We start from the raw sequence: 54,117 nt of genomic DNA, 5'->3' as shown, positions 1-54,117 counted from the left end.
GCTGCTGTTCGCGGCGCTGGGCAAGAACCCGGTCGAGGCGATTGGTACGATCTTCTGGCAGCCTTTGTTCGGGGAATACGCCTTTTATTACCGGCCGCAACTGCTGGTGAAAGGCGCACCACTCGTGCTGATCGCCATCGGGCTCAGCCTGGGGTTCCGGGCAGGGATATGGAACATCGGCGCCGAGGGGCAGTACATCATCGGGGCATTGGCCGGGGCGGGCGTGGGTCTCGCATTCTATCCGCTCGAGGCTTGGTACGTTTTCCCGCTCATGGTCATGGCCGGCGCTTTGGGCGGCTGGGCGTGGGCGATGATCCCGGCATTCCTGAAAGTCAGGTTCGGAACGAACGAGATCCTCGTATCTTTGATGCTGGTCTATGTGGCCGAGCAGCTGCTGGCCTCGATGGCGCTGGGACCGATGCGCAACCCCGAGGGCCACGGCTTTCCCGGCTCGCGCAACTTTCAGTCCTATCCCAGCGGGCACAACGCAGAACTGGTCACGGGCACCGGAATGCATTGGGGCGTGGTCGCGGCGCTGATCGCGGTGATCTTTGCCTATATCCTGCTCAATCGGCACATGCTGGGCTATCAGATCCGGCTGACGGGTGAGGCACCCCGCGCGGCCCGGTTCTCGGGCGTCCGTCCTGCGCGCCTCATCCTGTTCTGCCTTGGGCTTTCCGGTGCTCTTGCCGGTCTCGCCGGGCTGTTCGAGGTGTCGGGCCCGTCTGGGCAGGTCTCGATCGACTTCAACGTCGGTTACGGCTTCACCGCGATCATCGTTGCCTTCCTTGGCCGCCTGCATCCCGTCGGCATCCTTCTGGCGGGCGGGTTGATGGCGCTGACATACATTGGGGGCGAGATCGCACAGGGCAATCTCGGCCTGCCCGCCGCAGCCATCCAGGTGTTCCAGGGCATGCTGCTGTTCTTCCTTCTGGCGTTTGACCTGCTGACAAATTACCGCATCCGGTTCGCCGGGCAGGAGGTGGTGTGATGGACCTGTCTGCAATCAATCCCGTCCTTCTGATCGCCTCGCTCATGGTCGCGGCGACGCCACTGTTGCTTGCCGCGATCGGAGAGTTGGTGGTCGAGAAATCCGGCGTCCTGAATCTCGGCGTCGAAGGCATGATGATTGTCGGCGCGATCAGCGGGTTCGCCGTGACGGTCGAAACCGGGTCATGGGCGCTTGGCTTTGTCGCCGCCGCATTGGGGGGTGCGTTGCTCTCGACGCTCTTCGCGCTGTTGACGCAGGTTGCACTGGCGAACCAGGTGGCCTCGGGCCTGTCGCTGACGCTGTTCGGGTTGGGCCTGTCGGCGCTGATGGGGCAGCGATACGTGGGGATCAAGCCGCCGCCCACGCCAAAACTGGATATCCCGGGGCTGAGTGATCTGCCTGTCGTAGGGCGCATCCTGTTCGGTCATGACCTGATGCTGTATGTCGGTATCGCGCTGGTCGCCGGTGTCTGGGCGGTGCTCAGGTATACGCGCGCCGGCCTGATCCTGCGCGCGGTGGGTGAAAACCACGACGCCGCACATGCGCTGGGGTACAAGGTTGTCCGCATTCGCACGCTGGCGATCTTGTTCGGCGGTGCCTGCGCGGGACTCGGCGGGGCTTATATCAGCCTCGTGCGCGTGCCCCAGTGGACCGAGGGCATGACCGCCGGTGTCGGCTGGATTGCGCTTGCGCTGGTGGTCTTTGCCAGCTGGAAGCCGTGGCGCGTGCTGCTGGGTGCCTATTTGTTCGGCGGTATCACGGTGTTGCAGCTTAATCTGCAGGCGGCGGGCGTTGCCATCCCGGTCGAGTATCTGGCAATGTCGCCCTATATTGTCACGATCCTTGTGCTCGTGATCCTTTCGGCGGACAAGAGCAGCGCACCTGCCTCGCTGGGCCGCACGTTCCATGCCTCGCATTAAGCAGGCCAATTCTACCAACTGGGGAGACACCTGAATGAAATTCACCAAACTTCTGGCAACGGCCGCGATCGGTCTTGGCTTGGCGACGGGGGCCGTCGCGCAGGAGGACAAGACCAAGGTTGGCTTCATCTATGTCGGGCCGGTCGGCGACGGCGGCTGGACCTATGAACATGACAAGGGCCGTCAGGCGGTCGAGGCGCATTTCGGCGACAAGGTCGAAACCGTCTACCAGGAAAGCGTTCCCGAAGGTGCCGACGCCGCGCGTGCGATCACGCAGATGGCGCTGAACGGGGCGGATCTGATCTTTACCACCTCGTTCGGGTTCATGGATCCGACCATCGCGGTGGCGCAGAAATTCCCGAACGTGAAGTTCGAGCACGCGACCGGCTACAAGCGGGCCGACAACGTGTCGACCTATTCCGCGCGCTTCTACGAAGGCCGCGCGATCCAGGGCCATATCGCTGGCCGGATGACCGAGTCGAACATCATCGGCTATATCGGTTCCTACCCGATCCCCGAGGTGATCCGCGGCATCAACTCGGCCTTCATCCACGCGCGCAAGGCCAACCCGGACGTTCAGTTCAAAATTGTCTGGGCCTACACTTGGTTTGATCCGGCGAAAGAGGCAGATGCAGCCAAGGTTCTGATCGAACAGGGTGCTGACGTGATCCTGCAGCACACCGACTCCACCGCGCCGCAAGCGGCCGCACAGGAGGCGGGCAACGTGATCACCTTCGGCCAAGCGTCGGACATGTCCGAATATGCACCCAAGCCGCGCGTTAGCTCGATCATCGACAACTGGGCACCTTACTACATCGACCGCGTTCAGGCCGTGATGGATGGAAGCTGGGCGAGCAAGGACACTTGGGACGGTATTGGTCCCGGCATGGTCGAGATCGGCGAGATCAGCGACGCCGTGCCTGCCGATGTCAAGGAAGAGGCGCTGGCCCTCAAGGCGCAGATCGCGAGCGGCGAGTACCATCCCTTTACCGGCCCGATCAACAAACAGGACGGCTCGGCGTGGCTGGCCGCAGGCGAAACCGCGGATGACGGAACCCTCGCCGGCATGAACTTCTACGTCGAGGGCCTCGAAGGCGACATTCCGCAGTAACGCCCGGATCCTTAAACGAAACCACCAAGGCCCGCCGCATAGGCGGGCCTTTTTCGTTCATGGCCCACCTTTGCACCGCGTTTCGGAGGTGGATCGACCTCAGCCACCGAGGGTGGGTGATCAGGTCTGGTATTCCCGCATAGGATGCTGGTTGGATTTGAGCTATCGTAAAATTGCCCATTTCTTTTTCCGGGCGCATTTTTCGAAAAGGAGTTAGTCATGGCAAGATATGTTGTTGATACCGGCGATCTGAAAATGGACCGGGACTCGGAACTGCAATTGCAGGGTGAAATCCAGAAACTCGTGCTTGGTCACATCGCCCGGACCGGATTCGAAAAGCCGTGGGTCACCAAGTTCCCCCGCGAATGGTACGGGATCATCCTTCACCCGGACCTCGACCCGCTGCTTGACCGCGAAAAGGAATGGGGCGGCATTCTTGGTCGCTTCGGCTAAGTCATGGCCACGAGTGACCGCACATGCCCGAGTGCGACCTGCACGCCGGGCAACCAACTTCTCGGGGTCAAAGGCGCGGACGGATACGTGCGCCACTTGCGCACCGCGCTCACCATCGATGCGGATTTCGTAGAAACCGCCTCGGAGCTTGGCAAACCCGAAGCACGTATGCGCTTTGCCTCGACCTGCGCGACATCGGGCTGTGCCCAGTGGACTGGCACGCGATGCGGCGTGATCGATCATGTTATCGAGCATCTGGAGCAAGTCAAGGTTCCGCTGGCGCCATCGATCCCACCCTGTCCGATCCGAGGGTCATGCCGATGGTACGACCAGACGGGCGAGACAGCCTGCCGCGCCTGCAGTCTTGTCGTCACGGATCAAAGCGCAATCGCAGCCGAATAAGAAAAGGGGCCGGTTTCGGCCCCTTTTTTCACGGTAATCGGCCACGTGGCTTTCGCTCAGAAATCCAGCACGAAAGCCCGTCGCAGGCCCAGGGAAACAGTGAGCATCTCGTCATCTACCACGATGGGGCTGCTTGCGGCATCCCCTTGCAGTTTGTCCCAGCGCGCGCGCCCTTCCAGCCACCAGCGGTCACTGATCTGGTAGGTGCCGATCATCTCGACCCCGGCGCTGACCAGGCCGCCGCCCGCGTTATACGCGTTGAACGCGCTGGCCGCGGCTTCGGCCGGGGTGACACCGAAATAGGTGCTTGTATAGCGGTCGGTCCCGAACAGGAGCCGAGGACCAAAGCGGAGGACGAACTTGTCGGCGGGTCGCGCGACGTAATAGGCGCTCAACTCGCCAACCCAGCTTTTATGCCCGGTCACACCGTACCGGACATCGGCGAACGCCTCGACCTTCGGCCATGCATACCCGATCTTGCCACCCACCTCGAGCGCGGCGTCGAGGTCCTGCATCCCCGTTAGTTCGGGATGATCTGCGGCCTCGCGATCGCCGATGTAACGGAACGACGCGCCAAGAACCAAGCCCAGCGGAAAATCGTTGGGGTCGTCGTCGAACGCATCCGCCTCGTCACCCAGCTGGAGCTGTCCGAGGTTGAGCGAAAGCAGGTTCGGCGAAAACTTGACAATGCCCTCGTTATCGCCCGACCCGAAATAGGAAGGGCGGCTTTCCCCGCCCAACAGGAAGGTGAAGATCAGGCGGCGGTCGGTCGACCGAGTGCTCAAGGTTCCGTATCTGAGCCCATCGTCGAAGGCATTTTCCTGCGCGGTTGTGGTGTCTTGCGCAGCGACCGCATTGGCGAGGAAGCAGGAGGCGGCCACGACGGGCAGCAGTTTCTTCAGCAGCATTTTGTATCCTCGGTAAACGAGTGTCGGATCGACTCGCTTTCTACCTACGATATAGGACAAGGTCCTGAACTGTCACGGTGTTCGGTGATGCTGAACGACCGAATCTTCGGCAGTCGCGTCGTTGCGGACACTTGCCCCGAAATCTGCGGCCGTCCCGCGACTGGAACCAGACTGCAGTTGGTGTCCGGCAGTGGATGTTTCTGCCTTCCAGCGTCCGGGTCCACGTGTCATTCTGTGAGCATGGAAACGATGAACACTCCTCTTCTCGACGCGCCGGATGGAACGCCGGTCAGTCGGTTCGCTTTTGGCACAATGCAGTTCGGCGGGCGGGCGGATGCCCTGCAAAGCGAGGCGATGTACAACAACGCCCGCGCCGCCGGAATCACGCATTTCGACACGGCGTATGTCTATACCGACGGCGCTTCGGAAGAGATGCTGGGACGGATGATCGCGGCAGAGCGGGAGCAACTCTTGATCGCGACCAAGGTTGGCTATTCCGGTGGCGCCGGCGCAGCCAACCTGCGTGCGCAGTTCGAACAGTCGCGCAAGCGGCTCGATCTCGACATGGTCGACGTGCTTTACCTGCACCGTTTCGATCCCGACACCGAACTGGGCGAGACCATGGATTTCTTCGCCGAGGCGCGCATGGCCGGGCAGATCCGCTATGTCGGCCTGTCCAACTTTGCCGCATGGCAGGCCATGAAGGCACAGGCCGAGGCGCAGGCGCGCGGGTTTCAGATCGCCATCATGCAGCCGATGTACAATCTCGTGAAGCGCCAGGCCGAGGTCGAGATTCTGCCGATGTGCGCCGATCAGGGCATCGCGGTCGCGCCATACTCGCCGCTGGGCGGTGGTCTCTTGACCGGGAAATACGCGAAAGGCGGAGCAGGGCGGTTGAGTGAGGATGATCGTTACGCGACCCGCTATGGCGAGCAATGGATGAAGGAAGCAGCGCGAGGCCTGGCACAGATGGCCGAGGAACTGGACACAGATCCTGCGACCCTTGCCGTAGCTTGGGTCGCGTCGGCGCCATGGAGGCCGACCCCGATCGTATCTGCCCGCTCCGCCGAACAGCTGGCCCCGTCGCTTTCCGCGCTGGATTTCGAGATGAGCGACGACCTGCGTGCACGGATCTCGGCTTTGGGTCGGACGCCGCCACCGGCCACCGACCGCCTGGAGGAGGGTTCATGAGCCGTAAGCTGCCTCCGCAGGCCAGTGTTGCCGAAAAGACCGAGGGGGCAAAGATGTCGGCCCCCGCTGCCGAACGCAATTCGGGTGCCCTGAGCGATCTTCTGTCAGAGGTCGCGCCTCTTTCGGGCCGGGTGCTGGAACTCGCCAGTGGAACGGGCCAGCATGTCGCTACTTGGGCGCGGCGCTTTCCTTCACTGCACTGGCAACCGTCCGAACCCGACGCTGAGCGTCGTGCTAGCATCGATGCATGGGCTGAGGGGGTGCAGAATGTTGCCCCCGCCATCGACCTTGACGCCGCACGCAAAGGCTGGGCCGAAGAGCACGCCGGGCAGGACCTGATCGTTCTGGTGAACCTTCTGCACCTGATATCCGAAGCGGAAACCGCGATCCTGATCGCCGAGGCCGCACGTGCCCTGAATCCCGGCGGCCGATTTCTCGTTTACGGCCCTTTCATGCGTGCGGGCGAGTTGACGAGCCACGGCGATGCCCGGTTCGACGCGACGCTCAGGGCGCAGGACCCCGAGATCGGGTACAAGGATGATTTCGACATGATCGACCTGATGCAGAATGCCGGTCTTGAAATGGCTTTGGTGGTGGAAATGCCAGCCAACAATCTCGCCCTGATCGCCGAACGCCCGCGTTTCTGATCGAGGTCAATGTCGCGCTGTGCGCTGACCCTATACGCATTCGTCAAACACAATGCGAAAGAGGGACATCGCAATGAGCTGGACCGAGAAGTTCGAAGCAACCAAGGCGCAGGTGCGCGGCATCAACACGGCCATCCCGGAGACGGCAAAGGCTTTCGGCGCGCTGGGCAAAAGCGTGAAATCCGACGGCGCGGTAGAGTTCAAGACCAAGGAGTTCGTCGCGCTGGGAATCGCCGTGGCCACGAAATGCGAGGCCTGCATCATGTTCCATATCGAGGCGCTGATCCGCCTCGGCGCCACCCGCGAAGAGGTGGCCGAGGTTCTTGGCATGACGATCCAGATGGGTGGCGGCCCCTCGCTGATGTACGCGGGCAAGGCGTTGGAGTGCTACGACGCGCTCAAGGCGGCATAAGACGCTGTGAGTCTACGAGAGGCGAGGGATGCAGGCGCATCGCTCGCCTCCCCTGCTTGCCCCGGCGCAGGCCATGGGCTAGACCGCGCGCGACACTGCAAGCCCGCAAGGACCTTCCATGGCAAAGCCCAAGAAACAGCCCCGCCCCAAGGCCGTGACGCCGAAAGGGTTCCGCGACTATTTCGGACAGGATGTCACGCAGCGCAGCGAGATGCTGCAGACGATCGCCGGGGTTTATCATCGGTACGGGTTCGACGCGCTGGAAAGCTCGGCGGTGGAGACGGTCGAGGCGCTGGGAAAATTCCTGCCCGATGTCGATCGGCCCAACGCGGGTGTCTTTGCCTGGCAGGAGGAAGACGAGGGCGACAAGGGCGAGTGGATGGCGCTGCGCTATGATCTGACGGCGCCGCTGGCGCGGGTCTACGCGCAACATCGCAACGATCTTCCGACGCCTTACCGCCGCTATGCAATGGGTCCGGTCTGGCGCAACGAGAAGCCGGGACCGGGGCGCTATCGGCAGTTCTATCAATGCGACGCGGATACCGTGGGATCGGCCTCGATGGCGGCAGATGCAGAGATCTGCGCCATGCTGTCCGATACGCTCGAAGCGGTCGGCATCCCGCGCGGCGATTACATCGTTCGGGTGAACAACCGGAAGGTTCTCAACGGCGTGCTTGAGGTCATGGGCCTTGAAGAAGGCGAAACGCGCGAGGCGGTGCTGCGCACCATCGACAAGTTCGACAAGGTCGGCGAGGCGGGTGTGCGCGAACTGCTGGGCAAGGGGCGGCTCGATGCATCCGGTGCCTATATCGACGGTGTCGGCTTGGCCCCGGAACAGGCCGAGCCGGTGATCGCCTTCCTGACCTCGCGCGCGGACGATGCCGCCGCAACGCTTTCCAACCTTCGCGCCGCCGTAGGTGACAGCGCCGTGGGCGTCGAGGGCGTGGATGAATTGGAACAGATCGCCGCGCTTCTCGACGCGGGCGGCTATGGCTCCGACCGCATCGTGATCGACCCGTCGGTCGTGCGGGGTCTGGGCTATTACACCGGCCCGGTCTACGAGGCCGAGCTGACATTCGAGATCCTCGACGAAAAGGGCCGCAAACGGCAGTTCGGCTCGGTCGCGGGCGGCGGGCGCTACGATGATCTCGTCAAGCGATTTACCGGGCAGGAGGTGCCTGCAACGGGCGTGTCGATTGGCGTCGACCGGTTGCTTGCCGCTCTCCGCGAAAAGGGCCGGCTCGGCTCGGTCGAGCGCGGTCCGGTCGTCGTGACGGTCATGGATCGCGACCGCATGGCCGATTACCAGGCCATGGTGGCCGAACTGCGCAGCGCTGGCATCCGGGCCGAGGTATACTTGGGCAATCCCAAGAATTTCGGCAACCAGCTCAAATATGCCGACCGCCGCAATGCCCCGGTCGCGATCATCGAGGGAGCCGAGGAAAAGGAACGCGGCATCGTGCAGGTCAAGGACCTGATCCTCGGCGCTCAGATCGCCGAGAACGCGACACTGGAAGAGTGGAAGGAACGTCCATCCCAATTCGAGGTGCCGCGCGATACGCTCGTTGCGCGCGTGCGGGCACTCCTCGAAGAGCAGGACGTACAAGTCTGATGCCAAGCCGCGCTGAAACGCTGGAACAGGCGGCCCGCCTGCGTTCCCATTTCGAGGCCGCCGGCGCGCGATCCGTCGAAACGCCCATCCTGCAGCCCGCAGAAACGCTGCTGGACCTTTACGGAGAGGACATCCGGGGCAGGGCCTATGTCACGTCCGACGCATTGCGCGGCGAGCAGATGCTGCGCCCTGATTTCACCGTGCCCGTGGTGCAGATGCACATGGCGCATGGCGCGAACCCGGCGCGGTATACCTATGCCGGAGAGGTTTTCCGCCGCCAGGAACACGATCCCGACCGGGCCAACGAGTATGTGCAGGTGGGCTACGAGGTGTTCGATCGCGATGAACCCGACAACGCCGATGCCGAGGTCTTTGCGCTGATCGCGCAGGTGCTGGACGGGCTGGATGTCCGCGCCTCCACCGGGGATATCGGCATCCTGATGGCTGCGGTCGATGGTTTGCAGACCTCGGACCGACGCAAGGCTGCCTTGCGGCGCCATATCTGGCGTCCAAGGCGGTTTCGCGCGCTGCTCGACCGGTACGCAGGTCGAACACCCGTTCCGCCAAGCCGGACCGCGCTGCTTGCCGCCTCCGATCCCTTGGCGCAGACCGGGCCCAAGATCGGCAAGCGCGGCACGTCCGAAATCGAGGAACGGATCGCTGCGCTGCGTGACGACGCCAACACGCCGCCGATCTCCGAATCCGAGCTTCGGGCACTTGAGACGCTGCTTTCGGTGCGCGAGACAATGCCATTTGCGCTTGAGCAATTGCGGGACGTGGCCGTGGACCTGCCACAGATCACGCCGGCGCTCGACCGCCTCGAGGCCCGGATATCGGCGCTCAGCGAGCACGGTATAGATGTCGGCAAGCTGGAGTTCGAGGCATCATATGGCCGGACCTCGATGGAGTATTACGACGGTTTCGTCTTCGGCTTCTACGCCGAGCGCCGCCCCGATCTGCCGCCGATTGCGACCGGTGGGCGGTATGATGCCTTGACCCGCCAGCTCGGCAACGGGGCCGAGATACCGGCCGTCGGCGGAGTCCTTCGGCCCGGGTTGATGCTGCAACTGGCGGAGGTCGCGCCATGAGCCTGAAACTGGGTGTGCCGTCCAAGGGGCGGCTGATGGAAAAGACCTTCTCCTGGTTCGAGAAACGCGGGATCCACCTTAGTCGATCCGGCTCGGATCGCGAATATGCCGGCCGTGTCGACGGGATTGATGGCGTGTCATTGGTCCTGCTTTCGGCCGGTGAGATCCCGCGCGAACTGGCCGCCGGTCGCTTGCATCTGGGTGTCACCGGGACCGACCTCGTGCACGAGAAACTGCCGCGCTGGGAACAGCAGGTCGAAGAGCTGGAGACGCTGGGATTCGGCCAGGCTGACCTGATCATCGCCGTGCCCAGGGCATGGGTGGATGTCGATACGCTCGACGATCTCGATGCCGCGGCCGCCGCATTCCGGGCGCATCACGGCCACCGGCTGCGGATCGCGACCAAGTATCATCGCCTGGTGCGAGAGTTCCTGACCGGAGAAGGCGTAGCCGATTACGCATTGGTCGACAGTCAGGGCGCGACAGAAGGTACCGTCAAGAACGAAACGGCAGAGGCCATCGCCGACATCACCTCGACGGGTGAGACGTTGCGGGCCAACCACCTGAAGATTCTCTCTGACGGGCTGATCCTGCGCAGCCAGGCAACGCTGTGGCGCAGCCGGGTGGCCGAGACGCCAGACGATGTGCGCGTGACGCTGAAAACGCTGCTGAAAAAGTTGGGCTAGGGGCTGGCACTGGCCAAGCTGCCCGGCATTTGCCAATCTGGCCTTCGATCCGATCGAAGGTCAGACAACGGGTGATCACGAAACTCAAATACCTGTACGAAGGTCATTCGCCCCTTGCCCAACGGTTTCGCTACGGGCTGATATTCTTTGACCTGGGCACGATCCTGTTCGTCATCGTGACCTCGTTCTTCCCGCATTCGCGCGGGGTCGAGATTGCGGACATGGTTCTGGGCGTGATCTTGCTGCTCGACTTCCTTGCCCGCATGGCGATAGATCCGAAACGGGCGAACTTTCTTGCGCGACCGACGACATGGGCCGATATCGTGGCAATCGCATCGTTTCTGGCGCCGATCGCCGGCGAGGGGTTCGGCTTTCTCAGGGTTCTGCGCACGCTGCGGCTGTTGCATACCTACCAGTTGCTGCGCCGTGTCAGGCAGGACTTTCCCTATTTTCGCCAGAACGAAGAGGCCATCCTTGCGACGGTCAACCTGATCGTCTTTCTCTTCGTCATGACCGGCGCGATCTACGCCCTGCAGCACGAGGTGAACCCCGAGATCGCCAACTACGCCGATGCGCTCTACTTCACCGTAACAACGCTGACGACGACAGGGTTCGGGGACATCACGCTGAGTGGCACGGCGGGGCGGCTCCTCTCCGTGGGGGTGATGATCGTCGGGGTCACCCTGTTCCTGAGGCTGGCTCAGGTCCTGTTCCGCCCGACCAAGGTGCGCGAAACCTGTGAGACTTGTGGCCTGAGCCTGCATGACGCCGACGCGGTGCATTGCAAGCACTGCGGCACAACGATCCACATCAAGACAGAAGGGATGTGACCGTCAGATAACGCCGATCTCCGCCAACGCGCGGTTCAACTCGGCGGGCAAAGGCTCTTCCCGCTCGCGGCCCTTGGGCAGGTCAGGGGGCGTTTCTTCGGGTTTGAGGTAGCGCCAGCCTTGAAAGGGGCGTTTCAGGGCGCCCTGCGTCCGGTGCAACTCGGGGTCGAGCACGATGGCACAACGGCGAATTCCGTCCTCGCGCGTCACCTCCTCCAGCCGCAGAATGCGTTGCCGGCATTGCACGACGCCCTTGATGACCCAGTAGATCGACCCGCCATTGACGATTTCGGCTTCGCGCTTCGGCCACATGCGCGTGACATGTCGGGGCAGGGTATCCGCATAGCGCTTGCGATAGCTCTTTTGCCATGCGGCAAGGTCGTCCACCGTCTCTGTTCCGACCGAAAGCTTGATGAGATTGATATGGTTATCCAAGAGAGTCGCCCCCAGCTTTGGCTTCATATTGTAGGTATTCCCGCGACGACTTCAAACTGTTGTGGTTCGACGCCATTATCGGTAATCTGGAATGCCCCCCAAGACCGAGGAATCACCCGATGAGCCGTTTCGCAGCCCCCATCGCAGAGCAGATATGGGACATGAAGTACCGTTTCAAAGAGGCGGACGGTACGCCGATCGACCTTACGGTCGAAGACAGCTGGCGGCGCATCGCGCGCGACCTTGCCAAGGTCGAGGAAGACCCGGTCGCGTGGGAAGAAGAATTCTATGGCGCGCTCGAGGATTTCAAATACCTGCCTGCGGGCCGGATCACGGCCGGCGCGGGGACTGCGCGGCAGGTGACGCTATTCAACTGTTTCGTGATGGGCACGATTCCCGACAGCATGGGCGGTATCTTCGACATGCTGAAAGAGGCCGCCCTGACCATGCAGCAGGGCGGCGGGATCGGTTACGATTTCTCGACCATCCGGCCGCGCGGCGCGGATGTAAAAGGCGTCGCCGCCGATGCCTCAGGCCCGCTTTCGTTCATGGACGTCTGGGACGCCATGTGCCGGACCATCATGTCCGCAGGCTCACGTCGCGGCGCCATGATGGCGGTGATGCGCTGTGACCATCCCGATATCGAAAGCTTCATCAGCGCGAAATCCGATCCTGCCCGGCTGCGTATGTTCAACATGTCGGTTCTGGTCACCGATGCGTTCATGGAGGCGGTCAAGGCCGACGGCTCGTGGGAGTTGCAATTCGACGGCAAGGTCTACCACACGGTGCAGGCCCGTGACCTGTGGAACAGGATCATGCGCGCGACATACGACTACGCGGAACCGGGCGTGATCTTCATCGACAGGATCAACAAGTCCAACAATCTCAACTACTGCGAGACGATCGCCGCCACCAATCCCTGCGGTGAGCAGCCGCTGCCACCTTACGGCGCCTGCCTGCTCGGGTCGATCAACCTTGCGCGGCTGGTCGCCGACCCATTCGGCGCGGATGCGGGCCTCGACGAGGCCGCGCTCGAAAAACTGGTCACCACTGCCGTCCGGATGATGGACAATGTCGTCGACGCCTCGAAATTCCCGCTGCCCGAACAGGCCGATGAAGCGCGCAACAAGCGCCGGATCGGTCTGGGCGTCACCGGCCTTGCCGATGCCCTGCTGATGGTGGGGCTGCGCTATGGCTCGGAGGAGGCGGCGCGTCAGACCGAGCGCTGGTTGCACCGGATCGCCCGCGCCGCCTACCTGGCGTCGGTTCAATTGGCAAAGGAAAAGGGGCCGTTTCCCCTGTTCGATGCCGAGGGGTACCTTGCCAGCGGCACGATGCAGAACATGGATGAGGATGTCCGCGAGGCGATCCGCGAGCACGGCATTCGCAATGCGCTTCTGACCTCCATCGCGCCAACCGGCACCATCTCTCTCTATGCCGGGAACGTATCAAGCGGGATCGAGCCGGTCTTTGCCTATGCGTACACCCGCAAGGTGCTTCAGAAAGACGGTTCGCGGACCGAGGAGGAGGTCGTCGACTATGCCGTGCAGATGTGGCGCGACCGGTTCGGCGATGCGGACCTGCCGGAGTATTTCGTCAATGCCCAGACCCTGACCCCGGCCGAGCATGTTCGGATGCAGGCAGCAGCGCAGAAATGGATCGACAGCTCGATATCCAAGACCATCAACTGCCCCGAGGACATCTCCTTTGACGCGTTCAAGGATGTCTACATGCAGGCTTGGGACGAAGGATGCAAAGGCTGCACGACCTATCGGCCCAACGATGTGACGGGTTCGGTTCTTTCGGTCAGCGAAACGGCGGACCAGGCACCGGGTGAGACCGCCGATGCGCCGCACCCGGCCGAGGGAGGCGATGTGATCTACATGTCCGAACCGCTGGATCGCCCGCAGGCTTTGGAAGGAAACACCTACAAACTCAAGTGGCCCGACAGCGAGCATGCAATCTATCTGACGATCAATGACATCGTCATCGGTGGACGCAGACGGCCCTTCGAGGTGTTCATCAACTCCAAGAACATGGAACATTTCGCGTGGACCGTGGCCCTTACTCGCATGATCTCGGCCGTGTTCCGCCGCGGCGGCGACGTATCGTTTGTTGTCGAGGAACTGAAGGCCGTCTTCGATCCGCGCGGCGGCGCTTGGGTGCAGGGAAAATACATCCCCTCGATCCTTGCGGCGATCGGCGGCGTGATCGAGCGGCACATGATTTCCATCGGCTTCCTCGAAGGCGAAGGGATGGGCCTGAAATCCGATCCGCAGGCACAGGTGGTCAACACCGACACCCCGCGCGGCAAGGCTTGCCCGTCCTGTGGCCAATACGACATGCGCATGGTCGAAGGCTGCATGACCTGCGGCAGCTGTGGCTACTCCAAGTGTCAATAGACCGCCGACGGCCCGGTGGGTTTTCGACGGCCCGCTAGCGGCCAGCGGCGAGCTTTGCGGGCGAATGAAGTCAATCGGGCGAAAACGCCCGATTGCGGCGGCTCGTATTGCGTCGTTCTCCCTTTCAAACGAACCTAGGTCGGCACTTGCTCCTCTCGGCTGCGATCTGACCAGGCCATGGCCAAGGGGACGGCGGCAAGACCCAGGCCGATCGCCGCACTGGTGGCAAAGCTGATGCCGATCAGGTCGATCTCGGGTTTCGCAAAGAACAAGCCGCCAAAGAACAGGGCCAGTCGCTGCGCGAACCCGACCACCCCTTTGCGCAGGGGGCCGATCAGGCTGATGTGACCCTGCAGCGCCATGCTCAGCAGCGCGACGCCGATAAGCGCCGAGGTCAGCGCGATCGCCACCTCCATCGGTGGGGCATGCCCGATCAAGGCCGGGTTCAGCACGAAGAAGAACGGAGCGATGTAGATGACCCCGCCGAGGCGCATTGCCTCGAACCCGGTGCGGATCGCATTGTCCCCGGCCATTGTCGCAGCGGCAAAGGCGCCAAGGGCGACGGGCGGGGTGATGTAGCTGACCATGCCCCAGTACAGGATGAACAGGTGCACCGCCAACTGGTTCAGCCCGCCCTGTTCCAGCGCGGGTGCCAAGACCACGGCAAGGAAGATGTAGCAGGCCGTGACCGTCATCCCCATGCCGAAGATGAACGCCGTCAGGGCCCCCATCAGCAGCAGGACAAAGGTGTTGTCGCCCGCGATGAACACCAGCTCGTTCACCAAGGTACCGGCCAGCCCGGTGGCCGAGAATGCGCCTACGATCAGGCCGACGCCAAGCAGGATCGCGGTCAATTCCGCCAGGCCCTGGCCGACGCCGACGATCATGTCACCGAGTTTCTTCAGGGAAAGGCGATGGCTGGGCAGGATCTGGTTGATGACCAGCAAAAGGGCGGTGGCATAGAAGGGCGCAGACGTCTCGCGCCGCAGCACGACCAGCATGAAGATCAGCACACCGAACACGCCGACATAGAGCCAGCCTCGCCGCAGCGTCTCGGTCAGACGGGGCAGGTCGACGGCAGCCATGCCCTTGAGCCCGCGCCGGGCGGAATAGCTGTCGATCTGCGCGAAAAGGCCGAAATAGAACAGCAGCGATGGGATCGCCGCCGCCAGCGCGATCTCGACATAGGGCCGCGACAGGAACGAGGCCATCACGAAGGCGGTGGCACCCATGATGGGCGGCATCAGCACGCCGCCGGTCGAGGCGCAGGCCTCGGTCGCGGCGGCCGTTCGTGGGGAAAAGCCCGATTTCTTCATCGCCGGGATCGACACCGCGCCCGTCGTCAGGACATTCGAGATCACGCTGCCCGACATGGACCCCATGAATCCGCTGGCAAAGATCGACACCTTTGCCGCGCCACCCCGGTAACGTCCGACCAGTGAAAGGGCCAGGTCGTTGAAGAACGCGCCGCCGCCGGTGCGTTGCAGAACCGCACCGAACAGGATGAAACCGATCACCACCCCGCCAAAGGCCCGCATCGGGATGCCAAAAGAGCTTTCGGCCGAATAGACGTGGTAGCTGATCGCCTCGGTCACGGTCGATTGAAATCCGGAAAACGGGTCCGGAACGTGCCCGGCAAAGGTCGGGTAGAAGGCAAAGAAAACCACGATCCCGAACAAGACCAGCCCGCCCGCGCGGCGCGTCGCCTCCAGCACCAGCGCGACAAAGACATAAGCCACGTATTGCGCGGTTTCGGGGGCAGCATATTCCCAGCCCTCCGACAAGTTGCGCTCCGCCGTCGCAGCAAGATAGCCGGTGATCCCGAGCGATGCCGCCATCAGCGCCCAGTCGAGCAGGCCGGGTTGCCCGCCCTTCGACCCGTCCGGCCGGAAGATCAGAAAGGAAATCGCAAGGAAGATCCCACCGAGGATGTACAGGTACCGCCCCTGCAACAGGACGATGCCGCCCATCTGAAGGTTGAACAGCTGGTTGATCACCAGCACGATGCCCGCCAGCGTGCCGATGATCACTGCGACACGCGCCGCGAAGGAAAGCGGCGTTTCGCGCGTGCCTCCTACATCCGCCTCGGATAGACGGTCGGGGTTTTCCATGATGCATGACCTCCCTCGGTGGCGCCTGCCTTTGATGGCTGCTTGTCGCGCCGCGTCGAAAAACCCCGCGCGAAACACGCGGGGTCCGTTTCCATCACGTCGATACGATCAGAATACGACGTCGAAACCGCCGGCTTCGAGTGCTTCGCGACGCTTGGTGGCCCATGCCTCGTCCCAGTTGTCGGGACCCTCGGCCGCAAGCTCTTCCCACGCCTTTTGCAGCGCCTCCTGCCGGGCGATCAGGCCGTCATTGTGCGCCTGCGCCTCGTCGTTCCACATGCCCGCTTCCTTGTAGTAGCGGATTGCACCGTCGTGATAGGGGACGACCCAGGTCATGTCCTGCTTGTCCAGCGCCCAGCCGTTGATGCCCGGCGCATTACCGGCATAGGCATCGAACAGCTCGACCATCGCCTTGGTCATGTTGTAGGCAAGGTCTTCTTCCGTCGATGCGGTGCCGACCAGAACCGGATAGGCATATCCCGCGCCCTGGTAGCCGTCGGTGCCGTCGATATTGGCGCCCACGATGGCCTTGTTCGGGCTGAAGAAGGGGGCAATCGCCTGCATCCGGCCAAGTCCGTCGGCATTGTCGGGATCGATCGGCGGCCATGTCAGGCCACGCGGGCTGGTCGCCGCTTCATACGCCATGCCCGAGTTGGTCGAGGCAAATGCCGCGTCGACCTGGCCTTCCATCAGGCCTTTCCAGGACGCACCGAAACCGCCGAAATCGACTCGCTCGACATCGTCCCAGGTCAGCCCGCCATAGGCCAGATAGGCCTCGGTATTGACGTTGAGTGCGGGCGCGCCCACCACCCAGGCAACGCGCTTGCCCTTGAGGTCGCTATAGCTTTCGACACCGATGTCACCTGCCACACCCACGGCCAGGTTGATTGCGCCACCGTTATTGGCCATCAGCACGCGGATCGGCTGCGGCCCCCAGTTTTCGGCGCCGAACTGGAACGCACCTTCCTGTGCCATGAAGCTGCCGCCAACACCGGTGGCCGAGAACTGTACTCGTCCCTGGCGAAGCGGTTCGGTCCGCGAAACGTCATTCTTGCCGGGCAGCACGCGCAGGTTCACGCCAAGTGCATTTTGCAGCGCGGCCCCGATGGCAACCGCCTGGTTGTAGCCCGCCGATCCGGTGTCATAGGCCGTCCAGGACATTTGCCGTGGCAGTTCGGCGGTGGTCTCCTGCGCGATGGCCGTGCCCGTGACCAGGCCCGCTACACTTGCCGCAAGGACGAAAGTCCGCATGATTGTCATATGTCTCCTCCCAGAGTCGTTTCGGGGTTTTCCCCGGATTGGCCTCTGCTCGCGCAGTTTGGGTGCGCTTTGCAGAATTGCGTTCCGCAATGCGATACTGGTGCTGCCGCAAAGTCAAGGTCGAAGTCGGATGACGTGCCGACCCGCTCCAGTACGAAGTTGCGACACTTGATTGTAGGCCGTCCGGATACGAAATCACGCTGCCGGGAACCGTATGCGCATTTGCAAGTTTGCTACGCAGATGCCGAACAGCGATGCACCCTTGCGCGCAACAGTTGCCTCGGCAAAATCAGGGCAGGAACAGACAGCGATGGATATGGTGGTGCAGCGCGAGGCTTCGCAATCAAAGGTCTTGGTGGTCGAGGATGAACTCATCATCGGTATGGACCTCGTCATGACACTGGAGGATTGGGGCTATCGCGCCGAAGGCCCCCTCAACAGCGTGGCCAAGGCGCTGGACTCGATCGAGAACGAAACACCCGATATCGCGATTCTCGACGTCAATCTCGGCAAGACCGAAACAAGCATGCCGTTGGCCGAAAGACTGACCGAGCTGGGCATTCCCTACGTCTTCCTGACCGGCTACGATCCGGCCCGGTACGAGAATGGCCCTGAAAACCTGCATGCCCCATACCTGCGCAAACCGCTCGACCAGGGCGCGCTTCAGGACCTCCTGCAGGAAATGGTGCCGGCCCATAACGCCCGGCACCGGGTCGGCTGACCCTCCTGATATCTATTCCGACACGCGGCGACCCTCTGCATCGAACAGGTGAAGATCGACCTTGGCCGCTGCGAAGCGCGCCGTGTCGCCGGGCGCGGGAACGGTCTCACCAGTGACACTTGCAATCACCTCTGTCGTCCCGTCCGGCAACATGCCGTGAATGTTCGACGTCGCGCCCAGCCGCTCGACCACCCGCACCGTCATCTCGACAGGCCCGGCCGGGTCGGCGATGAGGGCTTCGGGACGCACGCCGATCGTCATGCCGGCCGATGCAGTGTCATGCGCCGCCAGCCCCGGCACACGATCTGCGGGAATGATGTTCATCGGCGGTGAGCCGATAAAACCCGCCACGAACAGAGAGGCCGGCCTCGCGTAAACCTCCATCGGGGCGCCGACCTGTTCGATCCTGCCCGCATTCATCACCACCAGCTTGTCGGCAAGGGTCATCGCCTCCTGCTGGTCATGCGTCACGTAAAGCGCCGTGGTCTTCAGCCGTTGTTGCAGATCGCGGATCTCGACCCTTGTCTTGACCCGCAGTTTTGCATCGAGGTTTGACAGCGGCTCGTCGAAGAGAAACGCCGCAGGGTCGCGCACGATCGCGCGGCCCATGGCGACGCGCTGGCGCTGGCCGCCGGACAATTGCCGCGGCTTGCGTTGCAGGAAATCCTCCAGCCCCAGCACCTGGGCCGCCTCCCGGACCCGTCGCTGGATCTCGGGCTTGGCAGTGCCACGGTTGCGCAGCCCATAGGCCATGTTGTCGAAAACCGACATGTGGGGATAGAGCGCGTAGTTCTGGAACACCATCGAGATGTCACGCTCGACCGGCTCCAGCTCGTTCACCCGGCGCCCGCCAATGCGAATTTCCCCGTCGGTGATGGGCTCCAGCCCCGCCACCATGCGCAGCAGGGTCGACTTGCCGCAGCCTGATGGCCCGACAAGGACGCACAACTCGCCCGCCGCAATGGAAAGTTCAAGGTCGGGGATCACCTCGACATTGCCTGGATAGACCTTACGGACATTTTCGATCTGGATATCGGACATTGTTATTTCTCGACTTCGACAAGGCCGCGTACGAACAGGCGCTGCATTCCGATGATGACGGCGACGGGGGGCAGAAGGGCCAGGATCGCGGTTGCCATGATGAGGTTCCACATCGGTTGTTCCTCACCGGCATTGGCCATGCGCTGAATTCCCATCACCACGGTGTAGTAGCTTTCATCCGTGGTCACGAGCAGCGGCCACAGGTACTGGTTCCAGCCATAGATGAAAAGGATCACGAACAGAGCCGCCAAGTTGGTGCGCGACAGCGGGACAAGGATATCGCGAAAGAACTTCATTGGCCCCGCGCCATCGACTCTTGCGGCCTCGGTCAACTCCTCCGGAATGGTCATGAAGAACTGCCGGAACAGGAATGTCGCCGTGGCCGAGGCGATCAGGGGGATCGAAAGCCCGGCATAGGAATTGAGCATGCCAAGCTGCGCCACGACCTCGTAGGTGGGCAGGATCCGCACCTCCACCGGCAGCATCAGGGTGACGAAAATCGTCCAGAAGGCCAGAATGCGGAACGGAAACCGGAAATAGACCACCGCAAAGGCCGAGAGCAGCGATATGGCGATCTTTCCAAAGGTGATCGTCAGCGCCATGATGAACGAGTTGAACAGCATCAACCCGATAGGCGGCGCACCGGCATTGGACAGCCCTTCGCCCAGGACCTGCGCGTAATTCTCGAACAACTGGTCGCCGGGCAAAAGCGGTATGCCCGAATTGACCTCGCGCGCGGTGTGGGTTGACGCGACAAAGGCCAGCCAGATCGGAAAAACGAAGATCGTCACGCCAATGATGAGGATGACGTGCTGAACGACGTTCAAGATGGGTCGGTTCTCGATCATCAGTATTCCACCCGGCGTTCGATGTAACGGAACTGGATCGCCGTCAGCGCGATGACGATCACCATCAGGATGACGGATTGCGCTGCCGAAGAGCCAAGGTTCAGCCCCTCGAACGCATCGCGCCAGACCTTGTAGACCAGGATGTTCGTCGCGTTGCCCGGCCCGCCCGAGGTGGTGGCGTGCACGACCCCGAAGGTTTCGAAGAAGGCATAGACCACGTTCACGACGATCAGGAAAAACACGGTCGGCGAAAGCAGCGGCAGCTGGATCGACCAGAACCGTTTCACAGGCCCGGCCCCGTCGATGGCGGCAGCCTCGGTCAGCGATTTCGGGATCGCCTGCAGCCCGGCCAGAAAAAACAGGAAGTTGTAGCTGACCTGCCGCCACGTGGCCGCGATGACGATCAGCGCCATGGCGTCGCCACCGTCGAGGTAATGGTTCCAGTCATAGCCCAGCATGTCCATCGCATAGGCCGCGATGCCGATCGTGGGATTGAACAGGAACCACCACAGTACGCCGGCCACCGCAGGCGCGACCGCGTAGGGCCAGATCAACAGCGTCCGATAGGCGGTTGCAGTCCGGATCACCCGGTCGGCCATGATCGCTAGAATGAGCGCGATCAACATCCCCGAGGATGCGACCATCGCGCTATAGGCCATCGTGGTCCAGAAGCTCTCAAGGTAAAGCGGATCGCCGAACAGCCGTTCGAAATTGGCCATTCCCACGAACTCGGTCCGCAGTCCGAAGGCATCCTGACGCAGGACGGATTGATAGATCGCCTGGCTTGCCGGCCACAGGAAAAAGATGATCGTGATGATGATCTGCGGCGCGATCAGCGCGTAGGGCAGCCAGCGATGCCGGAAGGTAACTCTCTTTGCGCGCAAGGCGGGGCTCCGGTCGGGTAACGGAATTGGGTAATGGAAAAAGGCGGCCCGGTCGGGCCGGACCGCCCTTCAATCAGGTTGTGGGTGGATCAGCCGTTGCTGGCTTCGAAGTCGCGCAGAAGCTGGTTGCCGCGTTCCTGTGCGGCCTTCAGCGCCTCGGCGGCGGTCTTGTCGCCTGCCCACAGCGCTTCGAGCTCTTCGTTGATCACGTCGCGGACCTGGACGAAGTTACCGAAACGCACGCCCTTGGAGTTCGCGGTCGGCTCGTTCAGCGACAGCTGCTTGATCGCCGTGTCGGTGCCCGGGTTGCTCTCGTAAAAACCCTGCTCCTGGCTCAGCTCATAGGCGGCAGTGGTGATCGGAACGTAACCGGTCGCCTGGTGCCAGTCGGCCTGGACCTCGGGCAGCGAGACGTAGTTGAAGAACTCGGCCACACCCTGGTAATCGGCCTCGTCGTGACCTTCCAGAACCCACAGCGTCGCGCCGCCGATGATCGAGTTCTGGGCGGCGTCACGCGCCTCGGTGTTCACGGGCAGCATGGCCTGACCGAATGCGAACTCGGCCTGCTCCTTGATCCCGGAATAATAGGCCGAGGAGTTCATCCACATCGCGCATTCGCCCGACACGAAAAGCGGCAGGCTGTCACCGCGGCGGCCGCCATACTTGAAGGTGCCATCCTCCTGGCTGTCGGCGATGCGCTGCAGCAGGCTGGTCAGGTCTCCGCTTTCGGCAAACTGGAACTCGGTGTCGAACCCGGCAAAGCCGTTTTCCTTCGATCCGACGGGCTGGTCGTGCCACGCGAGGTAGTTCTCGAGCATGACCCAGGACTGCCAGCCGAACGAGAACGCGCAGTCATGGCCGTTGGCCTGCAGCTTCTCGGCCGCGGCGAACATCTCATCCCAGGTGCCGGGCACTTCGGTCACGCCAGCAGACTCCAGCAAGTCCTTGTTGTACCACATGACCGGGGTCGAAGAGTTGAAGGGCAGGGACAGCATGTCGCCTTCAGGCGTGGTGTAATAGGACTTCACCGCAGGCAGGTAGGCGTCCGCATCCCATTCGATATTGGCGCCTTCCATCATGCCCTGAACGGGGCGGACGGCGCCCTTCGCGGCCATCATGGTGGCGGTGCCCACCTCGAAGACCTGCACGACATGCGGCTGCTCGCCCGCACGGAAGGCGGCGATCGCTGCGGTCATGTTCTCGGTATAGTTGCCCTTGTAGGTGGGCACGACGGTGAATTCGTCCTGGCTTTCGTTGAAACCGTTGGCGATTTCCTCGACCTTCTCGCCAAGGGTTCCGCCCATTGCGTGCCAGAGCTGGATCTCGGTTTGCGCCAGCGCCGGAACGGCGGCGGTGGTCAGCAGGGCAGCCAGTGCAGTGGCGGTGCGATGCAGGGTCATGTCTCGTTTTCTCCCGTTAGACAAGATGTCCGTGGTGGTGTCTCGGTCGCGCGGTATCGCGCGATGTGGCATAGAAAGCGGGAAGCACCTCATGTTTCAAATGAAGTTCTTTTGACGCTGCTCATAACATCATGTTATCGGCGGGCATGATCGACGATCCTGCCCCCGGCGCATCGCTGCGCAGCACCCGCATCAGCCTGACACAGCTCGAGGCGTTTCAGGCGGTCGTGCAGGCGGGCAGCTTCACGCGCGCGGCGGCGCTTCTGGGCAAGTCGCAGCCTGCGGTCAGCCGCCTGATCGCTACCCTGTCCGATTCTGTCGGCGTGCGCCTGTTCGACCGCGACGGCGCGCAGGTGACACCCACCGCCGAGGCGCGGCTGCTGCTGACCGAGGCCGGGCGCGTCCTGCAATCGGCGGCAGGGTTCGAGCAATTGTCCCGCGACATCTCGGACCGGCAGGCAGGGCACCTGCGCATCGCCTGCCTGCCCGGCTTTGCGACCGTGCATTTGCCGGGTGTGCTGGCCCGGTTCCTCGAACAGCGCCCGAATGTCGAGGTCACGCTGGAACCCGACCGCCCCGAACGGATCCTCGACTGGATCGTCAGGGGCGAATGCGATCTCGCGCTGACCGCCTATTTCGCGGGCCACCCTGCGGTGGACGCCACCCGCGTCAACATGCGGACCGCCTGTATCCTGCCACCCGGACATGCCGCGGCCGACAAGGCCGAAATCGTTCCGGCCGACCTGCGCTCCGACCGGCTGATCCATACGCTGCGCGACGATCCGTTCTATACCGAGGTGATGACGGCATTCGAACAATGCGGCGTGACCCCCAAGGGCGGGGTAGAGACGCGCCAGTTCGGTACCGCCTGCCGCTTGGTGGCCGACGGCATCGGCGTCTCCATCGTCAGCGAACTAGACGCCGCCGAATACGCCTGGACCGGGCTCGTTTCCCGCCCTTTCTTTCCGCGGGTCGTGCATAATCTCGATATCCTGCGCTCGCGCCTCTCGCCGGTCTCGATGATCGCTCTGGAATTCGAGGATCTGTTCCTGCGCAGCCTCGATCCCTTCCGGGCGAGACCGGGACTGTTCTGACAGGCTGCGCATCAGGCCGGATAGGCCGTGTCCGCCGCCATGCTGGGCGGCAGTCCAAAGAAAGAGCTGAAGTCCCGGCTGAACTGGGCGGCGCTGGCATATCCCACCGCATGTGCGGTTTCTGCGACGCCGAGATTGTTGTGAACCAGCAGGCTCTTGGCCTGCATCAGACGTTTGCGCTTGAGGTATTGCAAGGGCGGCAGGCCCGTCACCGCCTTGAAGTGGCGATGAAAAGACGCGGCACTCATTCCGGCGGCCTTTGCCAGATCGTTCACACCGGGAAAGCTCTCCGGCGCGGCTTCGAGGTCGCGCAGGACACGCGCGATCCGCGCTTCGGGCCTGTCGCCGGAAAGTTGGCTCAGCAGTGCGCGGCCGTGCCGGTCAAGAAGGGCATGAAAGAAGATTTCCCTCAACGTGCCCGGTGACAGAACGGCGGTCTCGGCGGGGGTCAGCAACTGGCGAACAAGGCGCGTGACCGCATCCAGCATGGCCCCTGGCATGGTTAGCGGTTCGATGCCGAGACCGGGCTTTGCCGGCAAGGCCGGCAGGTCATGCGCCGCCAGATCCCCGGCAAGACCGAGAAGCATCTCAGGTTCGCCGCTCATGAAAATCCCGATCAGCGGGTCCTCTTTCGTGGCTATGGTCTCGCATTCGAAGTACAGCGGCAAACCCACGGCAAGATACTGCCCCGGTCCGTACTCGATCCGTCGCTCATCAAAGTAACCGACCTTGCAGCCCGAGACGATAACCGCGATGCCGGGCGCATAGCTCAGCGGTGCGCGGGCGACCGGCGCATCGGACCAGAACAGGCGCACCGATGGCGCGGCTGTTTCCACGAACCCGATGCTTGCGCGGCTGTCCTGCGCGTCGCGCAGCGCGCCCAGCTGCGTTTTCAGCTCCCCGTTCATCGCAAAATTCCCTTTGATCGTGACAGAATTTGGCACGTTTCACGCTCGCAGTCTTTCACAAAGACCAACTGTTGAGAGAATCGGGCATGAGCTTGAGAGAAATCGAAATTCAGACCGCCCCGGCAGGTCATTAAGTCTCCTCTGGTCCACGAAACAACGGAGACGAAGATGACTGACCAACAGAACATCCCCGCCGACAAGCTTGCCATCGTCAAGCCGCTGGCCGGTTTCGCCGTAAAGCCTGCCTTTCGCACGCCGGTGCACAAGACGCCCGCCGATCACGGGATCACCGAGTGGGAAGACATCTATTTCCCCTCCGACGATGGCACCCCGCTCGAGGGGTGGTATGTGCCCGCAGCGGGTGGCGAAAGCGACAGGCTGATCATCATGAACCACCCCATGCCGATGAGCCGCTCGGGCTTTACCGGCCATTACGGGGACCCCTGGAACCAGGTCGACGATATCGAGATCGACTTCGTGGCCCATATCGCGCATCTCGTCCGCGCGGGTTACAACGTGCTGGCCTACGACCTGCGCAACCACGGTATGTCCGGGGCCGCAAATGGCGGGATCTGCGGGATCGGGCGCTATGAATGGCGCGACTGCGTCGGTGCCAAGCGTTACGTCGACACGCATCCCCGCCTGTCGAAGATGAAGCTAGGCCTTTACAGCCAATGCACCGGCGGCAACGCCCAGTACGAGGCCATGTCACGGCGTCCCGACCTGTTCGGAAACGTGCTGTGCATGCTCAGCCCGCTGGTCGTGTCGATGACCGCGCTCATGGGATCCTTTGCCAAGCTTCAGGGCGTTGGTGAATACATGGAAGCGATGGATTTCGAGCAGAAGAAGCTGGGCGGTTTTGCCAATGCCGAGATGACGCCGCACTTGTTCGCACCCGATGTCACGGTCCCCACCTTCGTCGTTCAGGTCCATGACGATGCTTGGACAACACCCGAAGACGGCGAAAAGACCTTTGAGCTGCTGGGCAGCGCGGAAAAGGAATTCTTCTGGATCGAAGGCACGACACGGCGTTTCGATGGTTACAACTACTTTGGCGAACATCCCGAGCAGATGATCGCGTGGTTCGACAAGTACATGCGCTGAACACGGTGGCACCGGTCCGGCCCTCGGAACCCTCTGGCGCCCCAGGGCCGGTGTCATCCTTAGGCGGGTGATCTGTGCCACAGGGCGCAGCCGTAAATGACCGTTCCGGGTCAAGACCTGTCCCGGAACGGTCCCGCCTGGCACAGGCGCGCGCTCGGGAACACTTGCGAATTCGTGAACCTGTGCTATCCCGATCCGGCAATGAAGCTCTCGTCGCGGATAATCCCCTTGCGTGCGCTGGTCGTACTGCTGGTTGTCGCCTTGGCGACGACGGGCTTTGCGCACCGCTTCCTTACGCCCTCTCAGGCAGAGGCGATGGAGTTCGCCGTGACGTTCGGGCTGGATGCCTCGGGCATTTGTGGCGATGCGGGTGACATGGGCGCGGCGCCGGAATGTGGGGCCTGCCTTCTTCACGCCGCCATGTCGCTGCCCGAACCCGCTGTTGCGGTCATCATTGCCGAGCTTTCGCTCGATCCGGCCGAATGGGTGCCGCAACCGCTTCTCCTGCATGAACTGACCGCCGAGTCGATACGCCCGGCCCGCGCGCCTCCCATCGTCTGAATTTTCCCGACCCGTTCGTGAAAGACCCCGGCCCTTGCCGGATCAGACCTGTGGAGAGTCCCATGAAATACGCTATTCCCGCGGCCATAGCCGCCCTTCTTCCCGCAACCGTGGCGCTGGCAGATCAGCCGGTGACGATCAACTTCACCGCCGAGATCGGCGGTCAGCCTTTCGCCTGTGACGCCACATATACTGGCCTCGGAAAGAGCGAGGCCGAGGTACGCGCCACCGATTTCCGTCTCTATGTCAGCGACGTTGCGATGGTTGCTGCCGATGGCAGCCGCGCGCCGGTGACGCTGGACGAGACAGCATTCCAGCATGCCAGCGTGGCCCTGCTGGATTTCGAGGATGGAAAGGCCGCCTGCGCCAACGGCACGGGCCCGATGAACACGGCGCTGACCGGCACCGTAGCCGATGGCGAATACACCGGCGTCGCGTTCAAGGTGGGCGTTCCGTTCGAGATGAACCATGGCGACCCGACCGTCGCGCCGACCCCGCTGAACCTGACCTCGATGTTCTGGAACTGGCGCGGCGGGTACAAGTTCGTGCGCATCGACATGGTGCCGACGGACAAGGCGGAAACCGGGCCAAAGGGCTGGTTCCTGCATCTCGGTTCGACCATGTGCGCCTCGGCGGGCAAGACGGATGCCCCCGCCGCGCCCTGCAAGAATCCGAACCTGATCGACGTGTCGTTCGACGGCTTCGATCCGTCGACGCAGACGCTGGTGATCGACCCCGCGCCGGTCGTGGCGGGCGCAGACCTGCGCTTCAACACGCCCGAAACATCACCGGGCTGCATGTCTTTCCTGAACGATCCCGACTGCAACACGGTCATGACCAGGCTGGGCCTGCCGTTCAACGACATCGCCGCGGGCGATCAGAAACTAATCGCGGTGCGCTGATGCGTCCCGCCGTGCTGGGCGCGGCGGTCATGGGGATCCTGTCCGGGGCGGCCCTTGCCCTGGACACCGCGGCCTATGACTGGCCGCTGCCCGACTGGATGCCGCATCCGCCCGTGCCTCAGGACAACCCGATGAGCGCTGCCAAGGTGGATCTCGGCAGGCACCTGTTCTACGATTCCCGCCTCTCCGGTGATGGGACGGTCGCCTGCGCCTCCTGCCACGATCCGGCGCGTGCCTTCACCGACGGGCGCGAGACGTCCGTGGGACTTCACGGCACGCAGGGAAACCTCAACGCGCCAAGCCTTGCAAATGTGGCCTACCTGCCGGTGAACGCCTGGGCCAACCCGCACATGACATCGCTGGAGTTCCAGGCGCTCGTGCCGCTTTTCGGCGAGGCGCCCGTCGAGATGGGCGCGACCGGGCAGGAGGGGCGTATCTTCGCCATACTGGCGGCCGATCCCTATTACGCCGCGGCCTTTGGGCGGGCCTTTCCCGATCGTCCGGGGCCTGACCTCTTCACGGTGACCCGTGCGCTGGGCGCGTTCCAGCGCAGCCTGATGTCGTTTGACAGCCCTTATGACAGGTTCAAGTACGGCGGAGATATGGACGCGCTGTCCGACGCCGCAAAACGAGGCGAGCAGTTGTTCTTCGACCATCGGTTCGAATGCTATCACTGTCACCAGGGCGTCCTGTTCACCGACAATTTTCAGCGCGCGGACAGCCCATGGGTCGAGACCGGCTTTCATAACACCGGGCTATACGCCGACTATCCCGCCACCGCCCCCGGCCGGATCGAGTTTACCGGAGAGCCGTCGGATGCCGGTCTGTTCCGTACGCCCTCGCTGCGCAATGTCGCGGTCACCGCACCTTACATGCATGACGGCTCCATACCCGACCTGCACGGCGTGCTTGCCCACTACGCCAAGGGGGGCCGCGACGGACATGCGAACCAGGACGGGATGATCGTGGGCTTTACAGCCACCGACCGCGAAATTGCCGACATCATCGCCTTTCTCGAAAGCCTCACCGACGAGGCGTTCCTGAACAACCCGGACCACGCCGACCCGTGGCCCGAAGGCCACCCCGCCCGGATCGACCGGGCCGACCCCTGAGAGGATAAACATGAAACGCTTGATTCTGTCCCTGATCTTGCTGGCCTCGCCGCTGGCTGCCCACGACCAGATGAGCGGCGATCTGCACATCATTCACCCGTCGATGCCGCAGCCGCTTGCAACGGCCAGGTCCGCCGCCGGATACGTCACCATCTCGAACGAGGGCGACACGCCCGAGGAGTTGATCGGCATACGCTCTCCCTTTGCCAAGTCGACGACCCTGCACACGACGATCTTCGAGGACGGGATCGCCAGGATGCGTCCGCTGGTCGGCGTTCCCATCGCACCGGGCGAGGTGATCAACCTGGAACCGGGTGGAATGCACGTGATGTTCATGGGGCTCACCGGCACCGCGAATGAGGGCGACATGATCCCGGCCACGCTGATCTTTCGCAACGCCGGAGAGGTCGCCGTCGAATTCATGGTCGATCCTGCCGATGGCGCCGATCACTCCAGGATGGACCATTCCAACCACTGATCGATGCATCTCGCGGGGTTCATATCGCGCGCGCTGTTTGTCCTGGCGCTGATCTGTTCGGCCACGGTGCCGGACGGGTTCATGCGTGCGCAGGGCCCCGGCGGCATGAGTCTCGTCCTGTGCACGACCGATGGCACGCAAGAGGTTTGGCTGACCGATACGGGTGAGGTCGTCTCTGTCGAGGGGTCGGGAACCGGACATGACCCGCATGACGGCTCCTCCTGTGTACAGCTGACCGTCTCGAGCACTGAAAACCCGCCACATCCCGGTGCCCTGATCCGCCTGTCGCCTTGGCCGACCGTGCCGCCCCTCGCCGGTGAACAATGTCTCGCATCGGCGCACCACCCCAAACGCCATCGCACACGCGCCCCACCGCCCCCGGCCTGAATGCCTCGCCGGGGGCCATGCGCCCCTTGTCCAGTGATCCAAGACAAGGACGTTCAAGATGAACGCGATGAACCACAATTGGGCCGAGGCTTCGGCCCGCCCGAACGCGGCACGTCCCACCCTGTTTCGCGGGCTGCCGCGCAAAGACATCCGGCACCTTCTGAACATCTTCGAAGAGGACCGCCTCGCTGATGGCGATCCCCTGCCGCGCGGCAGGGCCGAGCCGCCCTTTGTCGGGCTGGTGCTCGATGGTGCGCTGCGCGAGGACGTGCGCACCCCGCAAGGGGGGACGCGCCTGTTTGCCCTGACATTCGCAGGCGAGGCGCTGTCACCACTCGGTCCGTGCCACAAGGGCGGCCGGCTGAGCGCGATGGGCGACACCCGGCTCCTGACCTGCGACCGCGCCGTGTTCGACGTGCTCGCCTCTTCGATTCCGCGGCTCTACATGAACCTGCTCGGCGTCATGCAGGACCAGATCACCGATGCCTATCGCTGGCAGACGCTGCTTGGCCGCAAAACGGCGACCGAACGGGTCGCCTCGATGCTGACCTGGTTCCACGCCCGCCAAGGGACACCGGCAGAGCTGACCCTGCCCCTGAGCCGGGCCGAACTTGGCGAGATGTCCGGCCTGACGCTGGAAACGGTTTCGCGCCAGTTCCGCAATCTGCAAAAGGCCGGGGTGATCGCCTTGCCGCGACCGCGCCAGGTGCGGGTTCTGGACACCGAAACCCTGATACATCTTTCGGGTGACGCACCGTTGGAGCATGCCGCCTGATCTGCTTGTGAAAGCATCGAAGAGCAATGGCAATGCGCCATTCCTCTGGTCGTTCCCTCTCAAGGCGGGGCAGGGAGGTCATGCTCCGCCAGCCTATCCACCAGCCAGCGGGTGCGGGGGTCGCGCTCGTTCCTGCGATGCCAGAATACCGACACCGGGAATGGGCGAACCGCGATCGGCGGCGCCGCGACGACCAGCCCGAAGCCCGGCGCAAAGCTGTGAGCGATACTGGTGGGCAGGGTCACCAAAGCGCCCGAAACAGACACCGCGGCAAGGGCTGGCAGGAAAGCCGGAAGCCCGAGGGAGACCCTGCGGCTTTGCCCGATCCGGTCCAGCTCTTCGTCGACGATGCCGCGCATTTCGCCCCCGGGAGAGACCAGCACATGATCCGCCGAGCAAAAAGCCTCCAGGCTGATCGCCGGTGCATCGGGCAGGGCGTCCGGCCTGCCCACCACGCAAAAGCTTTCCTTGTAAAGGCGCAGGCCGGAAATGCTGTCAGGCTGCTCCAGTAGAAACCCCAGCGCCAGATCGACGCGGTTATCCACCAGCGCATCGACCGCCGCATCGCGCCCCAGCGGCAGAACCGATAGATTCAGGCCAGGCGCATAGGTGCGCAGGAGTTGCGCCAGCTGCGGGATCAGAACCGCCTGTTGGGCATCAAGGGCGGCGATGCGCACCGTCCCGCGGGCGGTTGCGGGGTCGAAACGTTGTGCCGTTCCCAGCGCGCCCCGCAATGCCTCGACCGCGGCGGTCACCGGGGCCTCCAGCGCAAGCGCCGTGGCCGTGGGTTCCATCCCGTGGGGTCGGCGCAGGAACAATTCGTCCTTGAACAGGCTGCGCAAACGCTTAAGCGCCTGGCTGATCGCGGATTGCGTCAGGCCGAGCGACTCCGCCACATCGCTGGCCTTACGGTACTTCAATAGCCCCAGCAGCACCAGGAGCAGGGTCAGATCCAGGCGTCTGAGTTCGGTATCGCTTAAGTCAGTCATAAGACTAATTCGTTTTTCCTTCTTTCACCGCTTTCATATCTTGCGGCCAGAGACTGAAGCAAGGAGCAAGTCGAAATGCGCATCGCGATCATTGGAACCGGCAATGTGGGCGCCGCCATTGCCCGGGGTCTGGTAGGTAAGGGCCATGACGTGACCCTCGGCGCCCGCGAACCCGAAAATCCCGGCGTCACTGCCCTGGCGCAGGAAACCAGCACCATCGCGCTGGAACAGGCAGAGGCCGCCGCGACGGCCGAGATTGTTATCCTCGCCCTGCCATGGGCCGTGTCCGAGGGCGCGATAAAGGGGCTCGGCGATCTCTCCGGCAAGATCGTGATCGACTGCATGAATCCGCTTGGCATGATCGACGGCACCCTTGGGCTTACGGTCGGGCATGACACGTCCGGCGGCGAGATCGTGCAGGCTTTGTTGCCCGGTGCCCGCGTGGTCAAGACGCTTAACCAGGTCGGGGCAGAGATGATGGCCGACAATTCCGCCCTCCCGCATCGCCCGGTCATGTTCCTTGCGGGCAATGACGACATGGCCAAGGCGGCGGTGTCGGCCTTGCTGACAGATCTCGGTTTCGCGCCGCTGGATTCCGGCGACATCACGACATCCCGCCTGCTCGAACCGTTCGCCATGGTGTGGATCAACCAGGCCCTGATGCGCGGCAAGGGCCGCAGCTGGGCCTTTGCAGCCGTGGAGGGCTGAACATGACACTTGAAAACAAACACATCCTGATCGTTGGCGGTGCCAAGGGCATGGGGCTGGCAACCGCCCGCATGGCGGCCGAGGCCGGCGCAAAGGTGACGATCACCGCCCGTACCAAACCCTCGCTCGATACCGCCCTGTCGGTGCTGCCCGACAGTGTCGCAGGGGTGAAACTGGACTTCACCGATGCGGCCTCGGTCGAGAGGCTCGCGGCAGCGGTTCCGGCGCTCGATCACCTGGTCCTCTCGGCCTCCAGCAACGTGGCATGGGGTCCTTTCGCCGATGTGGACGAAAGCGGCTTGCGCGCGGCCTTCGACGCAAAGTTCTGGGGCTACTGGCGCGTGATCCGCGCCCTCGCACCCCGGATCGCGCGCGATGGCTCCATCACGCTGCTCACCGGTGCCGCGGCCCGTGCTGCGATGGTCGGCACGTCCGGGCTGGCGGCGGTCAACGGCGCGCTCGAGGCCATGGCAAAGACACTTGCGGTCGAACTCGCACCGCTGCGGGTCAACACCGTGTCACCCGGCATGACCGCGACCGAGGCCTATGCCGGAATGCCCGCCGAGGCCCGCGAAGGCATGTTCGCAGGGGCAGCGGCCGGTCTTCCCGTCGGCCGGATCGGCGCGCCCGAGGATATCGCGGGCGCGATCCTGATGGCGGCGGCGAACCCCTTCCTCACCGGTGCTACGCTGGACGTGGACGGCGGCGCGCACCTGGCGCGCTAAGCGATGGCGACTGCCACCGCGCGGCCAGATACGCGGCCGCGCGGTGTTCCGCTGCACAGGGTGTGGCCCTGCTCCTCTGGCAAACGCGGAACGCTCTGCGCTTCAAGGGCGGCGCTGGAACAGGATCACCAGCAGCGCCAGCAGCGACGACCCCAGCATCAGCAGCAGCGAAACGGCGTTCAGGAGCGGTGTCGAGCCTTCCTTGAGGCGGTCGAACATCGCGATGGTCAGCGGCGCGTCCGAGCCGACCAGCATCAGCGTGGTGTTGAAATTCTCGAAACTCATCAGAAACGCCACCACCACCGCACCGATGATCGCCGGGGCGAGAAATGGCAACGTGATCGTGCGCACCGCCGTCAGCCGGTCGGCCCCGAGATTCAGCGCCGCCTCCTCGAGCGTGCGATCGAATTTCTGCAACCGGGCCGAGATGACCAGCGTCGCGATGGTGGTGATGAAACTGAACTGCCCGAGAATCACCAGAAGGAGACCGGGGCGCAAAGCCTGAACATCCAACTGCGCGACGGACCACAACCCGTTGGCCAGCGTGGATGAGAACACGAGGATCGAGATGCCCAGAACGATGCCGGGGATCACCAGCGGCAACAGCATCAGCACGTAAAGCAGCCCCTTGCCGCGAAACTCGTAGCGGTTGAAAAGAAAGGCATTCGTGGTGCCCACAAAAACCGACAGCACCGATACGCAGGCCGCCACAAAGGCCGAGGTGCCGACAGCGCGCAGGATGCCGCGTTCGTGAAACACGCCGATCTGCGGGCGCTCATCGCCAAAGAACCAGTTCCACGTGAACCCCTCCCACGGCAGCGAGGGGAACTGGCTGTCATTGAAGGCAAAGACCGCCACAACCGTCAGCGGCAGGGCGAGATAGATAAAGAACAGCGCGACATAGCCGCCATATGCGATGCGAAATGTGCGCGAGGACGGTATCGTCGGGATCATCCCATCGTCTCCTTCAGCGTCCGGCCCGTCACCCGCAGCATCCCCCACACGATCACCGAGGACAGCACCAGCAGCATGAAGCCGAAGGCAGCCCCAAGCTCCCAGTTGGAGCGGACGATGAACTGGTTGTAGATCATCTCGGTGAACCACAGGCTGTCCTTGCCGCCCAGCATCGTCGGCGTCAGGTAATTGCCGAGCGACAGCATGAAAACGACGATACAGCCCGATACGATGCCGGGCATGGCATGCGGGATGATGATCTCGCGCAGCACTGACAGGCCGGTACCGCCAAGGTCATAGCCCGCTTCGACCACGCTGTCGTCAAGGCTTTCCAGCGTCGTGACCAGCGGCACCACCATGAACAGCATCGATGTGTAGACGAGGCCGACCATCATGGTGGCATCCGTGTACAGCAGTTCCACCGGCTGATCCGCCAGACCCACCCATTGCAGCAGGTTCGAAACAAGGCCGGTTTCGCGCAGCAGGATCATCCAGCCAAAGGTGCGGACCAGTTCCGACACGTAGAACGGGATCAGGCACAGCATGAAAAGGACCTGCTGCAACCGCCCCTTGGCCATCTTGGCGATGTAATAGGCCACCGGAAACGCGATCAGCAAGGTGATCGCGGTGGCCAGCACCGACATCACCGCCGTACGCCAGAACGTCCGCAGGTACAGCGGCTCGGTCAGGGCCTTTTCGTATTGCAGCAGGCTCGGCTCATAGACGCCAAAACTGACGCGCTCGCGCAAGCTGATCAGCGCCATGTCGATATGCGGAATGATGATCAGCAGGCCCAGCCACAAAACCAGCGGTGTCAGCAGCAGGAAAAACGCGATGCGGGACTGGTTGCGCATCACGCCGCCCCGAAACAGGTGGCCTGTCCCGCGCCCCAGCCGACATGCACCGTATCGCCGCGTTTCAGGGATGCGAATTCGCCCGACTGGGGCAGGGTGACCTCCAGCGTCTCGCCCACGCCGTCCTGAACCAGCACACGGCTGGCCGCACCGTTGAACAGGATGCTGGTCACCGTCCCCTCAAGGCTGTTGTCGAATCCCGACAGCGCCTCGGCACTGCCGGCAAGGCGGATCGCCTCCGGACGGACAAAGATCTCGGCCGCGCTGCCCTCGGACAGGCCCGCACCCGTGGCACGCATGGCAAGCCCGGTATCGGTGCGCAGCTGAACCGCGTCGCCCTCGATCCGTTCGATGCGCCCCTTCCAGCGGTTCGCCTCGCCGATGAACCCGGCGACAAAGGGCGTCTCGGGACGGTAATACAGGTCCTGCCCGGTACCGACCTGCTCGAACCGGCCTGCGTTCATCACGGCGATCTGGTCGGACATGACAAGCGCCTCGGACTGGTCATGCGTGATGTAGACGAACGTGGTGTCGAACGCCGCCTGCAGCGCCTTCAGCTCGACCTTCATGTGTTCGCGCAGCTTCAGGTCCAGCGCGCCCAGCGGTTCATCCAGCAACAGCACGTCCGGCTCCAGCACCATGCAGCGGGCGATGGCCACGCGCTGCTTCTGCCCGCCGGACAGCTCGTCAACCTTGCGCCCGCCGATCCCCGGCAGGCCGATGCGCTCCAGCGCCTCGTCGACCTTGCGCGCGATCTCGGCCTTGGCCATACCGCGCCGACGCAGCCCATAGCCGATATTGTCGGCGATGCTCATCATGGGAAACAGCGCAAGGTGCTGGAACACCATGTTCACCGGGCGCTTGTTCGGCGGCGTGTCCAGCACCGAACCGCCCTTGATCCGGATGTCACCGGATGACGGGTTGAGAAAACCCGCGATCATCCGCATGATCGTGGTCTTGCCGCAGCCCGAAGGCCCGAGGATAGAAAAGAAGCTGCCCGGCGGCACCGAGAAGGAGACGGTGTCGACAGCCGTCGTTTCGCCGAACCGCTTGACGAGATCGACGCATTCCAGATCAGGGGTCATGGGGAGTCCGTAAAAAGGGGCGGCACCCGGCACAGGTGCCGCCCGGTTGGTCAGTTTGCGGCCTGAACGCGGTCCAGAACTTCGCCCTCGATGGCTTCCAGACCGGCGGGAACCGGCGGATACCACTTGATGTTGTCGATGGCCTCCTGAGGGAAGCTCGCCTGGTACTTGGCCTTCAGGCTGTCCTCGGCGAATTCGTCCGCCCCGGCGGACGCGGTGAAGTTGCCGGCCGCCGCGGTGATCTTGGCCGCGATCTCGGGCTGCATGACAAAATTGATCCACTCATAGGCGACATCGTCCGCCTGACCCTTGGCCGGCAGCACGAACGTGTCGATCCAGCCCAGCGCACCCGATGCCGGGGCCACGAAGGTGATGTCGGCATTGTCGGTGTTCAGCTTCCAGCCGCCGGTATCCCACGCCATCGATGCAGTCACTTCGCCCGAACGCACGAGGTTCATCAGCTCGTCGCCGCCACCCCAATAGGTTTTGACGTTGGGCTTGCACTCGATCAGCTTGGCCTCGACCTTTTCCATGATCTCCTTGTACTTCGCCTCGTCGCCATAGGCGGCGAACGGGTCCTCGCCCATCGCAAAGGCAAAGCCGATCAGCGTCGGGCGCTTGAGACGATAGGAGACCTTGCCCGAAACGGCAGGATCGCACAGGTCGGTGTAATCCTTCACCACCTCGCCCGCCTCGGCGGTGTTCATCACAAGGCCGGATGTACCCCAGACATGCGGCACACCATAGACGTCACCGTTGACGGTCGTGTTTTCCATCGTCGCCTTCAGCATCGACGGGATGAACAGGTCCTGGTTCAGCTTCGAGACGTCCATCGGTTTGTAGATGCCGAATTCCATCTGCGGGCCCATCACGCGGTCCTGCGAGGGCTGCGCAAGGTCGAAACCGCCGCCACCGGTGGCGCGCAGCTTGGCGATCATTTCTTCGTTGTTCGACTTCGTCACCTCGACAGTGTGTCCGGTCTGTTCCTCGAACATCGCCACGACGTCATCGGGTGCGTAGCCGCCCCAGGTCAACAGGCGCAGCGTGTCGGCCTGTGCAACGGACGCAAGGCCCGCCAGCACGGTGCTGGCCAGCAAAATGGTTCTGGTCATTGGGGTGTCCTCTCTGATGTCTTCTCTTATTTCCCGATCAGAATGCGCGCGTTGAACCAAATGGTCAAATTTTTGTTTCAACGCGAAACGCCCCCTTGTGAGCCGGAATTGCGAAACTGGCGTGACAGTCGGGCAAAATAGCCATCCCCAAGGGCGCCGCACGCGGGACATACCTCGTTCAGGCCGACAAAACCCGGCAGGCTCTCCCGCCAGGAACCCGCTCACCTCATGCGACATGAAACCTTCTCGAGGCGCACACATCCAGAAAGGCCCGGACCAGCGCATTGTCGTTGCTTCTGGCTGCAAACGCGTGCTCCTGCACCTTTCCCTTCAGCTCCTCCACTTCCAGCCGCAGCAGATCATCGGCCCGGAATGAGCTGTGTTCCCAGATGAATCCGATTCCCAGCTCGTTGGACACGGCCTCCAGCACCCCATCCCGGGAATCGCAGACGACCACCGGTCTCGGGCGCAGGCCCGCGGCATTCAGCGCCGTATCGACCCGGTGCTGGGTCGATGACCCCGAGGACCGAAAGATCAGTGGCTGATCTTTCAGATCGGAAATCGCGATCCGGCCCATGTCGTTGTAGGGATGGGAATGCGGGACCACGGCAACGACGCGCTGCTCGAAACAGACCACGGTTTTCAGGGCTTTGCTTTCGCGCACGCCGGGCAGGATCCCGACATCGATCTGGTCGGCCTTGAACAGGTCCATGATACGGTCCCAGTTGCCGTTTTCCACGTTGATCGTGACCGAGGGCATGTCCCTGCTGAACTTGCGGATGATCGCCATGCCCGGATAGGCGTTGCCGATTCCGACGCGCAGGGTGCCGGACTCCTTAAGGCGCGAAGCTTGAAGGACCTTCTCGGCCCTTGCTTCCGCTTCCCGCAGCTCAAAGGCAACAGGGTAAAGCTGGTCCGCCGCAGGGGTAGGGATCAGGCGACGCCCCGATTTCACGAAGAGCGTAACGCCGTATTCCTCTTCCAGCGCGCGGATCAGCTGGGTGATCGACGGCACGGAGTTTCCAATGGCATGGGCCGCTCCGCTAAAGGTCTCCGCCTCGTAGACATGGATGAACGCGCGCAGGCGTGTTGTAGAGATCGGCATCGAACCATCCTCTCCAATGTTTAGGATGCTCTTTAAGGGTTTCCTAAAGTTGTCGCAAATGGGTCATCACGAATCGTTAGGTCTCCGCCCGAATAAAGACCGGAGGCCACCTTGTACTGCTTTGATTTTGATGGGGTTATCGCTGATTCCCGCGCGGTCTGCCTTGCGGCATGCGAGCACGCCTGCCAGGTGCGGGGCGGTGCCCTTGGCGACGCTGACCCCTTTGCCACGCTGGATCCGCTGACCTTCGAAGCCATCGCAACGCAACGCGGGCTGGACCCTGCGGTCTTTGCCCGCGACGTGTCCGATTACGTGGCCAGCCAGCCGCAAGTATCGACCCTGATACCCGGTATGGGCGATGCCCTGCACGCGCTGGCCGAAACGGCGCCGCTGGCCATCATCAGCGCCACCCATGGCAAGGTCCTGCGGCGCTTTCTCGACGCCCACGATCTGGCCGCCTGTTTCGACCATGTCATCGGCGGCGATGCCGGGCTGTCCAAGGCCGAGGTGCTGAAACGGCTCGCCGACCATGCTGAAACCCGTCCCACCGTGATGGTGGGCGACGCGATCAGCGACATTCGCGCGGCTCACGCGGCGGACTTGCCCTGTATCGCCGTCACCTGGGGCTGGCAGCCGCGACACATGCTGACCGGTGCGGACCGGATCGTTTCCGCTCCCGCCGATCTGCTCTCGACCATCTCCGAGCTTGGGGCAGCCTGACATGAAATTCATTCACCTCACGGATATTCACGTGACCGAACCCGGCGCGTCCCTGTTCGGCCAGTCGCCGAACCTGACGCTGGATCGATGCATCGATGATCTCAACCGCAATCATGCCGACGCGGATCTGTGCCTGATCACCGGCGACCTGACGCATAACGGGACCGTCCCGGAATACGCGGCCGCGCGCGACATCCTCGACCGGCTGAAGCTGCGCAAGCTGATGCTGATCGGCAACCACGATCAGCGCGGCCCCGCCCTCGATGGCCTGTCCGAGCTTTCGGCGGACGAACACGGCTTTGTCCAGCAGGCCGTCCCGACCGGGGCAGGCATCTTCGTCCTGATGGATACCAAGACCGATGACACCCATTCAGGGGCCTACTGCGCGGCTCGGCAGGACTGGCTGGCGCGCGTACTGCGAGACCATCGCGATCGGCCAGTGTGGCTGTTCATGCACCATCCCCCCTTCGAAACCGGGATGCCTGCGATGGACCGGATCGGGATGAACCGCAACGATGCTGCGGCGATCGCCCGTCTTGCCGTCGGTCATGGCAATGTCCGGCACATGTTCTTCGGCCATTTTCACCGCCCGATGAGCGGCACGTGGAACGGCATCCCGTTTTCCAGCCATCGCTCGATGATGCTGCAATGCGCGCTGGATTTCGAAACTGCCAACGAGGTTGGCGGGATCTTCGAAGAGCCGCAATACGCGGTCGTCACCGTCACTGGCGACATGACCTGCATCCATTACCACGATTTCGACAGCACCGCGATGCGCCAGTCGATGGGCGGGCCCGAGGAATGACGCCGTATCCCCGGTCTCGCGCCGCCTTTCCCTCTCACCTTTTCACCACTCTCCATAAAATCCCCCAAGGAGCAAGACATGCGTAAATCCGCACAATCCATCGCCAGGGCCTTTACCCGCCGCGATGCCCTGAAAACACTTGGCGCGGCCAGTGCCGCAATGGCCTCGCCCGCCATCGTCAGCAAGGCCTTCGCGGCCTCGGGCGAGGTCAACGTCTATTCCTGGGACGCCTACATCTCGGAAGACATGATGCAAACCTTCGAGGCCGCGTCGGGCATCAAGGTCAACCTGTCCACCTTCGGCACCAACAACGAAGTGCTCAACAAGCTCCGCGCCTCCAAGGGCGAAGGTTTCGATATCGTCCTGCCGTCGATCTCGTCGCTGCAATCGTGGTACGACGCCGGCGCCGAGGATGGCAACGAACTGCTGCAACCGATCGACGAAACCCGTCTCACCGCCGGTCAGATCAATCCGTCGATCTATGAAAAATCGCTCGACCTCGGCGCGTCGCAGCGTGGCGCACGCTATGGCGTTCCATTCAACTGGGGTACCGAAGGGCTGGCCTTCAACAGCGAAGAGCTGGACCTCACCTGGGAGACAGCCTCCTGGAACGACCAGTGGAAGGGCGAGTATGCCGGCAAGATGGCCATCCGTCCGCGGTCGGGCCTGACCTCCATCGCGCTGATGATCGACGGCACCGGCAAGATGCTCGACGATGCCTACCAGGACGAGGCGGTCGCCCACGAGGTTTTCTCCAAGGCGCTCGAATTCGGCATGGACCACAAGCCCAACATCAAGGTGTTCTGGAAGACCGCCGCCGACCTGACCGGCGCCTTCACCGCCGATGGGTGCGTGGTCGGCCAGTCCTGGGACGGCACCGCGATCAACATGTGGAAGGAAACCGACGGCAAGATCCGGTATGTCTCGCCGAAAGAGGGCGCGCTTACCTGGATGGACGGCCTGTGCATCCCTTCGGGTGCGGTCAATGTCGATCAGGCCTATGAGCTGATCAACTTCCTGACCTCGGCGCAGGGGGGCGGAATGCACGCCGTGCATTCGGGCTACAACTCCTCCGCGATCGGTGCCGAGGCAGCGCTCGATGCAGCGGCGCAGGAACGGTTCAAGATGATCTACGGCCCCAATGGCGAGGCCATCGCCAACCTGTGGTGGTGGAAACCCGAGGCCGGCTGGTTCTCGAAACTGCGCAGCGAATACATCACCCGCTGGGAAACCGCCTGACCCGTTGCCATGCCCTGCCACCGGGCGGGGCATGGCGCCTACCGCCACCGACACCTCGGGAACGCGTCGATGAAAAACATAGAACTGGACAATGTCACGCTGCGCTTCGGCGACTTCACGGCCGTGCGAAACGCCACTCTCGAAATCGAGGCTGGAGAGTTCTTCTCGTTCCTGGGCCCCTCGGGATGCGGCAAGACAACCATTCTGCGGATGATCTCGGGGTTCAACGACCCCACCGAAGGTGTGATCCGCATCGGTGGCCGCGATATGGCGGGGATCGGCCCGAATGACCGTCCGACATCGCTCATCTTTCAGAATCTCGCCCTGTTCCCGCTGATGAGCGTGTGGGAAAACATCGCCTATGGTCTTCGGGTGCGCGGCCTGTCGAAAAAGGACCAGCGCCGCCGCGCGGACGAGCTGCTGGACATGATCGCCCTGCCCGGACAGGGCGACAAGATGGTCAGCGAACTGTCGGGCGGACAGAAGCAGCGCGTCGCCATTGCCCGCGCGCTGGCCGTGGAACCCGCGGTGCTGCTGCTGGACGAGCCGCTTTCGGCACTGGACCTCAAGCTGCGACAGCACATGCGGGCCGAACTGCGCGCCATTCAGCAACGTACCGGCGTGACCTTCATCTACATCACCCACGACCAGGGCGAGGCGCTGACAATGTCCGACCGCGTCGCGGTGATGAGCCAGGGCGGGCTGGAGCAGGTGGCCACACCGGCCGAGATCTACGCCAATCCCGCAACCGCCTTCGTCGCCACATTCGTGGGCGAGAACAACCCCCTCGCGGGCCATGTCGTCGATGTCAGAAACGGCCACGCGGTTCTCGACACGTCGATGGGCACATTGCGCGCGCGCAACGACCGCAACCTGTCCATCGGCGACAAGGCGATGCTCTTCGTCCGCCCCGAACGGTGCCACGTGGCCCGGCCCGATGCCGCTCCGGAAAACCTCGTATCCACAAGGGTCGAGCGCCTGGACCTCGAAGGCAGCTATATCAACCTCTTCGCTCGCGGAACCTGCGGCAGCCGCTTCGTCGTGCACATGACGAACAACCAGGACATTTCGCACCTGCAACGAAACGCGGATGTGCAGATCGGGTTCTCGGCGGACGCAGCCATCGCCCTGCCTGCCACGCGAATGGCCTGAGGCGCGGATATGGAAGCCATCTCATCCTTTCGCAAACGCTATGGCGCGATCCTCACGGCCTATGTTTTCGTGGGCTGCGCCATCTGGCTGATCGGCATGATCGTCGCGCCGCAACTGCTGATGGTGCAGAAATCGCTGATGTATACCGACCCGGCCGCGGCGGCGGCCGTGTCGCAGATGAAATCCGCGACCGACCGGCTCTTCGTGGAAAAGGGCAGGGCGGAACGTGAACTGCGCCGGATCGAGGCCGATATCCAGACCGGCGGCAGCGCCGGGGCCGATCAGGGCAGCGGCGGCGTGTTCAGCCCCTTCGGCTCAACCGCCAAACGGAACACCGGCGCCACCGTCGCAGAACTGGAACAGCGCCGCGATGCGTTGACCCTCCGCCTGGGCCAGATCGCCGATGAGATCGCCGCCAATGACGCCGCGCTCGTTCAGGCCGAAAAGGCCGCAAAGCCGCGCGTGAGGCTGCAGAACTATTTCGAACTCTTCTCCAACGACGCCAACCGCCCGATCTTTTTCAAGACGATCTGGTCGTCGATCCTCGTGACCGCGATTGCGCTGGTCGTCTGCTACCCGGTGGCCTTCTACCTCGCGGTCAGCGCCAGCAAGGACACCACCGCGCTTTTGATGCTGGGCCTGATCGTGCCCTATTGGGTGAACGAGATCCTGCGCACCTTCTCTTGGCTGATGTTGCTCTCGACCAACGGGGTCATCAACCAGGCGCTGATCTGGTCCGGGCTGACGGATACGCCGATCGACTGGCGGGGCGGCAATTCCGCGGTGCTGATCGGGATGGTCTACGCCTACATCCTGTTCATGGTCTTCCCGATCTACAACACGGTCGAGACGCTTGACAGAAACCAGATCGAAGCCGCCCGCGACCTCGGCGCGCCCCGCTGGTTCATCCATTGGAGCGTGGTGATCCCCCATGCCAAACCCGGCATCGCGGTCGGCTGCATCATGACCTTCATGCTGGCCGCAGGATCCTACGCCGTGCCGGTCATGCTGGGCTCGACCACGTCGAAATGGTTCACCGAAATCATCTACGACCAGTTCTACGAAGGCGGCAACTGGGGCCTGGGATCAGCCTATGCATTCGTGCTGCTGATCACCTGCATCCTGTTCATCATGACGATGATGCGGCTGTTCCGCGTCAACCTTCAGGACATCGCGAGGTAACGGGCAATGATGAGCGACACGACACATATCCAGCCGCGCTTTGCCCTCGGGGCATGGGTCATGGACAGGCTGCCCGGCCTCTACATGGCGCTGTTCTTCGTCTACATGTTCATGCCGCTGGCCTTCATGATGATCGCGGCCTTCAACACCACGGCCGTGCCACCCACCGCCCTGCCGTTCGAAGGATTCACGCTGAAATGGTTCGGCGCGCTCTTTTCCAATGCGCCGCTGCTGGCCGCCGTCGCCAATTCGCTGATCATCGGCCTCGGCGTGGTGGTTCTGTCGCTGACCCTTGGCCTGTCCGGGGCGCTGTTGATCACCCGTTTGCACGCGCGGGCGAAATCGGTGCTCTATGCGTTTCTGGTCTCGCCGCTGCTGACGCCGGGCATCATCCTCGGCATCTCGACCCTGGTCTTCTGGAACTCGGCGGGCATGCCGGGCGGGCTGTTCGTGGCCGGTCTCGCGCAAAGCACCTTCATCGCCTCCTATTGCATGCTGATGTTCATCGCGCGCCTGCAACGGTTCGACAACGCGCTGGAGGAGGCCGCGCTCGACCTTGGCGCAAGTCATCAGCAGGTGTTCCGGCACATTACGATGCCGTTCCTGAAACCCACGATCATCACGGCCGGTCTGATCGCGTTCCTGCAAAGCTTCGAGAACTTCAACACCACCGTCTTTGCCATCGGTACGGAAACGACCCTTACGATCAAGCTGGCTGCCCTTGCGCGCAGAACCCCCACGCCCGAGGTGAACGCACTGGCGGTGATCTTCATCGCGCTGACGGTGGTCATGGCCATCCTGTGGGAGGTCAAGCGCCGCGCCGATGCCGCGCGCGAAAAGGCCATCGCGGAACGCGCCAGCGACGCCGACAAGGATATGGTGAGCCTACAGATCGGCAGCGTTGTCGCCGCCGGCGAAGCGAAATAAGCCCCAAGGCACAGCCATACCGACAGGAGCCTGCCCGTGAACGTCACCTTTCGCTGCCCGCCCGAACTGGAACAGGTCCTGCCGCGCCCCGTACCGGCCAAGGTCGGCCTGCCGGACTGGCTGCGCCGGATGCCTGCAACCGCCCATGACGAGGTGCTGGGTGTCGAGCTGATGACGGTCAAGAAATGCGCGCCGTTTCTCGACGCGATGGGCTACGGCTTTCTCATGCCGCTGGCCTGCGATCTGCAGATCGACAAGGGGCGTCTCAGCTGGGATTGGGATCTGCCCGCCACCCCGGGCGAAACCTACAGCCGCTCGCCTGTTGCGCTGCATGCGGCGGCACAGGTGCGTGGTTCTCCCTTCGAAAAGGGCGCCGCCCCGATGCTCAAGTTCAATGCGTTCTGGACCATTGAACTCCCCGCTGGCTGGTCGCTCTTGTGCACCCACCCTGTGAACCGAACCGACCTGCCGTTTCGCAGCCTGACCGGGATGGTGGACAGCGACCGCTACACCGATAACTTCATCAATTTCGTCGCGGAATGGATCGACCCGAGCTTTTCAGGCATCCTGCCCAGGGGCACGCCGGTCGCGCAATGCATCCCGGTCCGGCGCGAAAGCTTCGACTACCGGTTCGAGGTGATGACGCAGGACGAAACGGACGCCTTTCGCGACACGCGCGACAGCATGGATGGAACGGCGGGCGTCTATCGCCGCGACATGCGGGTCAGAAAGTAGGCGCGTAACCCGTCAGCGATATGCTCCCCGCGCTGGCCGTCGATTTCGATTTCAACACCAGCGGGCGCGCATCGGGATCCAGCGCAAGCGCCCGGTCATAGACTGCCCGCGCCTCGTCATGGCGGCGTAGCTCCTGCAGGCAGTAGCCCAAACCGATCAGCGCCGCGACATCGTCTGCCTGTTCGGTCAGGTAGGCCCGATACAGCTCGGCCGCATCGGCAAAGTCGCAGCTTTCCCGCAGGCAATGGGCCAGCCCCAGCAGCGCAGGGGCGTTCGCCGGGTCGAGGTCTAGCACATTTTCGTAATGCGCAACCGCCTGCGGCAGAGTGCCTTCCCGTGCAATCGCAAGGATCGCGGTTATCAGGTTCCGGGTGATGACGGGGTCGCCCGCTTTCTGCTGATGCGCCCGGCTCAGGTACCCATAGGCGCGTTGCCCATCGCCCGTCGCAAGGCAACACACCCCCCGCAGCAACAACACCTCGGGACCGTTCTGTCGTTGGTCCGGCAAACCGTCCAAAGCGGTCAGCGCCTGCAAGGGCTCGTTCCGCTTCAGGCTGTCTATCGCTCTTTCGATGGGATCACCGCCCATAGCGTGGCCTCGGGGTCGTCCTGTTTGGCCCGTGATACAAGCAAATCGAAAGCTGTCCCAGTGTTTAACCGCTGTAAATCCCTGCGTCCCGGCCTGCGATCATTGGGCGATTTCCACGTCAACACGCTGGGTATGACAAATCTCGATCATGTTCTCCAAATCATTCATTATCCGCGTGACCCGATCTGCTGTATGCCCTTCTGAAACCACCTGTTCAGGAGCGTTCGAAATGACGCATCTCGTCACCGATCATGTCCTCGTCAACAACACCCGCATCGCCCACGGTGTGCACGGCGCGGGGTCTCCGGTCGTGCTGATCCACGGCACGCCTTCCTCCTCCTATATCTGGCGCAACATCCTGCCGGCGCTTGTCGCGGCCGGCCACAAGGTCCATACCTACGATCTCCTCGGTTATGGCCTGTCCGAGCGCCCATGGGATCCGCAGATCGACACCTCGGTCACCGGGCAGGTGCCCGTTCTCGAAGGGCTGCTGGATCACTGGGGGCTCAAGGACGCCCATATCATCTCGCACGACATCGGGGGCGCGGTCGCCCAGCGGTTCTCGATCTTCTCGCGGCCTCGCGTCCGGTCGCTGACCATGATCGACGTGGTCAGTTTCGACAGCTGGCCGTCGAAGCGCACGCACCAGCAGATGCAGGCGGGGCTAGAGGCGCTGATCAAGGCGCCCGACACCGAACATCGCGCGCATTTCCGCGACTGGCTGCTCTCGACCGTGCAGAACAAGGACCGCCTGTCCCAAACCTCGCTGGAAACCTTCCTCGATTTCATCTCGAACCCGGTCGGCCAGGCCAGCCTGTTCCAGCATCAGGTCAGGCATTACGACCCCAAACATACTGATGATCTGACCCCGCGGCTCGCGGAACTGGGCCAGATTCCGGTTCAACTCATCTGGGGCGCGGATGACGCGTGGCAGGTGGTCGACTGGGCCCACAGGCTGCACCGCGCGATCCCCGGATCGGAACTGAACGTGCTGGACGATTGCGGCCATTTCGCGATGGAGGACCAGCCCGAGAAGATCTCGGCGCTGCTGGTCGATTTTCTCGGCAGGAAAGGGTGACCCATGACCGATATGACCAAAGCAGCATCCGTTGTCAGCGACAGGCGGCGTCTCACCACCCTGTTCGAGATCACGGGCTCGGTTCTGGCCATGGCCTACGCGCTTCTGATCGCATCGAATATCGGGGCCGAGATTGCGGGCTTCGCGCTGCTGCTGATCTCGTCGGCCCTCTTTGCCGCCTGGGCGGTGATCGACGGGCGCTGGACCTTCCTCTTGCTGCAGGGGTTCTACGCCTCGTCGGCGGTAATCGGGCTGATCCGGTGGGCCTGACGCCGCGATTGCCGCAGCGGGCACCATCGGTTAACATGACACCTGTGGTCCAGACTCCAAAGGCAATCGAAATCCGTCATGTCAGACAAACTGGTTCAACGCCTTGATATCGACGCGCTCCGCGCCCTCGGCGCGATCGAGGAGCAGGGCGGCGTGACCCGCGCCGCAGCGCATCTCGGCCTGTCGCAATCGGCCGTCAGCCACAAGATCCGCAGGCTCGAGGTCAACCTCGACTGCGCGCTGCTGACCCGGCGGCCGGGCGGTCCGCTGTTCACCGATGCCGGTCGCGATCTGCTCGGCTATGCGCGGCGCATCCTCGACATGCATGACGAGGCGCTGCGCGCACTGTCGCGGACACCGGTGCAGGGCAAGATCAGCCTCGGCCTGACCGAGGATACGACCTGCAGCGATCTCAGCCGCATCCTCGGCCGGTTTGCACGCCTGCATCCCGGCGTCACCGTGCGGACCCGCGTGCTGCAAAGCCTCGTGTTGCAGGACCGTCTGGCGGCCGGAGAGCTTGACCTTGCCATAATGCAGATCTTTGACCACGAGGTCCGGCCGCATGACATCACCCTGTTCCAGGAGCGCTTGTTCTGGGTGAAATCGCCGGACATGCCCCTGGCCGCAGGCGGGCCGGTTCCGTTTCTGTCCTTCGACGACAATTGCTTCTACCGCCGTTGGGCGATGGATGTCGCGCAAGAGGATGGCACCACCTTTGCCACCGTGCTGGACTGCGCCAGCGCCGCCGGGATCGTCTCGGGCGTGCGCAGTGGCCTTGGCGTTGCGGTCCTGAACGAACGGCACGTAACGCCCGACATGGAGGTCGTCGAGGGCCGCTTTGCCGAGCCGCCCGGCGTGACCTATGTCGCGCGCCGCGCCCGCAAGATGCGCAACCCGGCAATCGACACGCTGATCGACGAGATCAAGCGCGAAGTCGCCGGAGAGCGCAGCCTGCGGATCGCCTGAGACCTGCCAGCCAGCGCAGACCGGCAAGCGCAATGCCGCGCGCTGCTCAGGTCCTTGCCGTTCCGGTTGCAAGCCCAAAGGCTTCCAGCGCCCGTTCGGCCACTGCCACGCCTTGCTCCTGCACGAAATGCCCCGCCTGTTCGATCTCCATAGGGTCAGGGCAGCCGCGGATCACGGTCTGCATGTGGCGCATCACCTGCGGACCAAGCATCTCGTCCTGCATACCGATCGCCATGTAACTTTCGCCGGTCCAGTCCTGCGACCAGAACTTGCCCGCCTTCTGCGAAATGGCGACGCCGGGCGTATCCATCGTGGTGGCGACCATCTCGGGAAAGCGGCGCACCCCGGCCTTGTAGCGTTGGTCCGGGAACGGCGCGGCATAGGCTTCGGCTTCGGCCGCGCTGATCTCGGGGGCGTATTTCTGCATGACCGCCGCAAGCGGGACATCCGGGTTCGCCGTGATCGTCTCTTTCCACTCGTCAAAGGCGGGGCTGTTGGCCGGGCCGGCCATGAGCGCGGTATTCATGATCAGCAACCGCTTGAACCGCTCCGGCATCTCCATCGGCAGGGTCAGGCCCAGCAGCCCGCCCCAGTCCTGGCACACCAGCGTGATGTTCTTCAGGTCCAGCCGCTCGATCAGGGCCAGCATGTAGTTGCGGTGAAAGTCGAAGTGATATGTCGCATCGTCAACCGGCTTGTCCGACCGGCCAAAGCCCAGCCAGTCGGGCGCGATCACCCGCACCCCGGCCTTGGCAAAGACCGGGATCATCTTGCGATACAGATAGCTCCAGGTCGGTTCGCCATGCAGGCAGAGGAACACCTCCTCCGCATCGCGCGGGCCTTCGTCCAGGTAGTGCCCGCGCAGCCCTTCATAGCCGGGCAGGTCTTCGATGTAATGCGGGGCGAAATCGTAATCCGGCAGGGTCTCGAACCTTGCGTCGGGCGTGCGGAGGGCTTCGATCATGGTAAATCCTATATCTGGAGAGGGAAGAGGAGGCGGCCCGGCCTTCGCGGCCTCAATGCGTGGCCGATTTCGACAAGGTGTTCAGGACCACCACGCCGGCCACGATCAGGCCGATGCCGCCGATGCCGGCAAGGTCCAGCTTTTGCCCGAACAAAACGAACCCGATCAGCGCGACCAGCACGATGCCCAGCCCAGCCCACATCGCATAGGCGATACCAAGCGGAATGGACTTGAGCGCAAGCGTCAGGCAAAAGAACGACAGCCCGTAGAACCCGACCACCAGCACGGTGGGCAGCAGCCGCGTGAACTGTTCCGAATTCTGAAGAAAGGCGGTCCCCGTCACCTCGAACACGATGGCGAGGGCCAGGGCGACATAGGGGTTGGTGAAAAACAGCATCGGGTCATCCTCTGGTCAGTGCATACGCAATACGGTCCGCCCGATCCGTCCGGGCGTTTTCAGGGTTTCGAACGCGGCACGATAGTCGTCGAGCGGGAACTCCAGCACCGGGCCGGTCTCCAGCGCACCGGTGACGACCTGGCCCGCAAGCTCCGTCAGCAGGGCCGTGTCGCCGCGATCGACGTAAAGCTTGCCGGTCTTCTGCCGACGAAACGGATTCGCCGCGATGGACAGGGCGGTCTTGACCGGATCGGCCGGCACGAACACGCCGCGCGGCGCCAGCAGCGGGCGGATATCGCGAAAGCCGTAGCGGGCCGACAGATCCAGCACGACGTCGAACACGCCCTCGATCTCAGACAGCGGCGTTTGCCGGTAGTCGACGACCCGCTCCGACCCGAGCGCTTTCATGATGTCTTGCCCTGCAGGCCCGGCCAGGCCGGTGACGCGGGCGCCGATGTTCCGGGCGATCTGGATCGCGATGACGCCCAGCCCGCCGCTGCCGCCGACGATCAGCACTTTCTGCCCCGGCCTCACCCGTGCCACGTCGCGCAGCGCCACCAGGCTCGTCTGCGCCGCAAGAGGAAATCCCGCAGCCTCGGCAAAGCCCATGCCATCGGGGATCTTGGCGATGTACCCCTCGGGCACGCTGATCACCTGCTGATGGGTCTTCGGCCCCTTGAGGAGATGCGTGTACCCGAAAACGCGCGTGCCCGTCGGGAAACGGGCGCTGCCATCCAACACCACGCCCGAGAATTCCAGCCCGGTGCGCGCTGGCTCCTTTACGCCGTAAAGCCGGAAATACAGGTCGAATCCGCCCTTCACGATATCAAGGTCGGTCGGGTTCACCGAGGCATGGTGCACGCGCACGGTCACCTCTTCGGCACCGCGGGCCGGCTCCGTCTGGCCATCGACAAGCGACAGCGCACGGTTGATGGTGTGAAGGGCTTTCAATCTGGTGCTCCTTGGGTCGATTGACCTAATTCCAGCATCAGTTAGGTCATTTGACCTTATGCGTCAAGGGGCCTATGTGAAGTCCCGGAACGAAACGACCAGAAGGGGGGCGCATGCCCGCGCAAGACCGCAAGACAGTGATCCTCGACGCCACCGAAGCGCTGCTGATGGAAATCGGCAACGCCGAACTGACGATGCGCAAGGTGGCCGCGCGTGCGGGGATAAGCCTCGGCAACCTGCAATACCATTTCCCAACCCGCGAACACCTGCTGCTCGCACTGCTGCTGCGCTTTCTCGAACCCTACGAGGCCAACCTCGACCGCCGGCACGCCACCGACGGGACAAGCGACCTGACCGGGGCGTTGCGTCGTCTCTTTCTCGAAGTTCTCACGCACCCGGATTTCGACAGGTATTCCATCATATTCAAAGAGATATGGGCCGCCGCCAATCACTCCGACGACATTCGCGCCGCGGTCGATGCCTATTACGTGCGCCTGGCCGATTTCTACCGGTCTGCGGTCATCGAGGCCGGCGGGACACGGTCGCAGGCCGACCGCGCGGTGCTGGTCCTTCTGCCGCTACTCGAAGGGTCCTGCATCACCCGCAAAGCGCTCGACACACCCGCCGAAATACTCGCAACTGCCTGGGCCGATACTTTCACCCTGATCCTCGGTCCAGAAGGGTAGCAGGTAGACGCACCCAAAAGACTGGGGACAGACTTGCACAAGGTCTAACCACGCTGCGGGACGCCTGCCGCGCGGCGGGTCAACGCGGCCGGTGAACCGGTTCTGTCGATCAAAGAGGGCGAATTCGCCTGCATAGGCAGGCCGGAACCGCAGGTCAGGACCAGCCCGATCCGGAAAGCCACATCAGCCCGGTAAATGGCGACCCGACCCGCACCGGAATGGACCCCACGACGGGGTGAAACCCCACCCTACTACCCTTGTAGGGTCGGCTTCCAACCCACCGCCCACAAGGATGGACCCGGCCCCGACCCCGCGCTATCGTTGAAGAAAACAGATAAGGGCAGCGCGGGCATGGAACTTCTTACCTTCATCGTATGGGCCTTGGCGGGGTTCGCCGCGTGGTTCCTCGTGATGCTCGGCATCGCCTGGTGCCGGGTGACGCTGCGCCGGATACCCCGCTGCGGTACGCCCGCCATCCGGCGGGCGATAGCGCGGGGCGATCCGATACTCGGTATCAGCGAAAGCGAGCATTTCGGCGACGATGAGCGCGTACAAATCAGCGGCCCCGCGCCCGAAATCCGCACCATCCCAATCCGCACCGTCATGTCCGCGCCGAAACCGTAGGGTTGGCTTCTAACCCGCCCCTCACCACGGCCACCACCGCCGCCGCTCCGCCGCAGGCTCTCCGCCTTCGACCGGCTCCAGCCCGCCTGCCTGCAGGATCCGGCGTTCCTCGGCGCGGGTCATCTGGATTTTCTGGACCTGGATCGCCGCCTCGCGCGCGGTCACGTATCTCCCGTCTGGCCCCGGCTCCATCCCCGGCACGGGGCTTCGCTTGCGCCACCATCCGCGCAGCCCGCTCAGGGGGTGTTTCCACCCGACCTCGCCATCGTCCGACAGGTCCCAGATCCGTTGCGCCTCGGCCATCGAGACGAGGGCGGCGACGGGCGCGCCGTGGCGGGTGAGCAGGATCACCTCGCGCGGGTCCTGGGCGCGGGTGACGAGTTGGCCCAGCATCTGGCGGGCCTACGAAACGGAAAGCCGCATGGGTGGTACCCCCTTGTACAAAACGGTCAATGAGCCGCTGAAGCGTTGTACAAAACGGTCATTTCTTTCCTGCCGGACGGTACGCCCCGGTCGCGCGCAACAGCTCACTCGGCCGGGCGGAACCCTTCGATCAGCTGCCGCAATCCCAGCGCGGCGCCCGCGAAAATCGCAAGAAACGTCACCGGCGCGCTGATCGACAGCAGGCTGAACGCGGTCAGCCCTTGGCCCACGGTGCAGCCCATCGCCAGCACCGCACCCACGCCCATGATCGCCGCCCCAAGGATCTGGCGGCGCAATTCGCGCGGGTCCTCGCAGGCCTCCCAGCGGAAATGCCCCTTGATCGACGACCCGATAAAGGCCCCCGCCCAGACCCCCGCGACCGAGCCCACAGCAAAGGAAAGGGGTCGTAGGCTTCCGGTCATCGTCCACAGGATCGTTTCGCCAAGAGGCGCGGAAAAGCTATGAGAAACAACGGGTAGCGCCTCGAAACCTGCACGTGCGACCCATTGTGTCCCGGCCCATCCAGACACGATGGCCGTGCCCACGACCAGCGCCCAGAGGATCGCCTTGGCGTCGCTGCGCAGGGATGATCCGGCAAGCGCGCCGATGCAGATCACCGCACCGATCGACAGGCCTATGACGTGCACCGGCAAGCCGCTGACAGCCGAGGCGTGATGCGCAAGGCCGGGCGGGATGCCACCGGCGACCTCGACCTGTGTGAAGAAGAAGTTGCGGATCGGCGCGAGCGGCCCGCTGAGCGTGACATAGGTGAAAACGCCCATCACCAGAACGATGACAAAGGCGCGCAGATCGCCACCGCCGAGCCGCGCAATCGCGCCATAGCCGCAATTGCCCGACAGCGCCATGCCATACCCGAACATGAGCCCGCCGATCACCGAGGCCAGCGGCATCCAGCGGACCGAAAGGTAAAAACTTTCACCCGGATCGAGAAGCCCAAGGGCCATCAGCCCGAAACTGCCCACCACGGCGCTGCCGATGGCCAAAGCCCACATGCGCATACGCAGGTCCGACCCGCCATAGAGGAGGTCTTCGATTGCTCCCAGAGTGCAGAAACGACCAAGCCGTGCCGCAAGCCCCAGCAGCAAGCCGCCGAACAGACCGATCGCGGCGACAAGCTGATAGTCGCTCAGATATTGGTGCATGCCGAGGATCCTCCCGCGTCGAGCATGACGCAAAGGCCCGGCTCAAGCAACACTGGGTGCTTGCCGGTCTGCCCATAGGCCGTCAATCCGCAGCGGAGTCTCCGTTGCAGAACAACTCGTAAACGGTTTCGAGCATCCGGCGAGGGCGGTCATCGGCCAGGCGATAATAAATCGCCTTGCCCTCGCGGCGCGGCACGACGAGGCCCTCGAGGCGCAGCCGGGAAAGCTGCTGCGATACGGCGGCCTGTCGGGCGGACAGCAACTCTTCCAGCTCGGTCACGGATTTTTCGCCCGTTACCAAGTGGCACAAGATCATCAGGCGGCCTTCGTGGCTGATTGCCTTGAGGAAATTTGACGCCCGGGTGGCGTTGTCCACCATCTTGTCGATTTCTTCCTCGGCCATGTCGGTCGAAAACTGCGGCAGTGCCATCGTCGCTTTTCCTTTTCGCCCGGACCACCCGGGATACCTGTCGCGGCAATTTCGGAGCCGCTGTTGACTGTTATTCCATTACATATGCCAAAGAGCCGGCAGGTCTTGCCATCAGCTCCCCGGTTCGGAATAAGGCTCGAATGAGGTATGTTCTTCGAGCAGGTCTTCGAGAACCGGCCAGAAAAAATCGGGGCCGGGATATCCTTCGAGCCGCGCCAGTTCCTCGCCATTCTCGACGATCAGAAAGGTCGGGGTGAAAGACACGCGCCGATCCAGTGTGATGTCATCCGGCAGGGCGCGCAAATCGACCCGCCGCAAGGGGGCAAACTTGCCTTCATGCGTGTTGGGATAGGCGGGGGCTATCTCTTCGTTCCATCGCTCGCACCATGCGCAGCCGCGCTGTTCGACCATCACAAGCTCCGCCGCCGCAACCTGAATGGCCGAGAGGACAAAAGCAACCGAAAGTGCAATAGCTGTGAGTTTCATGGCGAGACCATTGACGGGGTGATTATCCTCAATGTAATTTGAATGTATGAATTGATCAACCTGCGCGGCGCAGAAGATGCGGCGAAACACCGCCACATATCGCGTCAGATGAGGGCTCATGCTGGAAATTTCGCTGTTTGGGGCCCTCTTTGCCGGAATTCTCAGCTTTTTCACACCGTGCATCCTGCCGATGGTGCCGTTTTACCTGTCTTACATGGGTGGGCTCAGCATGACCGAATTGCGCGGGGATGGAGAGATCGCATCCGGTGCGCAAAAGCGGCTGATCGTTTCGGCATGCATGTTTGCATTGGGTGTCACGACCGTTTTCATGTTGCTGGGCATGGGGGCGACCGCCCTTGGCCAGTTGTTCGGCCAGTACCTCGACACCCTGTCCTATATCGCGGCCGCCATTCTCGTCGTGTTCGGTTTGCATTTCCTGGGGGTGGTGCGAATCCCCCTTCTTTACCGAGAGGCGCGGATGGAAAGCAGCGCCGAGGCGTCGACGATTCTTGGCGCGTATCTTATGGGGCTGGCCTTCGGTTTCGGATGGACGCCCTGCGTGGGGCCCGCGCTGGCCTCGATCCTGATGATTGCAAGCGGAATGGGCGATCTATGGCGGGGCGCACTGTTGTTGTTCGTCTACGGCCTCGGCATGACGGCCCCGTTCGTTATTGCAGCATTCTTTGCAAAGCCTTTCCTGGCATGGGTGCAGCGCCATCGCGCTGTCTTTGCCTGGGTGGAAAAAGGAATGGGTGCGATGCTGATCGTGTTTGCTATCCTGATCGCAACGGGCGGCGTGAACCTCATTGCCGACGCGATGATCCGCTGGATGCCCGGTTTCGCGAACATGGGCTGATGAACGGCCCTTGAACAGTCGGGGAGGAGGAAAGATGAGGACGATTCTGACATGGTTGGCTGCGATTGCGCTTGCGGTGCCGTTGCATGCGGCAGAACTGGGCGATGACGGTCTGCACAAGGCGGACTGGATGCGGGACACCTTCAAGGACCTGCAGGAGGACTTCGCCGATGCGCAGGCCGAGGGAAAACGTTTGCTGGTCATCGTAGAGCAGCGCGGGTGCCTCTATTGCCGCGACATGCACGAAAACACCTTTCCGGACCCGCGG

61 protein-coding genes (2 of these 61 running past the window's edge) are annotated in these 54,117 nt (G+C 63.1%); 38 read left to right on the top strand and 23 right to left on the bottom strand.

Translation table 11 applies throughout. The annotated features are described in order from the left end of the window. From ACFORG_RS07830 to ACFORG_RS07810, 5 genes are all read left to right on the top strand, one after another. On the top strand, positions 1–991 hold the 3' portion of the coding sequence (locus ACFORG_RS07830) for an ABC transporter permease (RefSeq protein ID WP_386734856.1). It extends 92 nt beyond the left edge of the window; 991 of the gene's 1,083 nt are visible here — the last part of the coding sequence; its start codon lies beyond the left edge, outside the window; the stop codon is at positions 989–991. Further along, the gene (locus ACFORG_RS07825; protein WP_386734855.1) at positions 991–1,911 is read left to right on the top strand and encodes an ABC transporter permease; all 921 of its coding nucleotides are present in this window, start codon (positions 991–993) and stop codon (positions 1,909–1,911) included. Before ACFORG_RS07830 ends, ACFORG_RS07825 begins: the two co-directional genes overlap by 1 nt. 34 nt (positions 1,912–1,945) lie before the next feature. After that, positions 1,946–3,022, top strand: coding sequence for a BMP family ABC transporter substrate-binding protein (locus ACFORG_RS07820; RefSeq protein ID WP_386734854.1), 1,077 nt, complete (start codon positions 1,946–1,948; stop codon positions 3,020–3,022). Positions 3,023–3,241: 219 nt separating this feature from the next. Further along, positions 3,242–3,475: a hypothetical protein gene (locus tag ACFORG_RS07815; protein ID WP_386734853.1), complete on the top strand. Its 234-nt coding sequence runs from the start codon at positions 3,242–3,244 to the stop codon at positions 3,473–3,475. A gap of 3 nt (positions 3,476–3,478) precedes the next feature. Beyond that, positions 3,479–3,877, top strand: a complete 399-nt coding sequence (locus tag ACFORG_RS07810; RefSeq protein WP_386734852.1) for a hypothetical protein — start codon at positions 3,479–3,481, stop codon at positions 3,875–3,877. 56 nt (positions 3,878–3,933) lie between these two features. Here ACFORG_RS07810 and ACFORG_RS07805 read toward each other — a convergent pair whose 3' ends face one another. Continuing rightward, positions 3,934–4,785 carry a MipA/OmpV family protein gene (locus ACFORG_RS07805; RefSeq protein ID WP_386734850.1) on the bottom strand — a complete coding sequence of 284 codons (852 nt, stop codon included), beginning with the start codon at positions 4,783–4,785 and terminating at the stop codon, positions 3,934–3,936. Positions 4,786–5,025: 240 nt separating this feature from the next. Here ACFORG_RS07805 and ACFORG_RS07800 point away from each other — a divergent pair, with 240 nt between their 5' ends. The 7 genes from ACFORG_RS07800 to ACFORG_RS07770 all read left to right on the top strand — a co-directional run bounded on the left by ACFORG_RS07800 (position 5,026) and on the right by ACFORG_RS07770 (position 11,251). After that, positions 5,026–5,976: an aldo/keto reductase gene (locus tag ACFORG_RS07800; protein WP_386734959.1), complete on the top strand. Its 951-nt coding sequence runs from the start codon at positions 5,026–5,028 to the stop codon at positions 5,974–5,976. Next, on the top strand, positions 5,973–6,623 hold the full coding sequence (locus ACFORG_RS07795) for a DUF938 domain-containing protein (RefSeq protein ID WP_386734849.1): 651 nt from the start codon (positions 5,973–5,975) through the stop codon (positions 6,621–6,623). The genes ACFORG_RS07800 and ACFORG_RS07795 overlap by 4 nt, the downstream gene beginning before the upstream one ends. Positions 6,624–6,696: 73 nt before the next feature. Further along, entirely contained in the window at positions 6,697–7,035 is a 339-nt protein-coding gene (locus tag ACFORG_RS07790; RefSeq protein ID WP_386734848.1) for a carboxymuconolactone decarboxylase family protein, read from the top strand. Positions 7,036–7,153: 118 nt separating this feature from the next. Then, complete coding sequence (gene hisS / locus ACFORG_RS07785; RefSeq protein WP_386734847.1) at positions 7,154–8,647, top strand: histidine--tRNA ligase; 1,494 nt, start codon at positions 7,154–7,156, stop codon at positions 8,645–8,647. After that, positions 8,647–9,735 carry an ATP phosphoribosyltransferase regulatory subunit gene (locus ACFORG_RS07780; protein ID WP_386734846.1) on the top strand — a complete coding sequence of 363 codons (1,089 nt, stop codon included), beginning with the start codon at positions 8,647–8,649 and terminating at the stop codon, positions 9,733–9,735. The genes hisS and ACFORG_RS07780 overlap by 1 nt, the downstream gene beginning before the upstream one ends. Beyond that, complete coding sequence (gene hisG / locus ACFORG_RS07775) at positions 9,732–10,421, top strand: ATP phosphoribosyltransferase (protein WP_386734845.1); 690 nt, start codon at positions 9,732–9,734, stop codon at positions 10,419–10,421. Before ACFORG_RS07780 ends, hisG begins: the two co-directional genes overlap by 4 nt. A 71-nt stretch (positions 10,422–10,492) precedes the next feature. After that, a complete protein-coding gene (locus tag ACFORG_RS07770) occupies positions 10,493–11,251 on the top strand; it encodes an ion channel (protein WP_386734844.1) in 759 nt (252 codons plus the stop codon). A 3-nt stretch (positions 11,252–11,254) separates the two neighbouring features. Here the strand turns inward: ACFORG_RS07770 and ACFORG_RS07765 are convergent, their stop codons facing one another. Continuing rightward, positions 11,255–11,686, bottom strand: a complete 432-nt coding sequence (locus tag ACFORG_RS07765; RefSeq protein ID WP_386734843.1) for a DUF1489 family protein — start codon at positions 11,684–11,686, stop codon at positions 11,255–11,257. Positions 11,687–11,805: 119 nt separating this feature from the next. Between ACFORG_RS07765 and ACFORG_RS07760 the strand changes: the two genes are divergently transcribed. After that, on the top strand, positions 11,806–14,088 hold the full coding sequence (locus tag ACFORG_RS07760) for an adenosylcobalamin-dependent ribonucleoside-diphosphate reductase (protein WP_386734842.1): 2,283 nt from the start codon (positions 11,806–11,808) through the stop codon (positions 14,086–14,088). Between the two features lie 134 nt (positions 14,089–14,222). Here ACFORG_RS07760 and ACFORG_RS07755 read toward each other — a convergent pair whose 3' ends face one another. Beyond that, positions 14,223–16,199, bottom strand: a complete 1,977-nt coding sequence (locus ACFORG_RS07755; RefSeq protein WP_386734841.1) for a TRAP transporter permease — start codon at positions 16,197–16,199, stop codon at positions 14,223–14,225. A 108-nt stretch (positions 16,200–16,307) separates the two neighbouring features. Beyond that, positions 16,308–17,459, bottom strand: a complete 1,152-nt coding sequence (locus tag ACFORG_RS07750) for a TAXI family TRAP transporter solute-binding subunit (RefSeq protein ID WP_386734840.1) — start codon at positions 17,457–17,459, stop codon at positions 16,308–16,310. A gap of 310 nt (positions 17,460–17,769) precedes the next feature. On the opposite strand from ACFORG_RS07750, the gene ACFORG_RS07745 reads away from it, so the two are divergent. Continuing rightward, positions 17,770–18,180: a response regulator gene (locus ACFORG_RS07745; RefSeq protein WP_386734839.1), complete on the top strand. Its 411-nt coding sequence runs from the start codon at positions 17,770–17,772 to the stop codon at positions 18,178–18,180. Positions 18,181–18,192: 12 nt separating this feature from the next. Here ACFORG_RS07745 and ugpC read toward each other — a convergent pair whose 3' ends face one another. From ugpC to ugpB, 4 genes are all read right to left on the bottom strand, one after another. Continuing rightward, positions 18,193–19,221, bottom strand: coding sequence for a sn-glycerol-3-phosphate ABC transporter ATP-binding protein UgpC (ugpC, locus tag ACFORG_RS07740; RefSeq protein WP_386734838.1), 1,029 nt, complete (start codon positions 19,219–19,221; stop codon positions 18,193–18,195). A gap of 2 nt (positions 19,222–19,223) precedes the next feature. After that, on the bottom strand, positions 19,224–20,069 hold the full coding sequence (gene ugpE, locus ACFORG_RS07735) for a sn-glycerol-3-phosphate ABC transporter permease UgpE (protein ID WP_386734837.1): 846 nt from the start codon (positions 20,067–20,069) through the stop codon (positions 19,224–19,226). Beyond that, positions 20,069–20,953 (bottom strand): sn-glycerol-3-phosphate ABC transporter permease UgpA, encoded by an 885-nt coding sequence (ugpA, locus tag ACFORG_RS07730; RefSeq protein WP_386734836.1) that lies wholly within the window; start codon positions 20,951–20,953, stop codon positions 20,069–20,071. The genes ugpE and ugpA overlap by 1 nt, the downstream gene beginning before the upstream one ends. A gap of 89 nt (positions 20,954–21,042) precedes the next feature. Next, positions 21,043–22,353 carry a sn-glycerol-3-phosphate ABC transporter substrate-binding protein UgpB gene (ugpB, locus tag ACFORG_RS07725; protein WP_386734835.1) on the bottom strand — a complete coding sequence of 437 codons (1,311 nt, stop codon included), beginning with the start codon at positions 22,351–22,353 and terminating at the stop codon, positions 21,043–21,045. A 146-nt stretch (positions 22,354–22,499) separates the two neighbouring features. Here ugpB and ACFORG_RS07720 point away from each other — a divergent pair, with 146 nt between their 5' ends. After that, positions 22,500–23,447 carry a LysR family transcriptional regulator gene (locus ACFORG_RS07720; protein WP_386734834.1) on the top strand — a complete coding sequence of 316 codons (948 nt, stop codon included), beginning with the start codon at positions 22,500–22,502 and terminating at the stop codon, positions 23,445–23,447. A gap of 11 nt (positions 23,448–23,458) precedes the next feature. On the opposite strand, the gene ACFORG_RS07715 is transcribed toward ACFORG_RS07720, so the two are convergent. Beyond that, positions 23,459–24,355 (bottom strand): AraC family transcriptional regulator, encoded by an 897-nt coding sequence (locus ACFORG_RS07715; RefSeq protein WP_386734833.1) that lies wholly within the window; start codon positions 24,353–24,355, stop codon positions 23,459–23,461. 168 nt (positions 24,356–24,523) lie between these two features. Here ACFORG_RS07715 and ACFORG_RS07710 point away from each other — a divergent pair, with 168 nt between their 5' ends. From ACFORG_RS07710 to ACFORG_RS07680, 7 genes are all read left to right on the top strand, one after another. Further along, positions 24,524–25,459 (top strand): alpha/beta hydrolase family protein, encoded by a 936-nt coding sequence (locus ACFORG_RS07710; protein WP_386734832.1) that lies wholly within the window; start codon positions 24,524–24,526, stop codon positions 25,457–25,459. A 96-nt stretch (positions 25,460–25,555) separates the two neighbouring features. Then, the gene (locus tag ACFORG_RS07705; RefSeq protein WP_386734831.1) at positions 25,556–26,020 is read left to right on the top strand and encodes a polyketide synthase; all 465 of its coding nucleotides are present in this window, start codon (positions 25,556–25,558) and stop codon (positions 26,018–26,020) included. Positions 26,021–26,082: 62 nt separating this feature from the next. Then, the gene (locus tag ACFORG_RS07700) at positions 26,083–26,922 is read left to right on the top strand and encodes an MbnP family copper-binding protein (protein WP_386734830.1); all 840 of its coding nucleotides are present in this window, start codon (positions 26,083–26,085) and stop codon (positions 26,920–26,922) included. After that, positions 26,922–28,034 (top strand): MbnH family di-heme enzyme, encoded by a 1,113-nt coding sequence (locus tag ACFORG_RS07695; protein WP_386734829.1) that lies wholly within the window; start codon positions 26,922–26,924, stop codon positions 28,032–28,034. The genes ACFORG_RS07700 and ACFORG_RS07695 overlap by 1 nt, the downstream gene beginning before the upstream one ends. A gap of 10 nt (positions 28,035–28,044) precedes the next feature. Beyond that, complete coding sequence (locus ACFORG_RS07690; RefSeq protein ID WP_386734828.1) at positions 28,045–28,512, top strand: copper chaperone PCu(A)C; 468 nt, start codon at positions 28,045–28,047, stop codon at positions 28,510–28,512. Between the two features lie 3 nt (positions 28,513–28,515). Next, positions 28,516–28,899: a hypothetical protein gene (locus ACFORG_RS07685; RefSeq protein ID WP_386734827.1), complete on the top strand. Its 384-nt coding sequence runs from the start codon at positions 28,516–28,518 to the stop codon at positions 28,897–28,899. Between the two features lie 58 nt (positions 28,900–28,957). Next, entirely contained in the window at positions 28,958–29,674 is a 717-nt protein-coding gene (locus ACFORG_RS07680) for a Crp/Fnr family transcriptional regulator (protein ID WP_386734825.1), read from the top strand. A 59-nt stretch (positions 29,675–29,733) separates the two neighbouring features. On the opposite strand, the gene ACFORG_RS07675 is transcribed toward ACFORG_RS07680, so the two are convergent. Then, positions 29,734–30,663 carry a LysR family transcriptional regulator gene (locus ACFORG_RS07675; protein WP_386734824.1) on the bottom strand — a complete coding sequence of 310 codons (930 nt, stop codon included), beginning with the start codon at positions 30,661–30,663 and terminating at the stop codon, positions 29,734–29,736. A gap of 75 nt (positions 30,664–30,738) precedes the next feature. Here ACFORG_RS07675 and ACFORG_RS07670 point away from each other — a divergent pair, with 75 nt between their 5' ends. Together ACFORG_RS07670 and ACFORG_RS07665 are read left to right on the top strand one after the other, a co-directional pair. Continuing rightward, the gene (locus ACFORG_RS07670; protein ID WP_386734823.1) at positions 30,739–31,371 is read left to right on the top strand and encodes an NADPH-dependent F420 reductase; all 633 of its coding nucleotides are present in this window, start codon (positions 30,739–30,741) and stop codon (positions 31,369–31,371) included. Positions 31,372–31,373: 2 nt separating this feature from the next. Beyond that, the gene (locus ACFORG_RS07665; RefSeq protein WP_386734822.1) at positions 31,374–32,096 is read left to right on the top strand and encodes an SDR family oxidoreductase; all 723 of its coding nucleotides are present in this window, start codon (positions 31,374–31,376) and stop codon (positions 32,094–32,096) included. Positions 32,097–32,198: 102 nt separating this feature from the next. Here the strand turns inward: ACFORG_RS07665 and ACFORG_RS07660 are convergent, their stop codons facing one another. The 5 genes from ACFORG_RS07660 to ACFORG_RS07640 form a co-directional block, all read right to left on the bottom strand. Next, positions 32,199–33,050 (bottom strand): ABC transporter permease, encoded by an 852-nt coding sequence (locus ACFORG_RS07660; RefSeq protein ID WP_386734821.1) that lies wholly within the window; start codon positions 33,048–33,050, stop codon positions 32,199–32,201. Continuing rightward, on the bottom strand, positions 33,047–33,904 hold the full coding sequence (locus ACFORG_RS07655) for an ABC transporter permease (RefSeq protein WP_386734820.1): 858 nt from the start codon (positions 33,902–33,904) through the stop codon (positions 33,047–33,049). The genes ACFORG_RS07660 and ACFORG_RS07655 overlap by 4 nt, the downstream gene beginning before the upstream one ends. Then, entirely contained in the window at positions 33,904–34,989 is a 1,086-nt protein-coding gene (locus ACFORG_RS07650) for an ABC transporter ATP-binding protein (protein WP_386734819.1), read from the bottom strand. The genes ACFORG_RS07655 and ACFORG_RS07650 overlap by 1 nt, the downstream gene beginning before the upstream one ends. Before the next feature lie 50 nt (positions 34,990–35,039). Further along, the gene (locus tag ACFORG_RS07645) at positions 35,040–36,101 is read right to left on the bottom strand and encodes an extracellular solute-binding protein (protein WP_386734818.1); all 1,062 of its coding nucleotides are present in this window, start codon (positions 36,099–36,101) and stop codon (positions 35,040–35,042) included. 226 nt (positions 36,102–36,327) lie between these two features. Continuing rightward, entirely contained in the window at positions 36,328–37,206 is an 879-nt protein-coding gene (locus ACFORG_RS07640) for a LysR family transcriptional regulator (protein ID WP_386734817.1), read from the bottom strand. A gap of 111 nt (positions 37,207–37,317) precedes the next feature. On the opposite strand from ACFORG_RS07640, the gene ACFORG_RS07635 reads away from it, so the two are divergent. The 7 genes from ACFORG_RS07635 to ACFORG_RS07605 all read left to right on the top strand — a co-directional run bounded on the left by ACFORG_RS07635 (position 37,318) and on the right by ACFORG_RS07605 (position 43,966). Continuing rightward, on the top strand, positions 37,318–37,926 hold the full coding sequence (locus ACFORG_RS07635; protein ID WP_386734816.1) for an HAD family hydrolase: 609 nt from the start codon (positions 37,318–37,320) through the stop codon (positions 37,924–37,926). Position 37,927: 1 nt separating this feature from the next. After that, complete coding sequence (locus ACFORG_RS07630) at positions 37,928–38,731, top strand: phosphodiesterase (protein WP_386734815.1); 804 nt, start codon at positions 37,928–37,930, stop codon at positions 38,729–38,731. Between the two features lie 78 nt (positions 38,732–38,809). Then, positions 38,810–39,970: an extracellular solute-binding protein gene (locus tag ACFORG_RS07625; protein WP_386734814.1), complete on the top strand. Its 1,161-nt coding sequence runs from the start codon at positions 38,810–38,812 to the stop codon at positions 39,968–39,970. 69 nt (positions 39,971–40,039) lie between these two features. Further along, on the top strand, positions 40,040–41,122 hold the full coding sequence (locus tag ACFORG_RS07620; protein WP_386734813.1) for an ABC transporter ATP-binding protein: 1,083 nt from the start codon (positions 40,040–40,042) through the stop codon (positions 41,120–41,122). Positions 41,123–41,131: 9 nt separating this feature from the next. Beyond that, the gene (locus ACFORG_RS07615) at positions 41,132–42,304 is read left to right on the top strand and encodes an ABC transporter permease (protein WP_386734812.1); all 1,173 of its coding nucleotides are present in this window, start codon (positions 41,132–41,134) and stop codon (positions 42,302–42,304) included. A gap of 9 nt (positions 42,305–42,313) precedes the next feature. Then, a complete protein-coding gene (locus ACFORG_RS07610; RefSeq protein WP_386734811.1) occupies positions 42,314–43,231 on the top strand; it encodes an ABC transporter permease in 918 nt (305 codons plus the stop codon). 36 nt (positions 43,232–43,267) lie between these two features. Then, positions 43,268–43,966 (top strand): hypothetical protein, encoded by a 699-nt coding sequence (locus ACFORG_RS07605; protein ID WP_386734810.1) that lies wholly within the window; start codon positions 43,268–43,270, stop codon positions 43,964–43,966. Here the strand turns inward: ACFORG_RS07605 and ACFORG_RS07600 are convergent. Next, entirely contained in the window at positions 43,956–44,555 is a 600-nt protein-coding gene (locus ACFORG_RS07600) for a tetratricopeptide repeat protein (protein ID WP_386734809.1), read from the bottom strand. The two genes, ACFORG_RS07605 and ACFORG_RS07600, sit on opposite strands and share 11 nt — an antisense overlap. 229 nt (positions 44,556–44,784) lie before the next feature. On the opposite strand from ACFORG_RS07600, the gene ACFORG_RS07595 reads away from it, so the two are divergent. From ACFORG_RS07595 to ACFORG_RS07585, 3 genes are all read left to right on the top strand, one after another. Beyond that, positions 44,785–45,633 carry an alpha/beta fold hydrolase gene (locus tag ACFORG_RS07595; RefSeq protein WP_386734808.1) on the top strand — a complete coding sequence of 283 codons (849 nt, stop codon included), beginning with the start codon at positions 44,785–44,787 and terminating at the stop codon, positions 45,631–45,633. Between the two features lie 3 nt (positions 45,634–45,636). Continuing rightward, positions 45,637–45,903 carry a hypothetical protein gene (locus tag ACFORG_RS07590; RefSeq protein WP_386734807.1) on the top strand — a complete coding sequence of 89 codons (267 nt, stop codon included), beginning with the start codon at positions 45,637–45,639 and terminating at the stop codon, positions 45,901–45,903. A gap of 78 nt (positions 45,904–45,981) precedes the next feature. Beyond that, positions 45,982–46,869: a LysR family transcriptional regulator gene (locus ACFORG_RS07585; RefSeq protein ID WP_386734806.1), complete on the top strand. Its 888-nt coding sequence runs from the start codon at positions 45,982–45,984 to the stop codon at positions 46,867–46,869. Positions 46,870–46,915: 46 nt separating this feature from the next. On the opposite strand, the gene ACFORG_RS07580 is transcribed toward ACFORG_RS07585, so the two are convergent. The 3 genes from ACFORG_RS07580 to ACFORG_RS07570 are packed head-to-tail and all read right to left on the bottom strand — an operon-like array spanning position 46,916 to position 49,181. Next, the gene (locus tag ACFORG_RS07580; RefSeq protein ID WP_386734805.1) at positions 46,916–47,833 is read right to left on the bottom strand and encodes a haloalkane dehalogenase; all 918 of its coding nucleotides are present in this window, start codon (positions 47,831–47,833) and stop codon (positions 46,916–46,918) included. 52 nt (positions 47,834–47,885) lie between these two features. Then, positions 47,886–48,230, bottom strand: coding sequence for a DMT family transporter (locus ACFORG_RS07575; protein ID WP_386734804.1), 345 nt, complete (start codon positions 48,228–48,230; stop codon positions 47,886–47,888). A 15-nt stretch (positions 48,231–48,245) separates the two neighbouring features. Next, positions 48,246–49,181: an NAD(P)-dependent alcohol dehydrogenase gene (locus ACFORG_RS07570; protein WP_386734803.1), complete on the bottom strand. Its 936-nt coding sequence runs from the start codon at positions 49,179–49,181 to the stop codon at positions 48,246–48,248. A 113-nt stretch (positions 49,182–49,294) separates the two neighbouring features. Between ACFORG_RS07570 and ACFORG_RS07565 the strand changes: the two genes are divergently transcribed. Together ACFORG_RS07565 and ACFORG_RS07560 are read left to right on the top strand one after the other, a co-directional pair. Beyond that, positions 49,295–49,867, top strand: coding sequence for a TetR/AcrR family transcriptional regulator (locus ACFORG_RS07565; RefSeq protein ID WP_386734802.1), 573 nt, complete (start codon positions 49,295–49,297; stop codon positions 49,865–49,867). A gap of 351 nt (positions 49,868–50,218) precedes the next feature. Beyond that, positions 50,219–50,491, top strand: a complete 273-nt coding sequence (locus tag ACFORG_RS07560; protein ID WP_386734801.1) for a hypothetical protein — start codon at positions 50,219–50,221, stop codon at positions 50,489–50,491. A gap of 21 nt (positions 50,492–50,512) precedes the next feature. On the opposite strand, the gene ACFORG_RS07555 is transcribed toward ACFORG_RS07560, so the two are convergent. The 4 genes from ACFORG_RS07555 to ACFORG_RS07540 form a co-directional block, all read right to left on the bottom strand. Continuing rightward, a complete protein-coding gene (locus ACFORG_RS07555; protein WP_386734800.1) occupies positions 50,513–50,884 on the bottom strand; it encodes a type II toxin-antitoxin system prevent-host-death family antitoxin in 372 nt (123 codons plus the stop codon). A gap of 134 nt (positions 50,885–51,018) precedes the next feature. Beyond that, on the bottom strand, positions 51,019–52,077 hold the full coding sequence (locus ACFORG_RS07550) for a YeeE/YedE family protein (protein WP_386734799.1): 1,059 nt from the start codon (positions 52,075–52,077) through the stop codon (positions 51,019–51,021). Between the two features lie 82 nt (positions 52,078–52,159). Beyond that, positions 52,160–52,507, bottom strand: coding sequence for an ArsR/SmtB family transcription factor (locus tag ACFORG_RS07545; protein ID WP_386734798.1), 348 nt, complete (start codon positions 52,505–52,507; stop codon positions 52,160–52,162). A 111-nt stretch (positions 52,508–52,618) separates the two neighbouring features. Then, positions 52,619–52,993 (bottom strand): hypothetical protein, encoded by a 375-nt coding sequence (locus tag ACFORG_RS07540; protein WP_386734797.1) that lies wholly within the window; start codon positions 52,991–52,993, stop codon positions 52,619–52,621. A 118-nt stretch (positions 52,994–53,111) separates the two neighbouring features. On the opposite strand from ACFORG_RS07540, the gene ACFORG_RS07535 reads away from it, so the two are divergent. Next, positions 53,112–53,849 carry a cytochrome c biogenesis CcdA family protein gene (locus ACFORG_RS07535; RefSeq protein WP_386734796.1) on the top strand — a complete coding sequence of 246 codons (738 nt, stop codon included), beginning with the start codon at positions 53,112–53,114 and terminating at the stop codon, positions 53,847–53,849. A 34-nt stretch (positions 53,850–53,883) separates the two neighbouring features. Next, on the top strand, positions 53,884–54,117 hold the 5' portion of the coding sequence (locus ACFORG_RS07530; RefSeq protein WP_386734795.1) for a thioredoxin family protein. Its footprint extends 345 nt past the window's final position; the window shows 234 of its 579 coding nt (coding positions 1–234); it begins with the start codon at positions 53,884–53,886; the stop codon falls past the right edge of the window.

The organism is Lutimaribacter marinistellae (assembly GCF_042648365.1).
Taxonomy (GTDB): Bacteria; Pseudomonadota; Alphaproteobacteria; order Rhodobacterales; family Rhodobacteraceae; genus Lutimaribacter_A; species Lutimaribacter_A marinistellae.
The sequence above is the reverse complement of the archived record's forward strand: the minus strand, read 5'-3'. Positions and strand labels throughout refer to the sequence as shown.

What these genes read in the sequence shown, in the direction of transcription:
- ACFORG_RS07710 (WP_386734832.1), top strand. Translation starts at nt 24,524, where the DNA reads ATGACTGACCAACAGAACATCCCCGCCGACAAGCTTGCCATCGTCAAG.
- ACFORG_RS07685 (WP_386734827.1), top strand. Translation starts at nt 28,516, where the DNA reads ATGCATCTCGCGGGGTTCATATCGCGCGCGCTGTTTGTCCTGGCGCTG.
- ACFORG_RS07680 (WP_386734825.1), top strand. Translation starts at nt 28,958, where the DNA reads ATGAACGCGATGAACCACAATTGGGCCGAGGCTTCGGCCCGCCCGAAC.
- ACFORG_RS07575 (WP_386734804.1), bottom strand. Translation starts at nt 48,230, where the DNA reads ATGCTGTTTTTCACCAACCCCTATGTCGCCCTGGCCCTCGCCATCGTG.
- ACFORG_RS07595 (WP_386734808.1), top strand. Translation starts at nt 44,785, where the DNA reads ATGACGCATCTCGTCACCGATCATGTCCTCGTCAACAACACCCGCATC.
- ACFORG_RS07550 (WP_386734799.1), bottom strand. Translation starts at nt 52,077, where the DNA reads ATGCACCAATATCTGAGCGACTATCAGCTTGTCGCCGCGATCGGTCTG.
- ACFORG_RS07650 (WP_386734819.1), bottom strand. Translation starts at nt 34,989, where the DNA reads ATGACCCCTGATCTGGAATGCGTCGATCTCGTCAAGCGGTTCGGCGAA.
- ACFORG_RS07745 (WP_386734839.1), top strand. Translation starts at nt 17,770, where the DNA reads ATGGATATGGTGGTGCAGCGCGAGGCTTCGCAATCAAAGGTCTTGGTG.
- ACFORG_RS07810 (WP_386734852.1), top strand. Translation starts at nt 3,479, where the DNA reads ATGGCCACGAGTGACCGCACATGCCCGAGTGCGACCTGCACGCCGGGC.
- ACFORG_RS07755 (WP_386734841.1), bottom strand. Translation starts at nt 16,199, where the DNA reads ATGGAAAACCCCGACCGTCTATCCGAGGCGGATGTAGGAGGCACGCGC.
- ACFORG_RS07700 (WP_386734830.1), top strand. Translation starts at nt 26,083, where the DNA reads ATGAAATACGCTATTCCCGCGGCCATAGCCGCCCTTCTTCCCGCAACC.
- ACFORG_RS07590 (WP_386734807.1), top strand. Translation starts at nt 45,637, where the DNA reads ATGACCGATATGACCAAAGCAGCATCCGTTGTCAGCGACAGGCGGCGT.
- ACFORG_RS07625 (WP_386734814.1), top strand. Translation starts at nt 38,810, where the DNA reads ATGCGTAAATCCGCACAATCCATCGCCAGGGCCTTTACCCGCCGCGAT.
- ACFORG_RS07560 (WP_386734801.1), top strand. Translation starts at nt 50,219, where the DNA reads ATGGAACTTCTTACCTTCATCGTATGGGCCTTGGCGGGGTTCGCCGCG.
- ACFORG_RS07760 (WP_386734842.1), top strand. Translation starts at nt 11,806, where the DNA reads ATGAGCCGTTTCGCAGCCCCCATCGCAGAGCAGATATGGGACATGAAG.
- ACFORG_RS07615 (WP_386734812.1), top strand. Translation starts at nt 41,132, where the DNA reads ATGGAAGCCATCTCATCCTTTCGCAAACGCTATGGCGCGATCCTCACG.
- ACFORG_RS07780 (WP_386734846.1), top strand. Translation starts at nt 8,647, where the DNA reads ATGCCAAGCCGCGCTGAAACGCTGGAACAGGCGGCCCGCCTGCGTTCC.
- ACFORG_RS07610 (WP_386734811.1), top strand. Translation starts at nt 42,314, where the DNA reads ATGAGCGACACGACACATATCCAGCCGCGCTTTGCCCTCGGGGCATGG.
- ACFORG_RS07675 (WP_386734824.1), bottom strand. Translation starts at nt 30,663, where the DNA reads ATGACTGACTTAAGCGATACCGAACTCAGACGCCTGGATCTGACCCTG.
- ACFORG_RS07705 (WP_386734831.1), top strand. Translation starts at nt 25,556, where the DNA reads ATGACCGTTCCGGGTCAAGACCTGTCCCGGAACGGTCCCGCCTGGCAC.
- ACFORG_RS07820 (WP_386734854.1), top strand. Translation starts at nt 1,946, where the DNA reads ATGAAATTCACCAAACTTCTGGCAACGGCCGCGATCGGTCTTGGCTTG.
- ACFORG_RS07585 (WP_386734806.1), top strand. Translation starts at nt 45,982, where the DNA reads ATGTCAGACAAACTGGTTCAACGCCTTGATATCGACGCGCTCCGCGCC.
- ACFORG_RS07645 (WP_386734818.1), bottom strand. Translation starts at nt 36,101, where the DNA reads ATGACCAGAACCATTTTGCTGGCCAGCACCGTGCTGGCGGGCCTTGCG.
- ACFORG_RS07540 (WP_386734797.1), bottom strand. Translation starts at nt 52,993, where the DNA reads ATGAAACTCACAGCTATTGCACTTTCGGTTGCTTTTGTCCTCTCGGCC.
- ACFORG_RS07825 (WP_386734855.1), top strand. Translation starts at nt 991, where the DNA reads ATGGACCTGTCTGCAATCAATCCCGTCCTTCTGATCGCCTCGCTCATG.
- ACFORG_RS07655 (WP_386734820.1), bottom strand. Translation starts at nt 33,904, where the DNA reads ATGCGCAACCAGTCCCGCATCGCGTTTTTCCTGCTGCTGACACCGCTG.
- ugpC (WP_386734838.1), bottom strand. Translation starts at nt 19,221, where the DNA reads ATGTCCGATATCCAGATCGAAAATGTCCGTAAGGTCTATCCAGGCAAT.
- ACFORG_RS07665 (WP_386734822.1), top strand. Translation starts at nt 31,374, where the DNA reads ATGACACTTGAAAACAAACACATCCTGATCGTTGGCGGTGCCAAGGGC.
- ACFORG_RS07630 (WP_386734815.1), top strand. Translation starts at nt 37,928, where the DNA reads ATGAAATTCATTCACCTCACGGATATTCACGTGACCGAACCCGGCGCG.
- ACFORG_RS07690 (WP_386734828.1), top strand. Translation starts at nt 28,045, where the DNA reads ATGAAACGCTTGATTCTGTCCCTGATCTTGCTGGCCTCGCCGCTGGCT.
- ACFORG_RS07555 (WP_386734800.1), bottom strand. Translation starts at nt 50,884, where the DNA reads ATGCTGGGCCAACTCGTCACCCGCGCCCAGGACCCGCGCGAGGTGATC.
- ACFORG_RS07535 (WP_386734796.1), top strand. Translation starts at nt 53,112, where the DNA reads ATGCTGGAAATTTCGCTGTTTGGGGCCCTCTTTGCCGGAATTCTCAGC.
- ACFORG_RS07790 (WP_386734848.1), top strand. Translation starts at nt 6,697, where the DNA reads ATGAGCTGGACCGAGAAGTTCGAAGCAACCAAGGCGCAGGTGCGCGGC.
- ugpB (WP_386734835.1), bottom strand. Translation starts at nt 22,353, where the DNA reads ATGACCCTGCATCGCACCGCCACTGCACTGGCTGCCCTGCTGACCACC.
- ACFORG_RS07815 (WP_386734853.1), top strand. Translation starts at nt 3,242, where the DNA reads ATGGCAAGATATGTTGTTGATACCGGCGATCTGAAAATGGACCGGGAC.
- ACFORG_RS07670 (WP_386734823.1), top strand. Translation starts at nt 30,739, where the DNA reads ATGCGCATCGCGATCATTGGAACCGGCAATGTGGGCGCCGCCATTGCC.
- ACFORG_RS07565 (WP_386734802.1), top strand. Translation starts at nt 49,295, where the DNA reads ATGCCCGCGCAAGACCGCAAGACAGTGATCCTCGACGCCACCGAAGCG.
- hisG (WP_386734845.1), top strand. Translation starts at nt 9,732, where the DNA reads ATGAGCCTGAAACTGGGTGTGCCGTCCAAGGGGCGGCTGATGGAAAAG.
- ACFORG_RS07750 (WP_386734840.1), bottom strand. Translation starts at nt 17,459, where the DNA reads ATGACAATCATGCGGACTTTCGTCCTTGCGGCAAGTGTAGCGGGCCTG.
- ACFORG_RS07620 (WP_386734813.1), top strand. Translation starts at nt 40,040, where the DNA reads ATGAAAAACATAGAACTGGACAATGTCACGCTGCGCTTCGGCGACTTC.
- ACFORG_RS07695 (WP_386734829.1), top strand. Translation starts at nt 26,922, where the DNA reads ATGCGTCCCGCCGTGCTGGGCGCGGCGGTCATGGGGATCCTGTCCGGG.
- ACFORG_RS07800 (WP_386734959.1), top strand. Translation starts at nt 5,026, where the DNA reads ATGGAAACGATGAACACTCCTCTTCTCGACGCGCCGGATGGAACGCCG.
- ACFORG_RS07545 (WP_386734798.1), bottom strand. Translation starts at nt 52,507, where the DNA reads ATGGCACTGCCGCAGTTTTCGACCGACATGGCCGAGGAAGAAATCGAC.
- ugpE (WP_386734837.1), bottom strand. Translation starts at nt 20,069, where the DNA reads ATGATCGAGAACCGACCCATCTTGAACGTCGTTCAGCACGTCATCCTC.
- ACFORG_RS07795 (WP_386734849.1), top strand. Translation starts at nt 5,973, where the DNA reads ATGAGCCGTAAGCTGCCTCCGCAGGCCAGTGTTGCCGAAAAGACCGAG.
- hisS (WP_386734847.1), top strand. Translation starts at nt 7,154, where the DNA reads ATGGCAAAGCCCAAGAAACAGCCCCGCCCCAAGGCCGTGACGCCGAAA.
- ACFORG_RS07660 (WP_386734821.1), bottom strand. Translation starts at nt 33,050, where the DNA reads ATGATCCCGACGATACCGTCCTCGCGCACATTTCGCATCGCATATGGC.
- ACFORG_RS07805 (WP_386734850.1), bottom strand. Translation starts at nt 4,785, where the DNA reads ATGCTGCTGAAGAAACTGCTGCCCGTCGTGGCCGCCTCCTGCTTCCTC.
- ACFORG_RS07600 (WP_386734809.1), bottom strand. Translation starts at nt 44,555, where the DNA reads ATGGGCGGTGATCCCATCGAAAGAGCGATAGACAGCCTGAAGCGGAAC.
- ACFORG_RS07580 (WP_386734805.1), bottom strand. Translation starts at nt 47,833, where the DNA reads ATGATCGAAGCCCTCCGCACGCCCGACGCAAGGTTCGAGACCCTGCCG.
- ACFORG_RS07715 (WP_386734833.1), bottom strand. Translation starts at nt 24,355, where the DNA reads ATGAACGGGGAGCTGAAAACGCAGCTGGGCGCGCTGCGCGACGCGCAG.
- ACFORG_RS07640 (WP_386734817.1), bottom strand. Translation starts at nt 37,206, where the DNA reads ATGCCGATCTCTACAACACGCCTGCGCGCGTTCATCCATGTCTACGAG.
- ACFORG_RS07720 (WP_386734834.1), top strand. Translation starts at nt 22,500, where the DNA reads ATGATCGACGATCCTGCCCCCGGCGCATCGCTGCGCAGCACCCGCATC.